Consider the following 57,671-nt stretch of genomic DNA (forward strand, 5'->3'; position numbering starts at 1 on the left):
GTGCAAGCAGAAAGGATTTTAAATAAACCGTAAAGATCAACTTTGAGAAAAATAAAAGAACATAGATGATTTTAGATCATTTTTCTCGCTATTTTCCGACATTTTATAACTTGATAATATTTGCCAATAATCTTAATAGCCTTCTTAAGGCTAGGCTTTGCCGTTCAAAAGATTATTATTTAAAGCATTGCTTCCAGTTTATACAAACCATATCAGCCAGTATGATAAGGAGATTTAAATGGGCTCCTCAACAGAACAGCTCAGCGAAGAAAGTACAATGCCTGTTAACGGTGAGAGCAACGAACAAACGCTGCACTCTTTTACAAACACTTCTTTTTCCTCACCTATTGAACAATGGATGGCTACAAACCTTGCAAAAGCCAATATTGTCATTAATGGACCAAACCCTTGGGATCCACAAGTACATAATACAGCACTTTGGGATAGAGTTATCCGTCAAGGTTCTCTCGGACTAGGTGAAGCCTATGTGGATGGCTGGTGGGATTGTCAGCAAGTTGATGAATTTATTTCTCGTATCATCAGTGCCCAATTAAATGAGCAAGTCACTGGGCGCTGGATCATGTTACGTCACTGGCTTATGGCTACACTGTTCAATCGACAATCCGAGAAAAGAGCCTATCAAGTTGGTGAGCAACACTACGATGCCGGCAATGATTTATATCAAGCCATGTTGGATCCAACAATGGCCTATTCATGCGGGTATTGGCACGAAGCGAAGAATTTACATGAAGCACAATTAAATAAGCTACGCTTAATCTGTGAAAAAGCACAACTTAAACAAGGTGAGTCGGTTCTCGAAATTGGCTGTGGCTGGGGCAGCTTTGCCGAAATAGCGGCCAAAGAATATGGCGTTAGCGTGACGGGTGTGACTATTTCGAAAGAGCAAAAAAAATTAGCGGATGAACGCTGCCAAGGCCTGCCCGTCGATATCGAATTAAAAGACTATCGCAGCATGGAGGGCCAGTTTGACAAACTGGTTTCCATTGGTATGTTTGAACACGTGGGCCCAAAAAACTACGATACTTACATGAGTACCGCCCATCGTTTAATGAAAGACGATGGCATATTTGTGCTTCACACCATAGGCGGCGACCAAAGCAAAAGCGGCACTGACCCGTGGATCGACAAATACATTTTCCGCAATGGTGTGATTCCATCTTTGAAACAAATCAGCGAATCAGTAGAGCCCTACTTTGTTATTGAAGATGTACACAATTTCGGACCCGATTACGATAAAACCTTAATGGCATGGTACCAGAACTTTGCCGCGGCCTGGCCTGAATTGAAAGATCAGTACAATGAGCGCTTCTACCGTATGTGGTCCTACTATTTGAAAGTGTGCGCTGGCGCATTCAGAAGTCGTTCATTACAACTTTATCAAGTTGTTCTAAGAAAACGCTTGGATAGATTACCGCGCTATCACAGTGTTCGCTAATGAGATAATCGGCATAAAAGCCCTGTATAAAATAAGCAGAATCAACCATGTCGATAACACTCAATTCATAGACTCAGACATCCAACGAATCTCTATATTCGTTGGATGTCTGAGTCTATGAATTGAGCCTCTTATATCACACCACCAACGACAACATATCCTCAATAAAAAAGTCCAAAGAACGTTGCTCGATACGTTCAATTCCTTTTTGCTGATGCTCAGGCAGGTTGGCATATTTAGAGGCCGCGCCAAAATCACCAAATAAGATATGCCCTTCAGCATTGATCAAAACGTTATGTGCATACAAATCCCCGTGGGAGACTTTCTGTTGCTTGAAATGCAATACTAGGCTTTGCATCTGCTCAATAATATAATCGACCGCGGCTCTGGAAAACGCCTGACCTTGGGTAAAAGTGTCTCGAGTACAAGACGCCAAACTCGGAGGTTGCCCCAAGTTAACATAATCGCTCGGAATCAGATCCATGACCAAAGCAGAGCAAGCGGCTTCACGTATTTTTGCCAGTGGCCGAACAAGATTGTCATGGGCACCAACGGATAAACAGGCATCCAGCTCATCTTCTGGGTAGCCGTCGCTCGTGACCTCCCCTTTAAAGACTTTTACTGCCACCGTATCAGCAAAATGCAACGGATTATGACGCCAAGACGCTTGCCATATCATCCCCGACGCGCCCTGCCCCAATAAATTATGCAGAACAACATCCTCATAGGCGACCGTCTTAAACTCGTCATGTGTGTCTCTAGCGGCGCAAAATGGATTACCAGAAAAAGCCAACCATGCTAAACGTGGCAGAGTGAGCAACACTTCAGGAAACGATGTTAGTTGATTCGCCGACAAACGAATCAGCTCCAAGTTCTGACAATTTGCCAAAGAATCAGGCAGTGATGTTAAACGATTACCCGCCAATGCCAGCTTTTGTAGACGCGGCAACTCACCGATGCATTCAGGCAAAGCTTCAATACAATTGTCGGTTAAAATCAACCAACGAGTTATCTTGGGTAACGAACGGGCAGGAACTTCAACGATCTTGTTGTGTTTAAAGCCAATCATTTCCAACTTTTCGCATTGCCCCAGTACATCGGGCAAACGCGTAAACAGATTGTTCGAGCAAAACAGCACACGTAACCGCGTTAAACGATGAAGATCCTCAGGCAGTTCACTTAGCTGATTACCAGAAAGATCCAATATTTCCAGACTGTCAGCAAGATCATAAATCGCCTCAGGAAAGTCCGTTAAATGAGCACTAAGCTGAAGGCGGGTAATGCCTTTTAGTTCACCACTATTCAGTTGTTCTAGCGTATGCAAAAGAGAGCTCCATTAAAAATTTTCGCCATTATAGCGACTTCTTGTTAATCGAGCGACGCTTGCCCTCTTTTAATAGTCCAGCTAACGGTTAAAAAGGAGTTGATGGGCGAAGCAGCTAAAAGAGACTCAACTTAACAGAACCAATACCAATGCAATAGCCCCTGGAATCCCTTGAACAAAGAGTATTTTTTTACTCGAGGTGATAGCCCCAAACACACCCGCCACTACGACACACGATAGGAAAAAAATCTGAATGGCTTGCCCCTGTGCAAGCGCTTGCTCAAAGGTCGTTAAGATCAACCCCCAAATAAGGCCTGCCGCCAAAAAACCGTTGTACAACCCCTGATTGGCCGCCATGACTTTTGTTGCTTGCGCAAACTCTTTTTTCAGCCCGAAAACCTTCATCCCTTTTGGCTTGTCCCATAAAGCCATCTCTAACACCAAGATATAAATGTGTAACAAAGCAATCAACGCGGTCGCAATGCTGGCAATAACAAGCATAAAAAATCCTTTTCCAAAAGTTAAAAATTCACTTTAGAGCAAACTTGCAAATGAATCACGCTTTTACATAAGGTTCAAGCCAAGAAAAAGCGAACCACTTGGGTTCGCTTTTTGAGTTTTCTTTCCTAGCGTTTAGAAAAATGAGCGTTATGCAGCAGACTGAGTCGCTTTTTTCGCGATACGGTGAGCGTGCAACAAGGGTTCAGTGTAACCAGATGGCTGTTCTTTGCCTTTGAATATCAGGTCACTCGCTGCCGTAAAAGCAATGCCACTGTAACTGGGCGCCATGGATTCATAAAGTGGATCATCCGCATTCTGCTCATCCACAATCTTCGCCATACGCTTTAATGACGACATCACTTGATCACGACTGCACACCCCATGCTCTAACCAATTAGCAATATGCTGTGAGGAAATGCGCAAGGTGGCTCGATCTTCCATTAGCGCCACATTATTAATATCTGGCACTTTGGAGCAGCCGATACCTTGATCTATCCAGCGCACCACATACCCTAAAATACCTTGCACATTGTTATCCAGTTCCGCTTCAATCTCAGCAGAGGATAAAGCGCCAGGATTCGTCATAATGGGCAGCGTTAAGATATCGTCTAAGCTGGCTCGTTCTCTGCTCATTAACTCCTGTTGTCGAGCGTGCACATCCACCGAGTGGTAGTGAGTAGCATGCAGAATGGCACCATTAGGAGAAGGCACCCAAGCCGTATTCGCCCCAGACATTGGATGAGCAATTTTTTGCTCTAACATGGCCGCCATTTCATCCGGCATGGCCCACATCCCTTTACCAATCTGCGCTTTACCAGACAAACCACATTCAAGGCCAATATCGACATTCCAATCTTCATAGGCTTTAATCCAAGGCTGCTGCTTCATCACCGTTTTAGGGACAAAAGGGCCAGCTAACATAGAGGTATGAATTTCATCCCCCGTGCGATCCAAAAAGCCGGTATTAATAAAGACCACTCGATCCTTCGCAGCCCGAATACATTCTTTCAAGTTGACCGTCGTCCGTCGCTCTTCGTCCATGATACCGATTTTTAAGGTATTAGGTTTCAGCTGCAACACGCTTTCAATGCGCGCAAATAGCTCAACGGCAAAGGCCACTTCTTCTGGCCCATGCATTTTCGGTTTAACAATATTGACACTACCGGAACGACTGTTTTTATGCGCGGTCTTACCGTTTAAATCATGCATCGCCGCAAAGGCCGTGATAAAGCCATCCATTATGCCTTCTGGAATCTCATTACCCTCTTTATCCAAAATGGCAGAGCTTGTCATCAAGTGACCCACATTACGAATAAACAGCAAACTACGACCAGGTAGCGTGACCGTCTCACCATCCTGCAAGGCTTTGTAGGTGCGATCAGGGTGCAAACGACGAACCATCATTTGACCATTTTTTTCAAAGCGCTCTTCTAAAGAACCATTCATTAGCCCAAGCCAATTACGGTACACTTCCACCTTGTCTTCGGCATCAACAGCCGCAATGGAATCTTCACAATCCATAATCGTCGTCACAGCGGCTTCGATTAATAAATCTTTGACGCCCGCTTTATCGGTTTGACCGATCGGCGATGTTCCATCAATTTGGATTTCAATGTGCAGTCCATTATTTTTCAATAAAATCGCACTTGGCTGATCTGCCTCACCTTGGTAGCCAACGCATTTTTCGGGTGATGCAAGGTTTGATGTTTCCCCCGAAGACAAGGTCACTTCTAACTGACCAGCAACGATTTTATATGACGTGACGACACCATGACGACCAAGCTCAAGAGGGGCAGCCTGATCTAATAATTGACGGCCAAAGGCAATGACCTTCTCTCCACGAATCGGGTTGTAGGCTTTGGTGATTTCTGCGCCCTCATCTTCTGAGATGGCATCCGTACCATAGAGGGCGTCATATAGACTTCCCCAGCGAGCGTTGGCAGCATTTAAAGCAAAACGTGCATTCTTAACAGGCACCACCAGCTGCGGGCCTGCTTGTTCAGCAATCTCTTGATCCACTCCCTGTGTAGTAATCGTAAAATCTTCCCCTTCTGGCAATAAATAGCCGATCTCTTTTAAAAATTGTTGATACGCCTCGGCATTATGCTCTTCTTTTTTATTTGACAGATACCAATGGTCAAGCTGTGACTGCAGGTCATCACGCTTAGCCAACAAGGCTTTATTTTTCGGGGCTAACTCATGAATCGCCTCTTCAAAACCTTGCCAAAATTGTGCAGGATCAATACCTGTCCCCGGAGCAATTTCATCATTAACTAAACGCCACAGACTCTCATCGATCTGCAGGCCACCTTGCTGGACTCGCTGCGTCATAACCCTCTCCTTTGCTTTGTTTTTTTAAACCGCTTCAACTTGATTAAATTGTACCAGCTTACATCCATATGAAACATTTGTAACGGACTAATCATTGCTTAGATACCAAGACTTCCCCATCAAGAGAGAAGCCAAAAAGCGCATACTATGACAAAAAAACACAGCGACATAACAACATACCGACTTGCACTTTTTTTACACTTTTATGCAAAGATAACGAAAACGCTCTTATAAAAACCAGACGAATAGCCAAAAGTTAAAAATAAACTATTAATAATCAATACCTTAAAAAATAAAACTGTCAATTTAAGCAACCTCAAAAGACTGACTTAAATATGCAAGTAACAAGATCCTGAAAATTTTTTTCGGGTAATTAAACGCTATATGACAATTCGGTCATGAAACTGTCATAAAAGAAATCCATTATTTGTCACCAGGACAGCAACTCAAGAAGACTCGCGTCCTTGGATAAATAAAGCTATTAAGACAAGCCGCCTAATGATGGCTGCAATGTTAGTTCTCGAATGACAATTTGAAACGATTTTAGGAGATAACTCTGATGAAACGCATTATTGCAAGTCTAGCTGTTTGTGCAGCGGCAAGCGCAATCACGGCAACGTCTGCTTTCGCTGCTGACCAAATTACTGGTGCTGGCGCAACCTTCCCGTACCCTGTTTACTCAAAATGGGCTCAATCTTATAACAAAGAAACAGGTGTTCAGCTAAACTATCAAGCAATCGGTTCTGGCGGTGGTATCAAGCAAATCAAAGCAAACACCGTTGACTTTGGCGCATCAGACAAACCTCTTACTCCAAAAGAGCTTAGTAAAGCGGGCTTAATGCAGTTCCCAACTGTTATGGGCGGTATCGTACCAATCCTTAACGTTAAGGGCATCAAACCTGGCGAACTTGTTCTTGATGGCAAAACCATTGCGAATATCTACCTAGGTAAAATCAAACATTGGAACAACAAAGAAATCCAAGCGCTTAACCCAGGTGTAAAACTTCCTGATAGCCGCATTTCTGTTGTTCACCGTGCAGATGGTTCTGGTACAACTTTCAACTTCACATACTACCTAGCCGACGTTTCTCCAGCTTGGAAAAAAGACGTAGGTGTTGATGCCTCTGTTCAGTGGCCAGTGGGTACTGGCGGCAAAGGTAACCAAGGTGTTTCTAACTACGTATCTCAGTTGAAAAACTCTATCGGTTACGTTGAGTATGCTTATGCTCTACAAAACAAACTGACTTACGCTCGTATGAAAAACAAAGATGGTAAGGTCGTTTCTCCTGCAATGGAAAACTTCCAAGCTGCAGCTGCTGGTGCAGACTGGAAACATGCTAAAGGTTTCTACTTGATTCTAGCAAACCAACCAGGTGCTAAGAGCTGGCCGATGACTGCTGCTACCTTTATCTTGCTACATAAAGATGTTAAAGACCCTAAAGCAACAAAAGCTGTGTTAAAATTCTTTGACTGGGCATACAAAAACGGTGACCAAGCGGCCGCTAAACTTGACTATGTACCATTCCCTGCTAGCGTGAAAACATTGATTCGCGATGCTTGGAAAAAAGATCTAAAAGCTGACGGTCACTCTGTCTACATGGGTTCTTAATACATGAGTAAAACCAACATGACGCTCGTAAATAATCGTACGAAAGCGCATGACGAGACCGCTGGTGAATTCCAGCGGCCTCCACGTTTTCTAAACGGCGAAGCCTTTAACAAAACATTTAAATGGCTTTCTATTGGCGCTGCCTTATTCGTTCTAATGATATTGGGCGGCTTCTTTGTTTCCTTAACCATTGGTGCATGGCCTGCTTTAAAACAGTTCGGCTTCGGTTTTATTTGGTCATCTGACTGGAACCCTGTAACCGAGAAGTTTGGTGCCTTACCCGCTATTGCTGGCACACTCATTACCTCAGGGATCGCCATCTTATTAGCTGTACCACTGGCTTTTGCCATTGCCGTTTATATTACTCAATTAGCCCCTAAATGGTTACGTCACCCTTTAGGTATTGCCATTGAATTATTAGCTGCCATTCCAAGTATCATTTATGGTATGTGGGGACTTTTTTTCTTTGCCCCGATGTTTGCAGACTATGTTCAAGGCCCTATCATTAATTTGTTTGAGAATGTTCCGGTACTGTCCACTATATTTGAAGGCCCTGCTATTGGCATTGGCATGGCAACAGCGGGTATTGTACTGGCCGTAATGATTCTTCCTTTCATTGCATCGGTTATGCGCGACGTTATCGATACCGTACCCAAGCGCCTAAAAGAAAGTGGCTTTGCCATTGGTGCAACAGACTGGGAAGTCACTAAAGCAATTATTATCCCTCACTGTCGTACGGGATTAGCAGGGTCTATTTTCCTAGGATTAGGCCGTGCATTAGGTGAAACCATGGCGGTTACCTTTATCATTGGTAACGCTAACCGTATTACGGCTTCCATTTTTGCGCCAGGTAACACCATTGCCTCAACCATTGCCAATGAATTCCAAGAAGCTTATACAGAGATCCATTCCTCTTCTCTGATTGCGCTTGGTCTTTTGCTGTTTATTATCACTTTCATCGTACTGGCTATTGCTCGTATGATGCTTAATCGAATTTCGACCTAGGAGTTGACCGTGAACGCAGTCGTTAGACGTCGTCATTTTGCCAACCTCGTATCTCGTACGCTGATTCTTGCGGCCACATTATTAGTGCTCGCGTTTTTAGTTTGGATTTGTGGCGTTCTTCTTTATGAAGGATTTTCCGCCTTTAAACCCACATTGTTCACCGAAATGACGCCTCCTCCAGGTGAGTCTGGTGGTTTAGCTAACGCGATTGTCGGTAGTTTAATGTTGGTAGGGGTTGCCATGTTTGTTGCTACGCCTATTGGCTTACTTGCTGGCACCTATTTAAATGAATATGGCAAAGGCACTTGGCTGGCTTCTGTTGTTCGCTTTGTGAATGACGTTTTATTAGCAAAACCTTCCATTCTTGCTGGCCTTTTTGTTTACGAAATCATCGTTGCTCCTATGGGGAGCTTTTCTGGTTGGGCGGGCTCTGCTGCACTTGCCATCATCGCGATTCCTGTTGTGGTTCGTACCACAGAAGATATGATGAATTTAGTCCCTAACAGTATGCGAGAAGCCGCTTATGCATTGGGTGCAAGCCGCTCACGTGTTATTCTAAGTGTGAGCTATCGTGCAGCACGAGTGGGCATTACAACGGGGGTTATCTTAGCGGTGGCTCGTATCTCTGGTGAAACCGCACCACTCTTGTTTACGTCACTAAATAACCAATTCTGGTCGACAGATATGTCACATTCTATTGCTAACTTGCCGGTAATGATCTTCCAGTTTGCAATGAACCCATACCCAGATTGGCAAGCTCTTGCATGGGCTGGTGCGTTGCTGATCACGCTGACTATCCTTGCTCTATCCATTATTTCGCGCGTGTTTTTACGCTCAGCAAACTCACAACATTAATTGTGGAAGTGACCATGACTCCTTCAGAAATGCTAAATATTGAATCATCACAAAGCACATTGACGACAGACATTGATATTACTGTACGTGATTTGAATTTTTACTACGGTAACTCACACGCGTTAAAAGACATCAATTTAGAATTTGGTAAAAAAGAAACCACCGCCATCATTGGCCCTTCTGGCTGTGGTAAATCAACGTTACTACGTATTTTTAATCGCATTTACACTTTATACCCAGGACAAGAAGCGAAGGGTGAAATCATCATTAACGGTGAAAACATTCTTGATCCGAAGGTCAATGTGGCGGCATTAAGAGCAAAAGTGGGTATGGTGTTCCAAGCTCCTACGCCTTTCCCAATGTCTATCTACGACAACATTGCTTATGGTATTCGCCTATACGAAAAACCTTCTCGCCGAGAAATGGATGAGCGTGTTGAAAAAGCCCTGCGTGGCGCTGCGCTTTGGGATGAAGTGAAAGACAAGCTACATGCCAGTGGACAAAGTCTCTCCGGTGGTCAGCAGCAGCGTCTTTGCATTGCTCGTACCATTGCATTGAAACCACAAGTACTGCTATTGGATGAACCTACCTCAGCACTTGATCCAGTATCCACCACCAAAATTGAGGATTTGTTAGACGATCTTCGTGATGAATACACTATCGTAATCGTGACGCACAACATGCAACAAGCCGCCCGTGTTTCGCAAAAAACCGTGTTCATGTACATGGGTGAAGTGGTGGAAGTCGCGCAAACCGATGAAATGTTCCTACGCCCTAAAGAAGAGCGCACTAAGAACTATATCACCGGTCGCTTTGGTTAACCTGACCTAGTCTGCGGCCTGATACACATTAGGCCGCAGATACTGCATTAAACGATCCGGTTCCGCGATCGCTTCAAAACCAAACTGTTTATATAAGCCATGGGCGTCTTTCGTGGCGAGCATCATACGTCGTAAGCCTTGTAAGTCCTGATGAGCAAGAATAGCAGACATCATCTTCTTACTAAGGCCAAGCCCTCGATAAGACTCCAACACAAACACATCCGCTAAATAAGCAAACGTCGCTCGGTCAGTAATCATGCGAGCAAAAGCCACCAACTCTCCCTCAGCAGTTAATACAGCAAAACAAAGAGAGTTCTCTAGCGCTTTTCGTAAGGTCGTCTCAGGAATACCTCTCGCCCAATAGCTATTAGCAATAAAGCCATGAATCACAGAAAAGTCCATGTCGTCCAGATCCGTGGTAATTCGATAGGTCATCACTTTTTCCTTTCTATAAGGTTTTTATCAGGCTGTAATAAGGCCATAAACTCGTCATCAGGCGGCATCGCCTCATAACTAGGGGGACTCGTTTCTTCTAAAACCCCATCCCAGCTCGCTTTAGACGCCACATATACATGCATAGCAACCTGAGTATCGGCAGGGTCGTCTAGTAATCCGGCAGGAACCCAATAACTCTCGTTATCTCTTGTCATATTGGGTACAGGACTGCCACACAGGGAGCAGAAATGCGATTTAAACCCCGTTTCTGTACTGTATTGACGGATCCCCTGTTGCCAGGCAAAATGCGCCATTGGAACAATCATCGCGGCATTAGAAGAAGAACCAGATACCCGGCGACACAGACAACAATGACATTGATATAGCTTTGGCAGCGCTCCTGAGACGGTAAACTCAACCGCACCGCATAAACAACGACCTTTCATCCTCTTTCCTTAAAAAACGAGTTCTACTAGAAAAATATCAAAACCATAAAACAAGAGTTTGCCAGCCTTTGGCTATCCCCTCTTGGAGGAAAAAACACAACCCAGCCAACATAATCAGATTGAAAAAGACCGTTAGCCAAAACACCACTCGAAAGCGTCTCTTTTGGGTTTTATGACGAAACACCTTTTGTCCAAGTAACGCTCCAGGCCAACCTCCAAGAAGAGAAAACCAGTGCAACGTCTTTTCTGGCGTTCGTTGCTGCTGCTTTTTTGCGGCGGATTTGTCCCATCCATACAAACAAAACGTCACCGCACTCATCACGCCATAAACACACAGTAAAACAATAGGATAAGACAACAAGATTTCACCAAATCAATCTTCGAGCCAATAAAATTACCCCGCTATGCAAACGAGATCAAGAAGCATCGTACCTATGATAATATCCCTCTATTGAACGATTGACTAACAAGGGGAATGAAGAAGATGCAAACACATCAGTACCACATGAAAGGGATGCTCATTACCGATTATCAGCTAGCAGTACCGCTCGATTGGCACACCCCAGACAAGGCCCCGACGATTACCCTGTTTGCCCGTGAAGTGGTCGCCTCCACCCAAGCAAACAACGAAACCCTTCCTCTGTTATTATTTTTACAAGGCGGACCTGGCGGTAAATCCCCTCGCCCTATGCCAGACTCACTTCCTTGGCTGATTGAAGCCCTCAAAACCCATAGAGTCATCTTATTAGACCAACGAGGTACAGGCAGAAGCAGCCGTATAGACCGTCATCTCATCAGCCGTATGACCGCGGAAGAAGGTCGGGATTATTTGTTAAAATTTCGTGCCGACAGCATCGTGGCAGACTGTGAACACTTACGAAAAACCGTCTATTCAGGCCGTCGCTTCGAAACTCTGGGCCAAAGTTACGGCGGCTTTATTACATTGGCCTACTTATCAAAAGCACCAGAAGGCTTAGCGGCTTGCTACATTACAGGAGGGCTTGCAGGGCTAGAAGAAAATGCCCAGCAGGTCTATCAATTGACAACAGAGCGACTCATTGAGAAAAACCAAGCCTATTACACACGCTATCCCGAAGACGCCAATACCATAAACAACATCGTTCAATTACTTTGCAAGGACAAGGTACTATTGCCCGATGGCGACCAACTCACGGTGGAACGCTTTCAAACCCTCGGTATTGGTTTAGGGATGGGGCCAGGCATTGATCAATTCCATTGGTTGATCGATGAAGCCTTTGCGGGGAGTCAGCCAGATACGCTCTCTGACACCTTCTTAGAACAAGTCATGCACCTAACCAGCTACTACGAAGGCCCATTGTTTGCGGTAATCCACGAAAGCATCTATGGCCGCCCCAATGAAGCCACAAACTGGGCGGCACAGCAGGTTCGTCAGCAAGATGACACGTTTGACACAACGCAGACGCCCCTAATGTTCACGGGAGAAATGATGTATCCGTGGATGTTTGATCAAATAACAGCCCTACGCCCGTTTAAAGCGGCCGCCCACGCCTTAGCCGCATACAAGGACTATGCGCCACTTTATGATCTAGACAAACTCGCCAATAACAAAGTGCCCGTTGTGGCGGCCGTCTATTACAACGATATGTACGTACCAAGGGAACTGTCACTAAAAACCGCCAAACAAGTCGCTAACACCCAAGTCTGGCTCACCAACAGCTATGAACACGACGGTGTTCGTCAGTCATCAGAGGTCTTTTGTACCCTACAGAAAATGCTCAAAGACAACGGCGGACCGCTTGTCGATTAAACAAAGCATGATAAAAGCAAAACCTCAGCCCCATTAACGACCAGTAAGAGAGGGAAAATAACCTGTCTTTCCTCTCTTACCGAACCTTCACATCCAAAACATCAACCTTCTGCTAGAGAAGGTTTGATTTTAATTAATTGCTACAAAAATACTATCGTGTTCTTGCAAAACATCCACTACCCTGAAGGTAAGTAGAATTGTATTTAAGGAATCTTCGGATGCTTGGTAACAAAAAGCTATTAACTAAAATTGCTGAATTGGAAAGAGAGTTGGCCTCATTTCAAGAGACTCAGAATGGACTTCAGCAAGAAATGTTGTTTTTCTCTATGTCTTCGGATGGAAAAATTTTAGATGCCAATTCATTATTTACCACGTCAATTGGCTATGAAAAAAATGAAATACTCACTAAAAACATTAATGACTTGATCCTCAAAAAGTCCCTAGAAAAAGAACATTGTCAAAAAATGCTCTCTGCAATGAACAAGAAGAAGCATTGGCATGGTGCTTTGCAGGTTCAAAACAAACATGGCAAGGAAGTTTGGTACCGAGCAACTATTCAGCCTAAAAAGGTGGCTGACGGCTCTGTCATCTTAGAAGTTTATAGCGCTGAATTAACCAAAACCATTTCCCAATCCAAAGAAATGGAAGACATTTTAACCGCCCTACATCGCTCCACAGCGGTTATTGAGTTCAATTTGGAAGGCATAGTCTTAAACGCGAACAATAATTTTCTACATGCAATGGGCTACTCGAAAAGCCAGATTATTGGAAAGCACCACAGAATGTTCTGCGACCCAAAAGAAGCCGAATCTCAGGAATATCATGATTTTTGGCAACAGCTTCGCTCTGGTACCTATGTCTCCAATCGGTTTAAGCGATTAGATAGCAATGGCAATGTTGTTTGGTTGGAGGCCTCTTACAACCCAGTTCACGATGACAGTGGTCAACTCTATAAGGTCATTAAATTAGCCACCGTGATCACAGAGCAAATGAATAGAGAGTTTGCCATCGCAGAAACATCCGAAATTGCCTATGAAATATCAAAGACAACAGATGAAAACACATTAAAAGGCATGAATGTTTTAGAATCGACGATCCAGACCATGGATGAGCTATCCTCGCAAATGAGAGACGCAAGTGAAGGAATCAGCGAACTCAATGCTCAGTCAACCAAAGTATCCAGCTTGGTAGAAAGCATTCGCGGTATTGCAGATCAAACCAATCTTCTTGCTCTAAATGCCGCCATCGAAGCAGCACGAGCAGGTGAACAAGGACGAGGTTTTGCGGTTGTCGCTGATGAAGTCAGACAGTTGGCCTCTAGAACAAGCTCGGCGACAGAGGAAATCATTCAGGTTGTAGGGGATAATAAGCACCTTACAGAAAAAGCCGTATCATTGATTGAAGAATCCATGGAGAAGGCACATAAAGCCCTCGATTTATCCACCGAAGCCGGTCATGTAATGGGCGATATACAGACGGGCGCAAGGCAAGTTGTCGATGCCGTCAAACAATTTAACAACAAATTGTAAATGCCGAACAGCACAGACTACTTATAGATAGATTACAAGGGCCTTATTAAACTGTACTAGCTCATCTGATATGACAGCTTAATTAGGCCCATTTGACGGATGCAGGCAATGACTCACCCAAGGCTAACAGATGACGAATAAGCTGGCCTTCATGAGTGGCTTCGTGCTCAAGCAGACTTAACAACAACGCCTCGCGTTCACCTGTCCAATCCTCAATGCCTGAAATCGCCTTTTCAAATACGGCGGCTGAAGCCGTTAATTTTTCCACGGCTTCAGTAGGGTTTTCTGTTGAATCAAGTGAACAAGAAAAGCCTGCCCACTGCCCCTCAATCAGCGACTGTGAATAGCTTTCTCGCGCCCCAACAATACACCAAATATGGTCACCAACGGACTTATTCTTCGCTACATTAAGATAAGCAGTATAACTCTCTGGAGTTAGTGAATTAACAACATCCAATACAGAAGAAAACCTTGCACGAATATTATTTAAAACCATCTCCCTCATTGAACTCGCCTTTTTCTCATAGGCTTCAAAAAGGTCAGTCACAAGCACCCCGTTAATTTTCATGCCTTCCAAGTTCGCATCATTTACTTCAGTATTTGCTAAATTCAAACAACTAAAAGACACACTAGACATATTTATATTATGAAATGAAGCATGACTTAAGTTGATATTCTCATAGCAACTGCTGGCTAGATTAACGTCATTAAACACACAAGATTCTAAATCACAGTCAGTAAATTGAGCATTTTTTAAAACAGCCCAATAGGATGAGCCAGTTAAATCAACAGCATTAAACTTAGCACCGGTCATATCTGATTTAGAAAACTCAAAGTCTTTGAATTTAGTGTCTTGAAATGGATTATGACTCTCTGACATTAAATCTTCCTTATTTAGGTCATTTTTAAGAAAATAAAACTATTTATTTTTCATGAATGGGCCGTTAAGCAAACTTCCAATCTAACGCTTTCGCTTCATGCTCTTTAATAAAACTATTTTTGTGGTCACAATAAATATCTACATCATTTTGACATATTGATGCACCTTCTCGCTTAATGGAAGCATACTCTGATGCAATATGAGGAAAAGCGATTAAATAATCTCGAAAAGCAAGGTGCCTTTTCGCATCGACCGAACCAGACAAAAAAGCATGTATCTGATGACTTCTCTGTATATCACCTTTTTGGAAGTAGCGCCTACCTGTAATCCCAAATTCGCCTTTTGCAAGATAGCCAAGCGCCCCCATCAAATGACTTTCATCATCTAGCACTTCCAAGTTTTTTACTTCCATAAGAATATCAATAATTGGTTTAGCACAAAGCCCTTTTACCGATGTGCTACCAATATGATGAATGGCCTCAACATTATCATTCGAGAATAGAGATTGAATCACTGCTTTCTCTTGACTGAATTGATCAGGCCATTCATCTCGATAATCAACAACTTCAATAATTCTGATACTCATTTATCCTCCATGTAATTAGCAGAATGCAGGGATAAAAGCCTGCAACCATGCTAGATAGGCTTTCACCCACTCACAGCACTTTAGCGCCTACTTTCAATCGGAAAGTTGTTTAGCGTTATTTGTACACTATAACCCTGCTTTTCGTAAAATGGTTTCGCTTGGAAACTGAAGGTATCAAGAAAACTGGATTGACAGCCCTTACTGCGAGCAAACTCCTCGGCTTTGTTTAATAGTTGACGGCCCAGCCCCTTGTTCAAGTGGTGTTCATCGACCCATAGAAACTTAACCATCAGCCAATGTCCCCAAATCTCCCCCACTAAGCCACCTAATTTTTTTCCGTGCTCGTCATACAAATAGCAAGCGACATCCGTATGATAAACATCACCGAGAAACGGACTATTATGCTTACGTAACCCGGCACGAATTTCGTCAATATCGGATGGATCTGGCTGAGTGGTTACTTCTACATTCATATTATGATCCTATCCTATTAAAATAGAACGACAGCCTAAAATTGAAGGTAAAAATTAAAAACCATCTATTATAATGACAATATAGTATTAATTAAAAATCGGAATATTTTTGTCAACTTCAACCCAATCAGCCTTAAATTTTGTAAACACCTGTATCTCAGCAGGAATATTGAAGTGAGTAGACACATTCCCCTTTGTAATATAAATATGGTTAGGGAATTTATCGTCATTAATACAGTTAACGGTTGAACCACACTTTTTACAAAAGGACTTCGAGAAGGATTCCGTCGCTTGATACTCTGTCACATATTCATGACCAAACATTATACTAAACTGCTCTGACGGAATGACAATCCAAGAGCTGTAATCCGCACCACTTAGAGAGCGACACATATTACAATGACAATTGAGTGCACGTTTATGCGGTAACGTTGCTGTCCATTGAATGGATCCACAATGACATTGCCCTGATATAGACTCATTCATATCAAACTCCTAAATATTTCTAGTCAGCTGAAGAAAGCCTATCATACCCGCCCCTTCAAACAACTCTTTTTACTCGCTTTTAAAATATAAAGCTTTACATGGAAAAATCGGATGATAGGACACCGACAAGCGTGTTGTGGACTTCTTTCTTTCGAAGAGTAAAAAAGCAAAAAAGCGGATAGACTGATCCGCTTTTTATACTTAGAAACGTTCCTTGATTATCCATCTTAGCCATCATCCAAGACCGACATAGGATATTACGAGTATGCTATACAGTGCTTAAAGCATTCTGCCTAATACATCATTATCTTTGTTTTTATCAAAAAATCGATGCCTTAATGCCCCTAATACATGAGCAACAATAAGACCTATCAATACAAAGGCTAGCCACTTGTGTAATGCATTGGCTATTTCATATATATGGTTGTTTTTTGGTATGACTTCAGGTAAATCAAAGAAGAAAAAACTGACCCCATTACTGTATATATAGCTGCTAGATTGAATATATCCCAATATAGGAATAACAACCATTAGAATATAGAATAATATGTGGGCGAGTCTTGCTAATTTTCTTTCAGGTCCTGATATACCACTGGGTAACGCGGGTAAAGAGCGCTTTCTTCGATAAATCAGACGCCCTATAACAATAATAAAAAGCAACAACCCGAATGATTTATGCCAAAAATATAATTTATCTTCAAATGCTGCATTTGCTTCATCGTAAGGGGTCATATAAATGCCAACAGTGAGCAAACCTATTATAATTGCTGCACTGAGCCAATGTATCGCTCTGATGGATTTAGGATATTTCAATTTAATGCTCCTCTGTGTTTTTATTTATACCGACAACCTTTTTGCTTTAACAAAGCAACGCCATCGGACGCTCGTCAGAAGTAATAGATCATCCTATGGATAGATGACACTTTTATGTATTTTTTCATAGAGCACGTTCGAGTATACGTCGGCGGTTTCACTGAGGTTATCAAGATCTGGCACTTTTTCTATTTGACTTAATCAACCTTATAAACACACCTTGAGTAATTCATATACCCTATTAATTTTGGGCATTTAGACTCTATAACACAGGAGGAGTTCATTAATTTTTTATAAAATAGAAAAAATTCTAGCGTAAAACAGTAGCACTTAACTAAAAGCATTTGACTTTATCATTAGTCAATATCTAATAGATTGAAATAGATAATTGCTCTAATAGATTTATTAAATTGAGAAACAGATAAATATAGATCAATTAATAAACAATGGGGTCAAGGGCGTGAATTATACCCTGCTATAAAAAGCAAAATCGAAGCGTATTTTCTGTCTCTTTCGCATATTCATCGAGCTCGAGGTTTAAACTTTTTTGTCATGCCCTGACAAGAGGGAGCAACAAGTTTGTATCCCAATTTTTCGTAAAAGGCAGGTTCATCCGCAATCATTGAAACATATGACCCCTCTAAAGCAACGGATGATAAATAGTGATCGATATACTCCATCACTTTTCGCCCCAGCCCTTTCCCCTGATGCTTTGGGTCAACGGCCACATCCACGACCTCAAAATTACACGCACCATCACCAACGACACGCCCCATGGCTATCAAATCCCCACCCTGTCGTATTGAAACGCCATACAGGCTATTGTGGCCGCTTTTATAGACTTGGCTGATAAGCCTGCTTTTACGCGCATTTCACAGAATTCCTGCGGACTCGGAACGGATTCTTCGTATGTTATTTTCATGCTACCTCCATTTTTATGGTTACATTGTATTGCGCTTCATAGCTTAAGAGTTATTCAGGATGAAGAAATTCATGTCGGTCTTTATGTGTTCAACGAAATCAACTTGGCAATCTCATCTGGCTGCGTTGCAATAATGCGTTTTAGTGCGTCAAAGCAACGACTGTCAATGGCAGTCCCAACACTGCCCTGCATAATGTCCAGCGTTTTCTCCGCCGGAACAGCCTTACGGTATGGCCTTTCGGCCGTAATTGCATCAAAAATATCGGCGGTGGTAATAATGCGGGTGACCAATGAGATATCTTCATCCCGCAACCCATTTGGATACCCCGTGCCATCCAGCTTTTCATGATGCGAGGCCGCCACGTAGGCAAAACGCTCTAGCGGCGTAATGAGCTTAAGTATATCGTAGGTGTACGAAGCATGTTGTTTCATTGCTTCCCACTCATCTTCATCAAGCTTGCCGGGCTTATCTAAAATCGTATTGCTAACTCCAAGCTTACCAAGATCATGTAAGCGCGCGCCGCGACGAATCCATAGCCGATCCGCTTCTGGCAAACCAAGCTCTGTTGCAATCATATCGCTGAAAAGAGCAACTCGCTCACTGTGTCCTGAGGTAAATGGGCTTTTGGCATCAATAATCGACCCAAACGCCCTCACAATACGATCAAAGTAATCATCCGTTGTGGCCTCTCTCGCACCAACTGGCGCAATGGCCAAAACTTGCTCACTGATAGTATCAGCACTTAAAGGAGCGACAATGGCCTCTTGTTTCAGCAAGTTAATAGCAATGATCACCAGCTCTGGATCCAGCCAAGTACCGGACCGCTTACGCAGCTCCTTGATGGCCGCTGACATGCCTTGCGAATAATGAAACACATCTATAATTTGTGATGTCAGTGCAATACGAGCGTACAACGGGATCGCAGAGCCCGCCACCCCGTGCGGTGAGCCGCCACCATCCCAGTGTTCATCTAGGTTGTAGATGCTCAGCGCCACCTCTTCATCAAACAATAATTCACGAGCGATATCCGCCCCACGTGTACAACGAGTATAAATCACCTCTTTGGCGTATTGAGGGCCATTTTTTAAAATATCCAAGGTGGTTCGTAAACGCTCGTACCAATTTTGGTTAGAGCCAGCATTTTTCATTACAAAGCGTACAGCACCGATTAAGCTAGTATCCATGGTTTTAAAGCCATTTTTCAGTTGCCGTTCATCCGTACCGTATAACTGACAGATACGCGCGGCATTGCTGCTGCACCCAGTATCTTTTAAAAGTATGGTAAAAAATAAATCGTACAACTGTTGCTCATTAAGCTGCAGGGCCTTTCCGATGTGCATACCTATCCAACAACAGCGCATACAATGCTCGACTGGCTGCCCTTCAGTCATATCTAATGCAGTAGTTAACGACAAAATCAACTCAGATTGACTAATAGTAGTGGTTTGGGGGATATAGTTTGTCATTATGTACTCTACTGCTTGTACCCGTTCAGAATGTGATTATAAGAAAGCACACAACAACGCAGATGGCACACTAGCCCAGTAAAAACTGCATCATTATCAGTAAACTGCCTGACCAAACAGGAAGCCGCTGCCACGCGATAAAAAGACGGGAGTATTATGCTTATACTCATCCTATAAGAGTATAGGAATAGACCAATCTATTTTGTAGATATTTTTGCTTGAACATGGCTTACGAAAATTCTGTCAGCTTACATTTTAGGCCATCAATACAACGTCGCCATTGCAGCCTCCATCATAAGACGAGTCAGCAAAACCGCTATATCAATGATTGATGGTGACTGATTTCACTATTTGCTTTCAGCCCATTTCCACTCCCTCATCCATTTATTCCCAGCTTCCTTAAAGTCAAGACCCCCATAATGGGCAAAATTAAATAGTCTACAATACCAAGCGAAGCGCAGGGAGCCTACGTGTTTTTATCCAAGCGAACTCAGTGAGCGAGTTTATACGATTGTTATGCCCAATTTAAAACTGCCATTTCCTTATTAAACGACCTTGTGAACTTTTTAAAGCACGTAGGAGTTGGGTTGACAATGTAACGCTTATTGCAAAGTTTCAATATTGGAATATCAGCTGAGCTGTCTGAGTAGCCAATAATTGAATCATATTTTCCTAAATCGAAGAGCTCTCTTACACGTTTTACTTTTCTAGATGAGTAACAGTGAAATTTACTGATCATGCCCCCGAAAAATCGAGTTTCTTCAGAGCAGACAAATTTAACTTTAGGGAGAGACTTTTGAGCAAAGATGGCTTTGACCATCCATTCTGATGCTCCACTAACAACTATAACTTCATCTGCATTTGACGAGTGCAACAATAGCTGTTGGACAGCGTCCTTGAAAATTATGGTTGAATTATCATTGAGGTACATTCGGATGAAGGACTCACGCAGATGAATAATTTTTCTGACGCTAATTCCAAGCGTTGCGAGCCATAAAAGTACCGAGAATCCTATACATTTACTCTTCGCATGAAACAAAAATGGGATAAAAATAGGCAAAGACAAAAAACAAAACAATAGGCGTAAAGGATTTCGGCAGAGCATAAACTTCATGTACGCTGCGCCAGTATCCCTATTTACTATGGTTTTATCAAAATCAAAAAGTACCAAGTTCACTTCGCTGAATTCTTCCTTAATTGGACATAGACATAATGACTCCCCACGAGACTAGTCTCCAATTCAGTGGGTTAGTGTAAAACCAGAGCCATAATGAGTGTGTCAACAACTAAATCATGGAGGCTATCATGAGTGAACATAGCATAGTTTTTATAGGGCTGGACACTCATAAAGAGCTTATCGAAATCGCCTATATCGAAGCTCGGCGCGGAACTAAACTTATCCATTTTGGACGCATATCAAGCTCTAAACACAATGTATAAAGTAAGGTCAGCTCTGATAGGAAAAAACCTCTTAATCTACGAATTTACTGGCTTCTTCTAATGTATTCAGTCATCTCTTTTGAGCAGTACAAAAGGTCTATTCATTTAGAAGAAATGGCTGTGTGCTACTTGACGTGGGGAGCCATACCAACGTCCGCAGCACTTGGAGTAGAAGCGAAGCTGCAACAAGCAAACGCCGTTGCTTGGCTTTGTTACATTCTCCTTACCAGCTTACTATAGGGCAACAGGTTACTATTCTCCGTGGCGATTCTCTCGTACTCCTCCTCAAGCCAACCTTGGCAGTTTTCCAAACAAAGTAAATGTTCTTCGTAATCTGAAACATCTTTAATCGTTTCGCTAGACAGAAATTTTTCATTGTATGTTATTGCATCATTCAAGGCAGAAACTAAGAGCATCAAATGTTGTTCAGAGATTTCTAGTTTCATATAGCCTCCTTAACGACTTTAGCAGCAAGTTGATTCAAAAGGTTTTTAAAATGGGAAAGCGGCATATCATACGCAGGAGCGATTGTGTAATGTGTTGCCCCGACCCGCGCATTAAATCGATCCTTTACAATAGCCAAGCCAACAGGAAGCACCGTCCCATGGGGAATTTTGTAATATTCCCATGAGCTACCTCTAAAGGTGTTCGGCTTATCAAATGTGCTTATGCCTCTAGGAGTAGGGCGACACGAAACCCACTTTACCCCAGCCTTAACTGAAATCGATATGTCTGCAGGTCTGGGCTGTCCATTTGAAAGTATTTTATTATCCTCAACCAACCCGAAGAGTGTTCCGCGATCAGAAACTCTTTTGGCGCGCCACAAGTTTACTGGGGATTTTTCGAAGTACCGATCAATATCCCCAGCGGAAATTAGTATGTCCTTAAGTATTTCAGTCATTTCAATATTCTCCGTAGTTTACGATTTGAATGTAACTACTAAGCGGTTATACAGTGGCGAAGCCATGGCTATAACCTACTGGGCTGCGTACTTTATATAGGGAATTTGCTTTTTCAGGATTGGCGACGTCCCTGTTAATATCGCAGTACTTTTTCTCTCTTGCTAAGGGAGATTTCCAAAGTTCAGGCGAAATTTACGTTTATTTTTTTATGACACTATGACTCTTTTTACTCGAATCCTAATCATTAGGCAAGACTCGATCCTCAGACTCCATGAGACCAATGGTGTCGCCCATAAGTCAGCCAGTGTAAGAGTTATTGGTTTTAATCTAACCAACCGATAAACTTTTCGAAAGTAAAATTTACCGAAAAAAACACCTTAAAAAGACATTATTTTCAAGGCTCTAGAGCAGTTAAGAACGATCAATGACACTGACCCTTTTGATTCATACTTTTGATCGAAAATTCTCTGCAATTTCGGCCATATCCAGCATGAAATTAATGTTTCGTGCTCTTTCATGCGCTCTATCTATGACTGCAATTAACAAGTATGCATTTGGATTCATGAAGCCACGACAATAGATGAGGTGGAGATTGCTCAGCCTTCTGAACTGAACAATTTTTAAAGTCCATTTTTCATTGCCCCTTAGGTGAATATGATGCATATCAGCCTTAAGAACTGCATCTGGACGATTATATGAAGCATCTCGACCAAAGAGTAGCGGAGCATTCCCAGATTTTTTATACTCTCTAAACTCTGATACAAGGTTGGCCAACTCCGAATCTGGCATGGTGTCTCTTATTAGAGAAGAGGTAAATACCTTTACTTCCATTCGGTAAACTCCTCAGCATTATTTTTTTCTTTCTTCCTCTTCTCTAAAGCTTGATCAATTTTTCTGGATGAAATAATTATCGATGAATCCGATGTTGGCTTTTTAATATTATTACTGGACACATTTTTTACGGTAATTCTGATACTTTTCTTCATTGTTTTCTCCCTAGTTTGATACCACATTTTCTTTGAATATTTTTATACCTTTAACAGATGCATAACAGCCAACATCGTTCTCTACATAGTTTTGAAATGGCAACTTTTCTAGAAGCTCTTTTAACGAAAAATTGAAGCTTCTCACACAAGAAATAAGTGCCATCAATCCATTTTCTGTGTCGTCAGGTTTAAAATAGTACTCAGTTGAATTTGTGTCGCTTCCGTAGACATTAATCACCAAATAAGCGTCATCCCCATCACCGAAAATTTTCAAATTGCAATCTATGCTGCTCATATCAATATCCTTTTCATTTACGATGAAATCCATCCATTGATAGAGGCTACTTAGATCTTCATAACTATTAGCTTTCATTTATATTCCTCGATATTCGATACTGATTACATGCTAACGCTTCAAACACCGGCGCAGCTTTGCTGCGTCCGTGTGCTTTGATTTGTTAATACTCGGATCTCGACAATATCTTCTGGCTTTACAGGTACTGACTGATATCCATCCTGCTCAATCCTATATGCGTCGGGATTAGTTAATGCCTGAAAAGAGGAAATCAGTATTTTCCCCCATGGGTTTTCGATAAACGTTTCCACTTGGTTGGGGTCAAGTGAGCATCGAACGACTAGCGGAGCCCCAATTGACCCAAGTTTTAATCCAATAGGCTCGTCTAATTCAAAACACATGCTTACTTGTTCACCACCGTACAATCCGAGCAAGTACTCCGTTCCAGCACCTCCAAGCTCTATCTCCGTAAAGTTGAAGAAAATACGTTGATTTCTAACGGAGCTTTGGCCATGCTCAAAATAGTCATCCCATCGTTTCTTTATTGTCAGGATTTCTTCTTGAGAAAATAGGTGCCCGTGCTCCTTTATAAAAACTTCTCTTATTTCCTTGCCGTCTCGAATCAAAAGTCCTTTTGATCGGATACTTTCAGGTACTGCCCTCGTGTAATGAACACCGATAATTCGGTTGTTTCTACAATAACGATCAATGTCCCTAGCTAGACAGGACACATCACTTCGGTCAACTAACGATTCCGAGAATTCATGATCCATGCACGGGCTTTCAATAGCTCTAAGCCGATCAACGAATTCACTGGGGAGTTCTAGCGGTTTACATAGATCTATATTCATATTTTGGTACTAACAATTTTAATAATTCGCGTTTACCCAATAAATCGGTGTGCGCATTATTCTGGTCTTAGCCATTTAGATAAATTTAGCTAACATCATGATTTATATAAAATAATAGATCATAATGAGCGTTCAGGCTTCGGTTTAAACAAGCACGCTTGTTTTGTCTAATAACCAAGCATCAGGAGGGAAAATATGTGGCTTTCGTCTTCCTAGACACCATGTTTACACTCTAATCTATTTTCAAATAAGTGCCAATTAGAACATGTTGATACCTGATTGAAATTGACCAGCGGCAAGCAAACCGTAGAAGCGACTTCGACGCAACGAAGTTGCGCGACCCTATGGTGTTTCAAAGTCAGTTAAAAATGCCCTGTCTCCTATCCTCAAAACCAATCTATGCCTTGATGAGGCTCTGCATTGACAACATGATGTCTCCATGAGGATACGAGGCGCTGCTCTTAAAAGCGACCTTTTGGTAACTTTTGTGTCGCTAGACAAAAGTTACCCGCTCAGCAGAGCGGAATAAAGCTCATAAATACAAAGCAATTGAGAGGAAATAGAGTAACCTCATCCCCTCTGCGTAAAAACCCTTTTCGTGAAAGTACATCAGAATAGTTAGCTTGAATCAGGTCGAAAAGGTGTTCGACCCCATAGATCTCATTGTACCGTAAACACTAAAGCTGAATGGAACCGAAATACCCTTGTTATGTTTGGAGTTAAAGAGATAGGCACAGCTCTATTTCACGCTCTTCCACTAAGTGACCTGTTGATACAAAACCACAATTTTCGTAGAAACCTTGAGGGCTGTCTGATCCTACGACAACACTTGTATATAGAGCCGATATTCCGAATTCATTAACCAACGCTGACTTCAATAAATCGATAGCAAGACGACCATAACCCTTTGACTGTTGAGATTTATCGATCATGAACCGCCAAAGCTCAAATCTATCCGAAACGGTGTCTGCGCTTACTAAAACAAAGCCAATTGGATTATTGTCAGAATAGATACCTTTGAACCAAGGAAAGCTCATAAAGTTTGCTTCAGCCAATGAAATAGCATTGCTATCAACATGATTTAGCTGATGTTGAGCTACCTTTAACTGGCAAATCTCATAGAAGTTCGTTTTGTCTATACTTCTTAATTCGAGGCTCATACTACCAATTTCCTTCAAAAATAACACCGTAACGCCGTGCTAAGCAGGCAGAACTGAGAGTGTAGCATAGCGCCCACGATTGCGAAGCAATGCGCTATTTGAAGCGTAGGTGAAGATTCGGCTTGAGAACCTTGTTAAACTTGAAGCCCAAATTTTAAAACAGTCCTCAATTCACCACTAATTTGAGGAGCCTTATAAAATTGATCTATTTCTCCAAAACACTGAAATCCACACACTTCCAGAACTCTCCTAGCACCTTCATTATCTCGATCCGGAAAACACAATATACTTTTGCATTTAAGTTCGTTGAAAATATATGAGACTGCACAACCAACTGCTAACGATGCTATACCCTGAAGTCTACATGTTTTACATATTCCAAAATGAAGTTCAACCGACTCATTAAAGCTTACAAGCGTAATTAACCCCAACGGTTTTCCCGTATTACTTTCCTGGATTATATACACTGACTTCTCATAGCGCCTAAAACTATCTTCAGTAGACAGTTTTAGCAACATACATCTGGTTTCATCAATAGTTTGATGGACTTCCCTAGCTAGGAATCTCGAAGAATGGGCATCTCCTGTATAGTCTTCAAACAAAACCAACTCGTCACCCGGCTGATAGAATCTCAAAGATATTTTTTTCATCAAAACTACTCACAAAAGAGTCTTACGCCACTAATAGCGGCCGAGCGAAGCGAGGTCCAGCTCACGCAGTGCGCGATGCTGCTTGGCCTTGTTATATGCTTGCACCGATTACCTCTTGATAAAGAACTGAAGGTATACCGGCCTTATTATATTTGTGTAATGTAAGGCTATTTATATCTGGCTTAAAGCTAACTGGACCATTAGCATAAACACTGCTATTTAGCTTATCGGCAATCATTTCACAGAAATCGGCCCAGTCATTATTGTATACATTACGCTCAACTTCTTTTAGGTAATAGCTCATTCCTTCTGCTAGCCAAAAAAGAGTAAGGGCCGTGCCCAAATCACAATACTCATTATTTGCAATCGCATTGGGCAACGCCATTCCATCATCCCAGTTGTATGCGATAGCGTATTGCTGAAGAAAGCATGGATTACTTGATCCCTTTGCAATAGAAATGATCTTTTCAATATCTTCTTCATATTGAATTTGATCTATCTGCTTTTTCTCAATGTCGCTAATCATGATTGCATATAACGTCTAAGCTGTGCGGGTGCCTACCGCGACAGCGGTAGGCAATCCGTACTAGCGCATTGTTAGCAGTTTTTATGACGAGATGTCGACATAACTTTAAACAAAATCATAAAAACAATAGATACAATAAGAAAGCTAGGCAGCACATAGATAAATATATAAGGAGCATTATCCACTCTTTGCTCTTCATTTATATATGGAAAAGCCAGCCTTTTGTACGCTTCCAAAAAAACAAGAAAGTTTAAGACTGTTCCGCCAATGACAATAGCGGTATTAACTAATAAACCTTTAGCCCTAATCACGACTACTTGACCTCCCAGAACCAAACTTCCCTGCTTTTATTTAAATCAGAGACCACACCAAAAAATTCATATATTGATCTGGTAATCATACTACCCCCAGTAATCTCATTTTCATTCCAAAGATCAATGTGATCACCGCTTCTATTATCTGGTGACTCATTTCCTCTTTGCCAATAGTCTTTTAAAAAGATAATGCCTGTTTTACCATCTAGCTCATCTTGAAATGACTTTGGATTTACTTTCTGTACCTGTCCCAGCCAACTTAGACCAGATTGTTTGAGCCAAATCGCCATTTCTTCAGCCAGCAGTATGTGCTTCATACCTGGGTGGCCCCAACATTTCTTTGCGCTTGAGCCAACTGTTGATACACCAGATTTTATTAAAGCGTCACTCAGCATAATCGCACAATAGTTACCAAATGGCCGAGATCCTGTCTCTTGCTTATTCTGACACTTTGCTTTAATTATTGTTTTATCGGGGTAATTCCCCCAAAGCTCCTTAAATTTACTCATTTTTTCTCCTTTTATGTGCTGATTATTTTAACTGCTAACATTTTAATAATACGCATGCGCGTTTATCCAATAAATCGGTGTGCGCGTTATTCTGGTATTAGCCATTTAGATAAATGCAGCTAACATCATGATTTATATAAAATAATAGATCATAATGAGCGTTCAGGCTTCGGCTTAAACAAGCACGCTTGTTTTGTCTAATAACCGTGCATCAGGAGGGGGAGACATATGTGGCTTTCGTCTTCCTAGACGCCATGTTTACACTCTAATCTATTTTCAAATAAGTGCCAATTAGAACATGTTGATATTTGATTCAGCGCAGGGTCAAAGCCCTTTTCGTGAAAACACATCAGAGTAGTTCGGTTTAATCAGGTCGAAAAGGTGTTCGACCCCTAATCCAGTGAGGTAACTATTGTTGGACTGAAGTCCAACCTACAAATCGTCTTCGACGCAACGAAGTTGCGCGACCCTATGGTGTTTCAGAGTCAGTTAAAAATGCCCTGTCCCCTATCCTCAAAACCAATCCATGCCTTGATGAGGCTCTGCATTGACAACATGATGTCTCCATGAGGAAACGAGGCGCTGCTCTTAAAAGCGAATTTTTGGTTACTTTTTGGGCGCTTGCAAAAAGTTACCCGCTCAGCAGAGCGGAATAAACGAGCATCTCAAAGTCATTGAGTGGAAACAAATACACCGGAAGACCCAAAGAACAACCCCACCCTAGCCTTACCCCTTAAAAAAGGGGAAAGAACTTGTCGATGACGATATACCCCGTCAACCCCCTAAAAAAAGGGGAAAATAACGGGGCATGTTTAAACGTTAATAATAGTGGCTTTCTCAGAAAGCGGGCTATTGATATGACTGATAAATACCAATATCTCAGGACGGTAAATACGCTGTAATGAGGTACAAATACATTGGATACTCTCACTGTCTAAACCGTCAAACGGTTCGTCCAGCAACAATACCGGGGCATTACGCAGTAATAAACGCGCCAAGACCAAGCGTTTGCGTTGACCACCGGATAAGTCACGACCTTGTGCGCCTAATAGTGTATCCAAGCCTTTTGGTAGACTACGGGCCCAATCGCCTAACGCAACGGCGTCCAATACTTCCCATAACGACTCTTCAGTGGCATTTTCATCCCCTAATCGCAAGTTAGCCGCTAGGGTTTGTTGAAAGACATAAGGGGTTTGTGGCAAGTAGCTGATTTGTGCTTGGTAGTCTTGGTTGTCGTATAAATCCATCCGTTGATCGTTGACCAAAGCTCCCCCTTCGGCCAAACAGTCCCCTGCTAATGATGCCAATAGAGTGGATTTACCACACCCGCTGTTACCCCGTAACCAGATGGTTTCGTGCGTTGCGACTTTTAACGAAATCGGTTTATTCCCTAAACCAGATGATGCGTGGTATCCGCGCCAGTTGATCAACTCAAGAGATTTTACACGGGCAAGTGGCAGACCTAGCGCGATGTTTTCCTCAGAAGCATCGGTATGCAACTGATTCATACGACGTAAACCCACTTGCGATTGCCCCTGCGCCACAAAGGATTGAGCCAAGGGCAATACTAATTCGTTGACGGCTAAGACAGACAAGACTAATGCCACCAGCCAAGCCCCATCCACACCAGGGACCAAAGAAAGTCCATTGGTTTGTGGCTGGTAACGCATAACAAGTAAGAAGAAGCTGCACAGCAAGGCGATGGTCACACTGTAAGAAGCCAAGCGACCTAGGCTGATCGCTTTTTGGATACGCAGCTCTGCCTGTTTCTGACGGGTATCTAATTCATTAAGGCGCTCGGCATATTGCTGCCAGTGGCCACGAATGGTCAGGGTAATCAACGCCGAGAACAAACTCACAAAGCGACTACGACGGTGTGTCCCTAAAATTTGCCCAACATGAACAGCACGGCTAGCAAAATGACCACACAGATACGGTACGACCAAAAGATGAATCACCGCCGCGATAATAATAGGCCACAACAAAGTAGTGGATATAAATGACGCCAGTACAAGGACAGATAAATACGCCAATGTGGCATATACCCAAGGCATTAATACCACCAAGGGCCAACGAATGATTTGGTCTAGGTCACTGACTAAACGCTGCAATAAGTCTCCACGACTTTGTTGATGCAAATTCGCTGAGTCTTTTGCGACACGTTGATCCCACACCCACAAGCGCAATGTTTTTAGCAAGCCTAGTAAGTGATCGTGAGCAAATACTTGTTCGCCATAACGACCTGCGGTGCGCAAAATGGCCATCAAGCGGACCAGCGCTCCAGGTAGAAAATAGTTAAACGCTTTGTAGGTTCCCAACACACCAGCTAAACCCGCTGCGGACAGGAACCAACCGGATATACCAAGCAGTGCAACCCCGGCAAGGCTTGCGACCACGCCCAGAAACAGAGGGAGTGCAAATCCTCGTGGGTTTGCCCATAGAAGACGTTTAAGCGATAGCTTGGATTCGTTGCTCATGCAAGCCTCCATGTGTCAAAGTCCAATGTCTATCAGCCCAAGCAATAGGATGGGTATCGTGACTGACAACCAATAGTGTTTTGCCTTTTGAAGCAAGGTTTAAAGTATCCAACACGGCCGTAGCCGTCTCTTCGTCCAAGCCGGAGCAAGGCTCATCAAGTAACCAAACATCCGCCTTCGATAATAAAGCACGGGCAATAGACAAGCGCTGCATTTGACCACCCGATAAACCTGCACCGAGTTCTGTCAATTTCGTCTCTAGGCCATCAGGCAATGCCTCAATAAAGACATCACATTGGCTTTTTGTTAGTGCTGCTTGCAGAGCCTCGTCCGTTGGGGTATCAATCCCCAATAATAAATTCTGGCGAATTGAGCCATTCACCCACTCGGGTGTCTGGGGTAACCAAGCCAAGCGAGCACGCCATTGGGCTAGGTCGACACTGGAGAACTCTTTGTCTTCAACAAAGCATTCTCCCTGATAACCTTCTTCAAAGCCCAACAAAAGGTGTAATAGGCTGGATTTCCCTACACCAGATTCGCCGCTTAACCAGATACGCTCGCCGGTACGTATGTGATTACTGATTGGCGCTAAACGAGAACGCCCAGCCTCTTGCCAGCTTAACTTATAAAAGGTTAACAAGGAGGCGGGATGGGTTTTGACCACAGATAAGTGAGAAGGTTTGCTAACCGTTTGAGCGTCTTCTTTGGCTTGCTCTTCTGAGCGCGACAGGGAAGTATTGAAAATCTCTAATAAAGCGGTCGCCGCCGCTTCGGCTTTTTGTTTAGCGTGATAATCGTTGCCTAGCTGACGCAATGGCAAATAGAATTCTGGTGCTAACAGCAAGATAAAAAAGGCTTGCGTCAAACTAACGGGTGATACGCCTTTAGACCAAGGCAGCTGTTCCAACAAGCCAAGGCCCAAATATAAGGCAATCATCGCAATCGCAATGGAAGCGAAGAGTTCTAATGTTGCGGTCGATAAAAAGGCCAGACGCAACACTCCCATGGTGGTTTTTTGATAGGCGCTGGCACTGTCTGACAAACGCTCTTTCGCTTGCCCTGTTCGTCCAAGGCGCTTTAGTTCAGCCAAGCCTTGGTTTAAATCCATAAATTGATTCGATAACATCGCCAACACGTTAAATTGTCGACGATTCGCTTGGGCGGCTTTGTGACCCACAAGGATCATAAAGAAAATGACCAATGGTGCGGTGACCATAAAAATAGCAAAGGCAACCCAAGACACTGGCAACATTGCCAGCAAAATAACACAAGGAATCAGCGACACCATAAACAACTGAGGTTTATAGCGGCTGTAATAATCGTCTAGTGCATCTACTTGTTCGTAAACACGCGTAGACAGTGCCGCATCTTCTTCAATTCTCAGGCGTGCTGGCCCAAGTTTGGTCAAATGTGACACCAGTTTTTCCCGTAGAGAATAGCGAATACTACGACTCGCACTGGCACTTAATCGCTCACGGCCAAAGCTGACTAAGGCACGAATCAGCAAAGCCGTTAACGCTATGAATAAAATCGATACTGAGAAAGCCCCATGAATCACCATGTCGGAAAACACATTAGCAAGCGACCAAGCTTGCATAATCATCGCCACAGTGAACACAACCCCTAATAATTGAACGAGACGGTAACGCTTCGATTGTCGCCCAGCCCATTCATTCAAAAACATAAGTTCAGGTGTTTTAACTCGCCCTTGACGAGCTTTTTTTGGGGCTTTCTCTCGTTTAAACATAAGGCTTACTTTTGCTCCTCTTCGCCTTCGTAACCTTTAAACTCTAACCAAACCGCATTAATGATGCCGAATGAACAGGCGAGTAATACACCTAAAACCCAAGCAAAATACCACATAATGTTTCTCCTTTGTGAGGTGCAGCAGGCCACACCTCACGTATGATGAATTAGTCTTAATCTAAACTACTAGTAGAGAGAGTGTTTATTCTTCTCAATGTGCTCTTTGCTTAAGCGGCCAAACATCACTAAATGGCTCCATAAGGTGTAACACAAAATGATAGGTACAAAAACACACGCCACAATAAACATAATTTCCATGGTATGTTGACTAGAAGTCGCGTCCCATAGAGTCAAACTCATACTTGGGAAAGTAGAAGAAGGCATTAAGAACGGGAACATAGAACCACCCGCTGTCACAATAATACCCGCAATCCCTAATGAAGAGCTTAGGAAAGCCAAGCCACCTTTTTTCATACGACTTGCAAACGCAGCCACTAGCAGACCCAATACGCCAATCACAGGAGCCAACATCAATAGAGGCACTTTACTGTAGTTAAGCAACCATGCGCCGGTTTCCACTTTTGCTGTTTTCATTAAAGGAGTCAGTACTTCGTTACCATTAATGGCACTAGTAAGAACATAACCTTTAATATCGTATGCTAACCAAATACCAGCCAATACAAAGAACACGGCACCAAGTAGTGCGGTAATAGTGGTCGCTTTACTCACTCGACGCAGCAAATCACCCTCTGTTTTCATTTGTAGCCAAGAGCCACCTTGGGTCATGATCATCATTAAGCTGACCAAACCACACAGGATGGCAAAGGGGTTCAGCAAGGCAAAGAACGAGCCTGTGTAATCAACACGTAGGTATTCATCAAATTGGAATGGTACACCTTGAAGCAAGTTACCGAATGCCACACCGAAAATAATCGGTGGTACAGTGGAACCAAAGCCGATACCAAGGTCCCAGTTTCTTCTCCAACGTGGTGTATCAATTTTAGAGCGATAATCGAAGCCGATTGGACGGAACCAAAGCGCCGCCAATGTCAAAATCATCGCGAAGTAAAACCCAGAGAAAGAGGTTGCATACACCGCTGGCCATGCGGCAAATAACGCGCCGCCTGCGGTAATAAACCATACTTGGTTACCATCCCAGTGAGGGGCAATGGAGTTGATCATCACACGACGTTCACTGTCATCGCGGGTAATGATGTTCAAAAGACTCCCTACCCCCATGTCATAACCGTCGGCGATAGAGAAACCGATCAGCAGTACGCCGATCAATACCCACCAAATGATTTTTAATAGTTCGTAATCCATCTTACAACTCCTTAGCTTGTAACTGATCGGTTTCTTTCTCTAGTGCGTAACGACCGGTATGCAGACTAGAAGGACCTTTTTTGGAGAAACGAATCATCAAGAACATTTCTGCGATCAGGAAAGAGGTATACAAAGCGATGATTGCTACAATCGAGATCCAAAGATCTGTCTCAGTCAAACCTGACGCAGCCAAATTAACCGGTAAAATCTCACCAATCGCCCAAGGTTGACGACCATACTCAGCCACGAACCAACCTGTTTCACAGGCAATCCAAGGCAATGGTAAACAACACATCACAATTCGTAAGAACAAACGATTCTGACCGATACGACGACGTGCGTTTTGGTAGAAAGATGCAGCAAAGACAATCAGCATAATGAAGCCACATGCCACCATGATGCGGAAAGAGAAGAAGATAGGTGCAACATTTGGAATACTGTAGTTCACCGCTTCGTCAATTTGCTTAGAGGTCACGTGGTTCATGTCATTAGTAAAGCCTTTCACCAATAGACCGTAACCAAGATCCCCTTTCACTTTTTCAAAGTTTTCTTTGACAAGTGGATCGGTAGAGCCACTACGTAATTTTTCCAACAACTGGTTGGCGTAGATACCATTGATAATACGCTGACGGTTATGCGCTTTTAGCTCATCAATCCCCTCCACTTTGCCAGTAAGAGAGCGAGTTGCGATAAGGCCAAGCACACCAGGAATTTTGATCGCGTACTCTGTTTCACCTAGCTTCTGATTAGGAAAACCAATCAAGGTAAAATCTGCTGGGGCTTTTTGAGTATCCCATTCGGCTTCAACCGCTGCTAATTTTACTTTTTGAACGTCGCCTAGCTCATAACCAGATTCATCACCTAAAACAATGACACTTAATACAGACGCCAACCCAAAAGCAGATGCAATGGCAAAAGAGCGACGAGCAAAGGCAAGATCACGGCCCTTAAGCATGTAGTAAGCCGAAATAACCAGTACAAACATGGCACCCGTACAGTAGCCAGCAGAGACGGTGTGGACAAATTTCACCTGGGCAACAGGGTTAAACAACAAGGCGCCGAAATCCACCAGCTCCATACGCATGGTTTCGTAGTTAAACACAGAGCCAACTGGGTTTTGCATCCAGCCATTCGCCACAAGAATCCATAGTGCTGACAAGTTAGAGCCTAGAGCAACCAACCAAGTAACAGCTAAGTGTTTACCTTTGCTTAAGCGATCCCAACCAAAGAAGAACAAGCCAACCAGAGTCGATTCTAAGAAGAAAGCCATCAGACCTTCAATTGCCAAAGGCGCACCGAATATATCGCCCACATAATGCGAGTAATATGACCAGTTAGTACCAAACTGGAACTCCATAGTGAGACCGGTTGACACCCCAAGAGCGAAGTTTATGCCAAACAACTTACCCCAAAATTTCACCATGTCCTTGTACACTTGCTTTCCTGTGAGCACGTAAACGGACTCCATAATGGCAAGTAAAAAAGACATCCCCAATGTTAAAGGAACAAACAAAAAGTGGTACAAAGCAGTTAGAGCAAACTGGAACCGCGATAAGTCCACTACAGTTTCATTAATCATAATGACTTCAACCCATTCACTTGATTGAGAAAAAGGCGAATACCGGCACTTTATCCTTAGAACATGCTCTTATTGTGATACGCCCACCGTAGCACCAAACATTTGGCACTTACTATAAGGACGGATTATAGGTTACTCATTGTTACGAAACATTGCGTTAGATCAATATAAAGAGACCGAAAAGAAAGAGACTCAACAAGAGCTCCGTTTATAGACATAGATCAAAAAACACGAACTGTCATTAATTGATTGTTTTACAACCCCTTTAATAGGGTAAGAAAGGCCAATTTTTCACCTGTTTCAACGCAAGCCTCCCCATATTGGAACAAACGCTCTTTTATTAAAGAAGCAGAAGACATAAAAACTGACATAAAATAGACATTGTCAAACGCATCGCCAATGACCATCTAGAGATGTCGGTATTTTTTCCTTTGTAAAAGCAAATCTCTCATAAAGTTCTGGTGTACCATGCTCTGACACATGACTAACGTAATCAGTCATTCACGCGCTTTTATGTCGGCCGTTAACAAGTGAACTCATCATCAAAAGCGCAATTATACGTAGAGGACTATACTATGATCACCATCCATCATTTGGGCGTTTCCCAATCTGACCGCATTGTTTGGCTAATGGAAGAGCTTGGCTTGCCATATAAACTGACATGGTATGACCGGGATCCTAAAACAGGGGGAGCACCAAAAGAGTACCTTGCATTACACCCAACCGCTACCGCACCTGTTATCACTGACGGTGACCTCGTACTGACCGATTCCAATGCCATCGTAGAGTATATTTGCCAACGTTATGCACAAGGCAAGCTTTGCATTGCACCAGACAGTGCCTTGTACCCTGATTACCTTTACTGGATGCAATATCATAACCATTTGTTGTCCGTGTTTTTTGGCAAAAGCGGCCTTGGTGAGGCAGGTGCAGAATCTGGCTTTGCGAAAATCCTCCAACGCCGTGAAGACAGCTACTATCAGCATTTAAACAATCACTTAGCGGCCTCTGACTTTTTGGTCGGCAACGAACTCACCTGCGCAGACATTCTTATCATGTTCGATCTAACCACCTTCCCGCTTTTTGGTGGCAAAACCTTAGAAGGCTTAGACCATGTGCAAGCCTATGTCGAGCGTGTTTCCGCTCGTCCAGCCTACCAAAAAGCCATGGCGTTAGCGGGCCCAAGCGCGAAAAACCCAAACGCTTAACCTAGCATTTATTGCCTTATCATGGCTTAGAAAGAAAAATAGAACAGACATAAGAAAGCCCATCAAGTGATGGGCTTTCTTGGATTCTCACTATGACTAAATTTATAGTATGCGCATGTACATACCAGAAGAGGTCGGCATTGTTGCCTTGGTAGTTAGCTGATTTTAGGCAGAACTTAACGGGTACTTCTTCGGAACCTTGCCAGCTCATCATGTCTTAATTCCTTGGCGTCAGAATCTATCATTGCGGACTTTTTAATTTCATCGTCAGTCATAGACTTAACCCTCTTCCAGTCAGTCGAGCCCCTGCGTCCCCGTGCGCTCGCACCACTAATTTTCTTAATAGCCATGACTATTTCTCCTCCTTTTTGTTTTTAACAGGCTTAAATTCATCTAGCTCTTCATTTGTTGGCAACGCAGAATCAGGATCATCTTTTGCCGCCCTCTCTATTTCTTCATCAGTTATTTCGTCAACCTCTTGCCAGTTAGTTTTGCTCTTTAACTTCTTTGCTTGTTCAGCGGTAATCTTCTTAATAGCCATGAATAATCTCCTAATTCTAAAATGTTCCACGCTCATAAGCTGCACGCTCTTTCTTATTTGCTTTTCGTGCTGATATAACCCTGATCCGTTTTATACACTGATCTCACCAAGTGCTAACGCTAACTGCCTTTGTCCCATGGCAGCATGACAGAATGCACTGTTGCCGCTTTACTTTCAGACACATCGCCAAGCATGTTCTCCACAAACAGGGAATGAACAACCTGATTCAACCACCTTTTCACTGTCCTCAGTGGTTCTAGATACCACGCCTTCGCGGGGATAACGGTGATTAGACTAAACGAGTCCATTCGACGCGACGAAGTTGCGCGACGTTATGGTGTTTCAGAGTCCGTTAAAAATGCTCTTTCACCTACCCTCAAAACTAATCTATGCCTTACGCTATAGAGCGTACTAATAAAGCACGATGTATAAGATACAGATCACACGCTTCTCGTTAAAAAAGCGAATTTTTGGTAACTTTTTGGGTGCTTGCAAAAAGTTACCCGCTCAGCAGAGCGGAATAAACGAGCAGCTCAAAGCAATTGAGAGGAAACAAATATACTGGAAGCCCCAAAGAACAACCCCATCCTAGCCTTCCCCTTAAATAAGGGGAAGGCTAGGATCACACGCTTGGGCTGAAAGCCCGATAAAAGATTTTTTGGTTACTTTTGTATCATTTGACAAAAGTAACCCGCTCAGCAGAGCGTAATAAACGAGCAGCTCAAAGTAATTGAGAGGAAACAAATATACTGGAAGCCCAAAGAACAACCCCATCCTAGCCTTACCCCTTAAAAAAGGGGAAGGAACTTGGTTAGTCGCTAGCCCATGGATCTCACGACTGTGCAGCGGGATGACGAATACGGTCACTAAGATGCCTTTGGGAAAATATAAATATCACGACTCAGCCCATCTGGAAATTGACTTCGCCTTGATTTAACGCCCCCCAAACGCTCGACCAAAGCCCTAGCACTCTCATTTGAATCATGCATATAGGTTTCCACTTCATGCCAAGCAAACTCGTTATAAGCATGGGCAACGGCGGCGATGGATGCTTCTTTGGCATACCCCTTTCCCCTTGAGGTTGGCAGTAACCACCAAGTCAGCTCTCTTGGCCAACCTAATCCTTGCCAAAAACCACATACACCAACAATAGTTGCGGACTCTTTTTCTTTGATCGCCCAAACACCAAAGCCATCAATATACCAACCACCCAGGTCTTCTTTTAAACGCCCCAACGCTTTACCACTGGAGATTGGTCCGCCATAAGCTTTAGAAGCTTCACCATTGGTATAAAACGCATTGTATGCTTCAACGCACTCAATGCTGGGAGGCACCAATAACAAACGCTCTGTTTCAATAGTTGGAATCATCATTAACAACTTCTTCTGTTCTTATATTTCTAAGCTAAGCCTCACCTTCAGTGAGGATGTTCTAAAGCACAATTCGCTTCGTCCGCTTCATTTTCTATTTGAATGGTGGCATGTTCGATTGAAAACTCATCGTGCAGATGGTGTTGTATGTGGTGTAAAAATCCCTCTGGAGTCACGTCTTTCATAACTAAATGCACGGTTAAAGCCACTTCCGTGGTACTTAATGGCCACACGTGTAAATCGTGAATACGAGCGACTTCAGGTAAATTTTCTAGATAACGCCGCAATGCAGGCATGTCGATTGTATCTGGCACCGCATCTAGCGTGTAATTCATGGAGTCTTTTAGCAGTCCCCATGTTCCGATGAATATAACGGCGACAATCAGTAAACTAATCACAGGGTCGACCCATAACCACCCTTTCCACCAAATAAGCGCCCCCGCAATCACCACTCCCAACGAAACAGCTGCATCAGCCGCCATGTGCAAAAATGCCCCTTTGATATTCAGGTCGTGATGGTGATCTCCCATAAATAGCAGCGCTGTCACCGTGTTGATCACCACACCAATGGCGGCGACGATCATCATGGTCACACTGGCAACAGGCGCAGGATGAGCAAAACGCGTCATGGCTTCCCAAGCAATAATGCCCAATGCGGCCAATAGCATCACCGCGCTGATCAAAGACGCCATCACGGTGACTTTTCGAAAACCGTATGTGCGTTTTTCGGTCGCTGCTTTTTTTCCTAATATGCTCGCTCCCCAAGCCAACAATAAACTCAATACATCACTTAAGTTATGTCCAGCATCCGCAATCAAGGCTAACGAATCGGCAGCAAAACCGTAGAGAAACTCAACAGCTGTAAAAAAAACATTGAGCGCAATACCGATAGCAAACGCACGGTTATAATGACTAACATGATGACTATGGTCGTGACTCATATAACCTCTTGTGACAAACAAATGGGACTTATTACCTTCTAACTTATAGGAAAGCAAAGCTTGAGAAAACCATTTCGCCCATACAATTTCCACCCCACAGATAAAAAATAACCCCCAATACTGATTCTTCAGTACTTGGAGGTTTAAGGTCATACGAAGGAAGCTTTATCGCACAAGGTAAACGTGTTCGCCTTAGAGAAGGTTACTCCTCACTTAATACACCTCGACGAACTTGGTCTCTTTCCATACTTTCGAAAAGGGCTCTAAAATTCCCCTCACCGAACCCTTCATCCCCTTTTCGCTGGATCAACTCAAAGAAAACTGGCCCAATAACGGTTTCAGTAAAAATCTGCAATAAGCGCCCGCCTCCTTTGGTTGGAGCACCGTCCATAAGAATCGCGTTGCGTTTCATGCGATCAACATCTTCACCGTGCCCAGGTAGACGCTCCTCTAACATTTCGTAGTAGGTATCCGGCGGTGGCGTTAAAAATGACACGTCAACTTCGCGCAACATTTCGACGGTATTAAAAATATCAGAACACCCCAAGGCAATATGTTGGATCCCCTCACCTTTATACTCGATCAGGTACTCTTCTATTTGACTTTTATCATCAGAGGATTCATTGATAGGAATGCGAATTTTACCGCAAGGACTGGTCATCGCTTTTGATTTTAGGCCTGTTAACTTACCTTCGATGTCAAAATAACGTATTTCTTGAAAGTTAAAGAAGTCGGTATAGAAGCTTGCCCATTTTTCCATATTACCTCGCATGACATTATGGGTAAGATGATCGATATATGTCATGCCAGCGCCAATCGGGCTCATATCGTTCGGTTCAATTGCTTCAAAATCAATATCGTAAATAGAGCCATTATCACCATAGCGATCCACAAAATAAATTAAGCTACCACCAATGCCTTCAATAGCTGGAATATTCAATTCCATGGGACCTATGTGGTTAATTTTCGGCGTTGCACCTAGTTCGATTGCCCGATTGTAAGCATAGGCAGCATCGGCAACACGAAAAGCAATCGCACATACACATGGCCCATGAGCTTGGGCAAAACGCTGAGCGAAGCTATCCGGTTCGTGGTTAAGAATGAAATTGACGTCCCCTTGCCGATATAAGGTGACTTGCTTTGATTTATGTTTTGCAACGGGAGAGAACCCCAGAGAGAGGAAGAGTTTTTCTAATTGTCGAGAATCTTCTGCAGCGTATTCAACAAACTCAAAACCATCGGTCCCCATCGGGTTAACGTCTGTAATTAACTCGGATAATTGAGGCATACTATTTTTCACTCCATTCCATTGGTAAAACAATATTAGCGTTCATCATGAATCGCCATTGCCGATATTCAATATAGCTTAATATCGAAAATCAAGCACACAACTGCACGTCTAAAGCCCTAGCTAAACACACAATACTTAAGAAGGGCTTAAGGAAACACCAATCTAACACTCGATTGATCAATCCCAATTAGAGCGGCGCAGTCTTTTAATTTGTCCTTTTTGTTTCTTTACATCTAAACGTTTTTTCTTAGCTGAGCGACTGGGCTTGGTAGGTCGACGTGCTTTTTGTTGTTTAATAGCATCCAAAATCAGCGCTTTTAAGCGTACTAAGGCATCTTCACGGTTTAATTCTTGAGTGCGATATTGCTGTGCTTTTATGACAATATCCCCCTCTTTCGTCAACCGAGAGTCACTGATTGATAATAAGCGCTCCTTATGAAATTCAGGTAAAGAAGAGCTTGCAACATTAAACCGCAGATGAATAGCTGAAGACACTTTATTCACATTTTGACCGCCCGCTCCCTGCGCTCGAATCGCGGTTAATTCGATTTCATGATCAGGAATGGCCACCGCTAGGGAAATTTGTAACATAAGAATAAATGATCTTGCTTTATCAACTATGGAGTCGTCATTGTACCAGTCTTACAGACTGTTTGCTTTGGCGCATCGTTTCTGGGTAAATTATCAGTTACAATCCCACTCTTATTTCGAATCATTAGGAGCTTTTTTGTGACTCAGTTTCGTCCTTGTATTGATCTACACCAAGGTAAAGTAAAGCAAATCGTCGGTGGTAGCCTAAATGACAAAGGCGCTAAAGAGAACTTTATCAGCGAATACAATGCGGCCTATTACGCCTCACTTTATCGTGAACATGGACTCACTGGAGGACATGTGATCGCGCTTGGTAAGGGCAACCACGAAGAAGCATTGAGTGCACTTCGCACTTATCCTGGTGGCTTACAATTTGGTGGTGGGGTCACAGCGCGTAATGCTGCGGGCTATCTTGAAGCAGGTGCGTCCCATGTAATCGTAACCTCTTATCTCTTTAAGGATAAGGAGTTTTCATGGGACCGACTCGATAAAATCAAACGTGAAACTGGCGTAGATCGCTTAGTATTAGATCTCAGCTGTCGTCGTACAGAGGATGGCTGGTACATAGCCACAGATCGCTGGCAAACGATTACTTCCATGCCAGTGACTCACGAAAGCTTGACAGAATTAGCAGATCATTGCGATGAGTTTCTTATACACGCTGCTGACGTAGAAGGCCTACAAGCAGGCATTGATGAAGAATTGGTTTCTCTGCTCGGACAGGGTTGCCCTGTGGCAGTTACTTATGCAGGGGGCGCTCGCTCTTTAGAAGACTTAAAACGCGTCAATGACCTCTCAAACGGCATTGTCGATTTAACTATTGGCAGTGCTTTGGATATTTTTGGCGGTCAAGGTGTCACATTGGATGATTGCATCCTATGGAACCAAGCACAATCCGCGTGATCGAAGCCAAAAGATGCTAAAAAACATGAGGCAACATAAGCATACGCTTTATGTCGATATTTTGTGTAAGAAATTAGCAAATTAATATGTTATAGTATTTCATTACAATTTCTAGACGGTAAAAACAGTTCTTTTTCAGATACACTCAAGGCCTTTCTATATTCTAAATAAAGAGCATTACACTGAAGCCATGCTCTGGGTTGTAGACGAAAAGCGTTGCACTAAGATTGGCCACTATTCAAGTCCACCCAGATCAATACAGGTACAGAGGATGAAAAGAATTTGATAAGAAAACTGGTGCGTATCCTGATTTTCTACGCATCTCGACATGAGCACTGACATACCGCATACTAGCGCTCATTATTTTAAACTCCAATCTCAGGATTATACGATGTTACTACTTCGTGCTGGCGTATTAATTTTGCCACTTTTACTCAGCGCCTGCTCAACGCCATTTTTAAAAGATATGACACATGCCAAAGGCGAGCAGACGACTAAAACAGAACAGAAAGAGAAGACAACAGAATATTCAACACCAAAAACAGCGACCAACACCGAGATAAAAGTAAAAACCTTTAAAGAGCAGAAAGAAAAACTTGATGAATTATTAACAACCGCTAAGAAACAATATCACGAGCTTCATATCCGGGCGGGTATTGCTCCAGAAATACCGCAGGTTAATATCAGCACGCTTAGCACAGCTAATGCCATTGCCGATGCAGAACGTCATGTTATTGAGTACAACAAACAAACTGCGGCTAAATTAAGCACTCTAAATACCTTAGTTGAACAACGTAAAAACGCGCCTAAAAGAGGTGATTTGCTAAAAATATTCATTCACAAAGCGGACATATCTTTGCCAAAAGGCAACTTCATGACTCAACCACTCATTGGTCAGTGGGTCAGAGGCGAAAGCCGTGTTATTCGCTTAAAAGACAGTATTTTATTTGATACAAAGCATTCTGAAGACATTAAAATCACCTACTCAGAACGTTATCAGATTTTAGTAAATGGCCAAGTCATCAGTGTGGTCAAACCATATACAGATAAAAGCACAGCCCCTTTCGATGTCAACACTTCAGAAAAGGATGGCAAAATCAAAGGCGAGTTGGATTACAGTGTGGTGACATCTAGCCAGAACTGATCCATACAGATCTTGCATTTAGAGCAAGCATATCACAAGGCTGCCAGCATTTTGTCTCATGCTGGCTAGCCACAGGCTAACCCTGCTTGTTGGCGTCGCTGGCTCACCTGATCCAGCGTCATTTGAATGGACGCTAGAAACTCGCTAATACGCAGTGCAAATACACGATCCTTGAGCTTAGTCACTAGACGCTTGATACGTTTTAGCGCCTGTCTATTAATACTCATGATTCGGTTAGGAAGGTTTTTGTCTGACGCTTTAATGGCGTGTAAATAGGCTTTACCGATGTATCCAGCTTCTGGGTTCATACTGCCGCTGTCTTTGGGTAACGCCTCCAGACATCCTAACAATCGTTCAGATAGCGCCTGATACTGATTCGCTACCATTTGAAACACATGTTGCTCAACTGTATTGGCGACTCTACCCTGTACTTTAGCATTCGCATAACTGCCATCATAGCTGATCGAAAAGATGTCCCAAACGAGGTAAGCATCACTGATTAGCGGACTTCCATTGGCTTTTGCTTCACTCTTTTTCATTGTTACTCCCATCAAAGAATGGTTTGTTTTGTGTAAATAACACAAATAACAACTAGGTTTTATGAAAAGTCTCTTACAAAGGCTATGCCAACTTGCCCAAGCTGTGATTCTATGGGCATATATTATCGTTAAGCGATATTTTGCTAGCGATTCTACTAACAGTAATCGGAAGAAATTACAGGTTCGCATGTCAGCTTTACAGGCTTGCGACTTTACCATTTTCAAGGAGAGGTATATGCCATCACCAAAGCTTTTTATGCACACACGTGATCCATTATTGGCCTCAGCGCTACTGGGGTTGTCTGGTGTTCGACAATTCGAATTATCCATTAGCAACCAAACAGACTCCTGGTTAGAGCAACTGACCCAGTCTGGATGCCAGATCGCTCTTATTGAAATAGACAGCCTTAAAGATCAAGCACTCGCCGATCTAGACTGCAGTCCATTACTACAAAGCGTGGAGTTTTTATTCTTCAGTCAGGGTGAGCCTGATCCGATGCTCGATAATTTGATGAGTAAAGGGGCAGGTTTCCATTATCGTGCGCCATTTAATTACGACTTGGTAAATGCTTCGCTCGAAGAAAGCTATAAGGAACTGTCGGTAAGAACACACCGCCAACAAAGCAATACCAGTTACTTGGACCAATTCTGCCTGTTACTCGGCTCTTCCACCGCGATGCATAGTCTGTACCGTACCATTCGTAAAGTCGCGGCCACGAAAGCCAATGCCTTTATCGTGGGTGAAAGTGGTGCAGGTAAAGAACTTGTCGCCAACAGCTTACATGTCTTTAGTGAGCGTTCTAATCAGCCCTTTGTCGCGGTTAACTGTGGTGCGCTCAGCCCAGAATTGATCGACAGCGAGCTATTTGGCCATGTGAAGGGCGCCTTTACGGGGGCTCACAAGGATCATATTGGTGTGTTTGAACAAGCCAAGGGCGGGACATTATTTTTAGATGAAATCACCGAAATGCCCTATGAATATCAGGTAAAACTCCTACGAGTATTAGAAAGTGGTGAATACAAGCCAGTCGGTAGCCAGACAATTAAAATGGCCGATGTTCGAGTCATTGCTGCCACCAACCGGTCACCACAAGAAGCCATAGAGGAAGAGGTTTTCCGCGAGGATTTATACTTTCGTCTTGCGCAATTTCCCATTGATGTACCCCCTCTTCGCGACCGCGACGAGGATGCCTGTGGGTTAGCGCAACACTTTCTCACCTATCGAAATAAACAAGAAAATACTCATAAGCAACTGTCTGATTCGTGCTTAACGAAAATTCGCCAGCATCCATGGCCTGGCAACGTTCGAGAGCTGAAACATGCCATCGAGCGAGCGTATATTATGTCGGACGATGTGATTGAAGCAGACGACTTAGCTCTTCATGGGAGTCAGCAGAAAAAGTCATCTGACATGGAGGCTTGTATACCACAAGGCATGAAGCTGGAAGATCTGGAAAAAATAGCCATTACCCAGACCCTAAAACAAAACCTTGGTAACAAAACTGACACCGCACAGCAACTCGGCATCAGCGTTAAAACACTTTACAACAAGCTAGATAAGTACGAAAGCTCGAGTCAGCTTTAACTACGACAGTAGGACACTAAAACGGCGAGCTTAAGCTCGCCGTTTTAGTGTCTATGTAAATGAAATCGACCTTAACCAAAACCTCCCAGCTTCATAGGCACAACACACTATTATGTATTCCTTTCCTCTGACGAAGATACCGTATGCAAATCGTTAGTGTGTCGCATTAAATCTTCTGGCACCACCACACTTAGCGATTGTGGGTTAACGACAATCTCGATACTATCCGCCTCTCGCTCTTCACCATCAATCACATAACGACCAACACTGCTAATATCGACTTTAACCCGCCCAGCAGAGCGATGGAAAACGCCATTATTGCCCTCTTGCGCCGCACTGTTTTCATGGCGATCCCCCAAACCAAGGAGCGCCAGTTCAGCCAAATTAAGAATCTGTGTCCGCTTAGGGTCCAGCCAGGTTAAATCCAACTCACCATCCATGATATTGGGTAGCCCCTTCCCTTGAGCTAACAAGGTGGTAACCGGAGCGGCATTGGCAATGGTTAAGCTTGGCGTATGAATAACAAAAGGGTCATCATCATTAAGGGTGACAGAAAAGTCATGTATTTCATTTTGACCAATAGCCTCCCATAGCCCTTGTAAATAAGCAAATTGTCCACTGGTGTTCTTTTTCGTACGATCTGCTTTCTCAATCATTTGCTGCTCAAAGCCCACACCCGCTAACAACAGCATGAGCTCACCATTACAGGTTGCCGTATCAACACGCAAATCGCAGCCCTCAATTAAATTCAAACAGACCGTCTCAAGAGGAGCCACTTTGGACAAGGTTCCACACAATACCTGATTGAAGGCATTCGCCGTTCCTAATGGAATAATGCCCAGCTTAGTCTGAGTACCTATCAATGCACTTGCGACTTCGGTCACCGTTCCATCGCCACCACAAGCGATGACTAAATCTGGGGAGGAAAGGATAGCTTCTTTGGCTAAATCGGTGCCGTTCACCTCAGGCGTCGTCGTTTTCACTGTTAGATCATAGTAAGCAGACAAATAGCGGAGAATATCGCTCTTTTTCTCTTCCCACTCACGCCGTCCTGCTACCGGATTGGCGATCAACCAAGCAGTATTATGAACCTTCAGCAATTTTTGATTATAGGAACGTTTTAATCGCTTAAATTGACGCTTATTCAGACGTGCGGTTTGACGGATCCCACGAATTTTTTGCATGGCGGCGTCCGGAGACATATCTGCATTTTGACTTAACAAATACGCCGCCAACATAAATACGGAACGCCCACGCCCTAGAGCACAATGAATCACCACAGAACGATCATTTTTACGATGCGTATGGACCCAGTTTAAAGCTCGCTGAATCTGTAAATCTGACGGCACCGAATGGTCTAAAATGGGAATATTCAGGTAATCTATATCGTCTTGATAGGTTACCCAATTAAGCGAACTGAACTCCGCTGTCACATCAAGCACAGCACCAATGTTTTCATGCTTAATATCATGAACATCAGAAGGGAAAAGGCGTCTTGCTAAATACAAACCTTCGTCTATTTTTTGCAATGCAGGTACAGGATCGTTGCTGCGCGCCCAACTATTATAAAGTTGAGTACTCCACAGAAAAGGCAAAAAAATCCAACGAATATAAATCGGAACGGTTCCGTCGGAGCGCTTTCGAAAAATGGTTGGTTTATTGAGAAGGTAGGCAAGACTGACACAAAAAAATGAAAGGGCAAACCAAGCCCAAACTAACTTAAAATACACATTATTGGTAAGAATACACAAAAGAGCAAAAACGGCCGTGATAAGCAAATAATAATTTGGCTTAAACAATCACATTCTCCTTAATCGTTTTATCGTTCTTTTTACTGGATAAATGTATGTAGCACAACCTCATATTATAACATGATGAATCCACTCTTATGGTGAGCACCCCCAGCCATCACGACACTGGGGGGCAGTCTTACCCAAATTACATCCTAGCAATCAGAATCTTTGGCATTCATGCCTTCTTTTGCTTTTTCACAGGCATCTTCTACTGCATTCCCTGCATCGGTGGCTTTATCATCAATAGCCTCACCTGCCTTATGGGCTTTATCATCAATCACCTCACCTGCCTTGTGCGCTTTGTCGCTTATGGCGTCACCTGTTTTTTTCAACTGGTCACCGGCTTTATCGATGGTTTGCTCTACTTTATTGTCTGTCGTCGCAGAATTATTTTTTGACGCACTATCATGATCATCGCTACAGGCTGTTATAGACATGGCCGTTACAGCGACGAGTGCACCTTGAATTAAAATACGCTTAATGCTCATTAGAACTCCTTGTAAGTAAAGTTTAGACTAGTTTTTAAAAAAAGCTCTTTCATAAGGAAAGAGCTTGTGTTCTTGACCGCTCACTCTCATTAGTTCGTTGTACTAGATGAACCAGTTGAACTTCCTGAAGCCGAGCCATTGGCTGCTGGCGCTGCAGGGATAGAGTTAGTGGAGGTGGATGAATCAGCGGATGAATCAGTTGATGCACCACCATTATTTAAAGACTGCTGTTCAGTCGATGGGGCTTGATCCGCCGCTTTTGCGTCATCTCCATCACCTGAGCCTTGACAAGCAGCCAATGTTGCCGCAGTCATCACAATAAAAGCACCTTGTAATAATGTACGTTTCATATTCATAGCTCTCTCTCCATTTCTCGGTTTAGTTATCTAAAGAGTAATCTCAAAAACAAGAACCAATACATTTGAAACAACAAAGTTGAAACTGGTGAAGACAAGCTATTTTTCACACCAGAACAAATGACATCGCTTGTTTATCGCTTTCGATGAAGAGTATTGCGAAGGCTGTGCCAACTTTCATAAAAACCATATAAACCATTGTTTAATAAATACTTTTTAAAAATACTAAAAAACTAACGGTTACTTTTTCCACCCACTAAAAGGTACTTTTTACAATAACGGCGAGTAACTGTTTCCGTCGACGAAATGTAAAGACGCAAATAATGTGACCGAATGGTCGAACATTAACAAGCCCATTCCAACAACGAATGGCCCGAAGGAACGAGGCTTACAACAATCATAGTAGAGAAAGAATGAATGGTGGGAAAATTTAACTCAAAAAACCACCAGATAGTTGTAACAACCATCTGATGGATGAAGACATTATGCGTTTAAGTACGCTGGCCCTGCTTGATGAAGTCGGCAATCCATTTCTGTACTTCGGGAGCATCCAATGTTTCTCGCTCTACGCTTTCTAAGCCTTGCTCAGATAACGCCTCTGGAATAGGGTTTGCCTTTAACATATCGATCAAAGCAACCTCATAGGCCTTATTGAACTCGGGGTGTCCTTGCAAGGTGAAAATATGATCGTCATAGAGCAACCCCGCGTATTCACAAAAGTCCGATTTAGCAAAAACACGAGCCCGTTCAGGCTTATTGACCACTTGATATTGATGCATGGCGCAGATCGCAAAAGAGGTCACATGATCAGGAATATATGCATCACTACCAACACGTTGATAACGATGAATTCCAACCCCCCAACCGCCTTCAAACCGAGCAACCTCTCCACCCAATGCATCAGCAATGATTTGATGACCAAAGCAAATACCAACTAAAGGTTGCTTGTTGGCGTCAATGTCGCGAATCAGATCGTTTAACTTCAGCATCCAAGGAAGACGCTCATCCACATTTGATTTCGACCCCGTAATCAGCCAAGCATCACATTGGCCTGCTGACTCAGGGAAAACATCATTACGCACATCAAATGTCTCAAACTCAAAGGAGGCATCCTGCTCTGTTAGTAGCGTCACACACATATCAGCATATGAGCCAAATTTTGGTAGCAAAACGTCAGGAGTAATACCTGTCGCAAGAATACCTATTTTCATACAACCCCCTTTTAAATACCTAGTTTATCTCGAAAGGCGTAATAAGCCGCTCCGACTGCAGTATAAGGAACACGCAGCATCCGGCCACCAGGGAAAGGATACTGTGGTAACCCCGCAAACACATCAAAGCGCTCTGTATCACCTTGTAGTGCGTCCGCCAACACTTTCCCCATAAGATGCGTACTGGTCACACCGTGTCCGCTATAACCTTGCGCATAGTAAAGGTTTTTACCAATACGCCCAACCTGTGGCAAACGTCTCAAGGTTAATAAAAAGTTCCCCGTCCAGGCATAATCTATTTTCACTCCCTGCAAAGCAGGAAAGGTCTTAAGCATTTTCGGCACAATTAAAGATTCTACCCTATCAGGTTCGCGCGCACCGTAGGTGGTACCACCACCATAAATCAGTCGTCCATCCCCAGATAACCGATAATAATCCAGTAAATAATTGCAGTCCTCTACACAATGGTCACTCGGTAAAATAGCCTGTTGCTGCTCAGGCGTAAGTGGTTCGGTCGCAATAACTTGAGTACCACAAGGCATGGCTTTTTTCTCAACATCAGGAAGAATACCCGTTAAATAGGCATTACCCGCCACTACCACCTGCTTGGCACTAACCACCCCTTTTGCCGTTGTCACCTGACAGACTTCACCTTCGGTCACCTTTGTCACCTCAGACGCTTCATAAATCACGCCGCCTAAAGATTCAAAGGCCTTCGCTTCGCCTAACACCAGATTAAGCGGATGCACGTGCCCTCCCCAATGGTCTAATAACCCACCCGCATAACGGCCAGTGCCGATATGCTCTTGGATGCTGCTCGCAGACAATAAAGTAAGCTGGTCATGCCCATGAGCTTCCCAAAGCGCTTTTTTCTCTTTCAGCTCGTTAAACTGCTTATTGTTACAGGCAGCAAAAATGGCCCCTTCTTTTAGATCACAATCAATCTGATAAGTGGCCACTCGCTCACGAATAATACGTTGCCCTTCAAATGCCATTGCCGCCATTTGCTCGCCAACAACATCACCATAGTGATGCTTGATAAAATCAATATCTCGACTGTAACTATTTACAAGCTGGCCGCCATTTCGACCAGACGCCCCAAAGCCAATACGGCTCCCTTCGACGACAATAACGCTAAGACCCTGCTCTGCAAGGTGCAGGGCTGTTGAGATCCCTGTGAACCCAGCGCCAACAATACAGACATCACAAGACTGTTCGCCGATCAACTCACTGCGCATAGACTTATCATTTGCCGATGCCGCATAATATGAGCTGGTATGTAACAGATTTTCTTGGTCGGACACGGTCATAGATAGCCTCACACAAAACAAATTAAAACAGTCAAAGTAGCGCTATTTGAATGTAGCCCAACGACTAAGTCTATACCCTAACTGGGGTATAGCTAGACAGTTTAATCATAGTAAATTCTACTACGTGGCGAATTCTCACTGAATTCACCACAAATCTGAGTTATCGTTATACAAGCCACTAGGCTGTCGTGTTATAAATCACTATTTAGCAACATCTAGCTATTTAAATGATATGAGTAATCATCCCTAAAACTTTTAAGAGAAGTGTTATGAGAAAAGTAACCGTTGCCGCCACTCAGATGGCGTGCTCTTGGAACATTGAAGAGAATCTAAACAAAGCTGAAGCCATAGTCAGACAAGCAGCTCAACAAGGCGCTCAAATCATTTTGCTGCAAGAGCTTTTCGAAACACCTTACTTTTGTATCGAAATCAGCGAGTCTTTTCATGCATTGGCCACAACGCTGGAAGAAAATACGGCATTCAAACGCTTTTCAGCGCTCGCCAAAGAGCTCGAAGTGGTCTTGCCATTTAGCTGGTTCGAAAAAGCAGGCAATGTGCGTTACAACACTGTTGCCATGATCGACGCTGACGGCAGCCTAATGGGGACATATCGCAAAACCCATATTCCAGACAGCGATGGTTACTTAGAAAAATACTACTTTAGTCCAGGAGATACAGGGTTTAAAGTGTGGAACACACGCTACGCTAAAATCGGTATCGGCATTTGCTGGGATCAGTGGTTTCCTGAAACAGCCCGCTGTATGGCGCTCCAAGGCGCCGAGCTTTTGTTCTTCCCAACAGCAATTGGCAGTGAACCAAGCCAGCCAGAACTAGACAGCAAGCCCCATTGGCAACAAGTGATGCAAGGCCATGCAGCGGCCAACCAAACCCCCGTTATTGCCTCTAATCGGATCGGCACGGAAACGGCGAAATACCGCGACTTGTCATTAACCTTCTTTGGTTCCTCTTTTATTGCCGACGAAACAGGGGCAAAAGTAGCTGAGGCTGACCGTACTTCGGAAGGCGTATTGGTGCATGAGTTTGACCTCGATCATCTAGCATTCCAACGACAAGCATGGGGCCTATATCGAGATCGTCGCCCTTCACTTTATCACACCATTCAAACATTAGATGGTGTCACACCCGCTAAATCCTAACGACGCTTTATAGCAATAGCCGTTAGCCCCTATTAAACACCTCATTTTGGGTGTTTAATAGGTGGGATTGAATACTGTGCTTTCGCAATACATAACTCAATGACACAATCACTAACAATAAAAACAGATCAACAGACTAGGACGAGCGATGAGCAAATTGCTGAACTCAACACCAAAACAAGATGGCTTCCGTATGCCAGGAGAACACGAACCTCAGGATCAAGTTTGGCTTGCTTGGCCTATACGCGAAGACAACTGGCGTGAGTCAGGTCAGCCCGCCCAAGAAACCTTTACCGCTATAGCCAAAGCCATCTCACAAGTCACGCCTGTTACAGTGCTTGCACCAACAGAGTATGTAATCTCCGCTCATCAAGCTTTAGGGGATGGCATTCGTGTTATTGAAATACCATACGATGACTGCTGGATGCGCGATATCGGCGCAACCTACGTAGTCAACGACGAGGGTGAACGCCGAGGTATAAGCTGGCACTTCAACGCTTGGGGTGGCGATCTAGACGGCTTATATACACCTTGGGACTTGGACGATGCCATCGCACCGCAAATGGCGGCGATTACAGGCGACGATTACTATCAAGCCCCTTTCATTCTTGAAGGTGGTTCCATCCATTGTGATGGTGAAGGGACGGTTTATACTACGGAAGAGTGTCTACTGCATCCCAGTCGCAACCCAGACTTAAGTAAACAAGATATCGAAGCCTATTTAGCCGATTATTTGAACATTGAAAAAGTTATCTGGCTTAAGAATGGTTTATTTAACGACGAAACCAACGGCCATGTCGACAATTTATTACATGTGATACACCCAGGCGTTGTCGCGCTGACCTGGTGTGAAGATGAGAACGACCCACAGTACGCCATTAGCCATGCCGCTTATGAGGTGCTAAGCCAGAGCAAAGACGCTAAAGGCCGCTCCATAGAGATTATTAAACTACCGCTACCTGGCCCACTTTATATGAGCGAGGCAGAAAGCAAAGGGTTAAAACACACATCAAGCGCAGTCATGATGCAAAGCGATGGCATGGCACGCAAAGCCGGTGAGCGCTTAGGCGGATCCTACGCCAACTTTTTAATTACCAACCAAGCGATTATCTTTCCGTTACTGGATGAAACTCACGATGCAAAAGCCAAACACATTCTAACGGAGGCTTTTCCTGATTATCAGATTATTGGGATACCTGCACGAGAGGTATTACTGGGAGGAGGCAACATTCACTGTATTACACAGCAGGTTCCACGTAGATTAACACGCTGATTTCCGGCTGTATTTTTATTTAATCTCATACAGAAGTTTGCGAGTTAACAATGAGCAAACTTCTTTTTTATTAATAAAATCATACTCATACCTAAACCATTATTGGCCATTGGAAAAACACCTTTAAAAAGCACACCAAATACTACAAAACTTTCCTAGATACCTATTTTCCCTATAACAACCCTGTGCTAATCTCACAAACGTCATAATGGCGCTTATTGCCTGAAATGATGTATTTTGATTAGCCTTTTGCACAAGAGTCACCCAATAAATTGTGTTCTTATGTACTGTGCTCCAAATTAAATTTTTGCGTTAAACGCTTAGGGTAATACCAAATGGATACCACGTTCACCTTATTGACTTTAGGCTGGCAACCTTATTTTCAACAACAGCTGTCATTGGATGACTTAGAGTCGAACCAGATTGCACGTATTTGTTCTTGTCAAACGAATCATTACGAATTGATTGGTGAGTCAGGATTGCTCCAGCTTGATCGCCATGACGATTTACCTGAAATGGTGATCGGCGATTGGGTGATTACCGACGCAAATGGAAACTTCTTACGACGCCTGGATCGCAGCTCATTTTTTGAAGACAACGCAGCCAATGTCGATACCGTTTTCATTGTCAGTCCGTTAGACCAAGATATAAACTTGCCTCTAATCAAGCGCTATTTAGAGCTCACCCATGAAGCCCAAGCGGATGCGGTCGTTGTCTTGACCAAAGTCGATGCCTGTGACGATGCCAGTGAGAAGCGTGCACTTATTGAGCGTCTTGATCCTTTGTTGATTGTCGAAACGGTGAATGCATTAGACACCGACAGCCTTTCTTGTTTGGCACCCGCCCTTAAAAAAGGCAAAACCATTGCCCTACTTGGTGGCGAAGGCGCTGGAAAGTCGGCTTTAATCAATACATTGAAGTCGGTCCAGAATGAAACGTCGAGTGCCGAAATTGGTGCTTCTAAAGCCCTACAGACCTTACCTCATGGTGCTATTCTTTTGGATACCCAAGGTTTACGTGACCTACAAACAGCACAATATAACAGCAGCAAAATCGAAAGCTACGCCGATATTCTCGCGCTGGCTGAAGAGTGCCGCTTTAGTGACTGCCACCATCAAGGCGAGCCTGGCTGCGCTATCGCAAAAGCCGTAAAAGAGAAGCGACTTGACGAGAGTCGTGTTGCGAACTTTATGCTGATGCTATCCGAAGACAACGATGATGACAGTTTCAGTAAATCTAAACCACAAGGTAAGTTTTACCGTAGCGCGCAATCTGACATTCGAGCTCGCAAACACAGTGCGGCGGAATAAGCTCTAAGCTAAGCCCCACAAATATCCCTATTATTAAAAATGGCCCAATTTCAGGGCCATTTTTTTCATTATTACTCCCCCCCCTTACCATGTTTCTATCAACTCCCTTTGCTAAACACGAACAAAAAAAACGGCACATAATGTACCGTTTTTTAAATATCACTTTTAATGGCGCTTGTAGACTAATAAGGTTGTTGATTCATCATGGCAATCCAGCGCTTAACATGCTCCTTAAACGCTTTCATTTTCGACTTTGGAATCGACTGCAAAGTAGGAATTTTTGCTTTCATTGGATCGACAGGTTTGCCATTCACGTGCAGTTCATAATGCAAATGAGGCCCTGTTGTTCGTCCAGTATTGCCCGACAACGCAATCACTTGACCACGCTTCACATGCTGCCCTCTTTTCACCAAGATCTTACTTAAGTGCAAAAAGCGAGTGCTGTAGATACCAATATTATTGATGTCTAAATATTTACCTGCGTATTTCTGATAAGCAACTCGTGTTACTACACCATCCCCTGTTGCAAACACCTTAGTTCCAGAAGGCGCACCTAAATCGGTGCCGTTATGAGGAGCTAAACGCCCTGTTATTGGGTGACGGCGATGTGGGTTAAATGGCGACGTCACGCGATAGTGAATTTTTGTCGGCCAACGTAACAGTGCGGGTGTTAGACTATTGCCATGCTCATCGTAAAAGCGACCATCAGAATATAAGAAAGCACGATAGGTATGACCTTTCACCGTAATCTGCAAGGCTTCCAACTGATCGCTGCCAACGGGCTTGCCATCAACATCACCTTTTTTCAACACCACATCAAAGGCATCACCAGCTCGAATGTCTCTTCTAAAGTCAAAACGCCCTTTGAGTAAATCTCGCACGATAACAATATTCGCGTCAGAGAGCCCCAACTTCTTAGCAGACCAGTAGAAGCTACCGTTAATGGTGCCATGCTCAGCTTCTTGAACATAATTTATTGGCTTGGTGTATTCTTTATAAGTAAAACCACCGCCATCGTGACGCACGTAAGCAATGCTCTTACTTGGATCTAAGCGACGGGATAAGCTCTGTAACTTTCCATCTTTATCCGTTGTAAAGATCAGGGTATCCCCAGGAATTAATGGATCAAGCACTAAATACTCTTCATCGGCTTCCAAAATGGCATACATATCTTGACGTGAAAAACCAAGTTTCTGAAAAATGCCATCCAGCGTTTCACCTGACTTAATAACATGCTCAACCATATGAGGTAGCGCTTTTGGTGTGGCAACTTGTTGCACAGGATCCACACTGTTGTTGTCTGAGGCTGGGGCATTGAATGTCGAAGAGGACAATTCTTTACCCGATACATCAATGGATTTTTTATTAGGCAAAGTGTAAGTATTTGGATCGGTATCTGAACTAGGCTCAACCAAAATTTGATAAACACACATCAGTAAAATGAACACACCTAGGATCACAATAAGCCAAGCTTTTGGTCCCGACGGCATCCAGCCAGAAAGGCGATTTTTAAAAGACATAAAACAAACTCATTAAAACAACAAAAGTGGTTCTAGCAAGAACCCTCACAGCTCTCGCATCAAAAGATACGAGTACTAACAATTACTTATACAATCAAGCGGGGTGAGCAATCATGCAAACATGTTGCTCTTTATTAACACGTGTAACGACCAATGAAAAAACATTTTTCAGGGACTCAACAACAATTTTCACTTTCTATACCCATATCACTGTCTATGCCTGCATTTACAGTAGTCGCTTCATTTGCTAAGAAAAACAATGGGGTGACCATTAAAATAGAGGCGAGAATACGGCATTATCACCGCTAAAGAAATCCCCGAGGCAAAAAAAGTCTAGAACAATCCCTCTATCACGACCAAAATCAAACTAATGCTTTCTGTCCCGCATTCATCCGTGAACAAAAGACACCAAACACCGATCAATACCATTATAGGAAAAACGAAGAGATCTATTAACATGATATAAAGTCACTAGGATAAATACCTTAATAGACGCAAAAGCACAGAATGATTAAGATGGTGTCTTCGTGCTATACGGCGAACAATGGGCTTACCATAAAACATTCACTTTAGGTTTAAGGCATGACACCTTTTTCTTTAACAAGCACACGACACTGTTATTTCGCCAGACGCGACGCACTACGTTATGAAGAGCAAACCCAACTTGTTGAGGAAATACCATTAGCAATCAGCATTAATCAGATCACCCATGCGGTAATGATGGTTACCCCAAACCATCTAGATGACTTTGCAATAGGCTTTGCCTTTAGTGAAGGAATCATTAACAGTAAGCAGGATGTGAGAGACATTCAGCTAGAAGAGACCACCATCGCCCACCTTGGTATCCCAGGATTAGCCCTTAACTTGGACATCAGCCCAAGGCAATTTGCCCATTTTAAACAACACAAGCACGCCCATTTAGGCGCTACAGGGTGCGGTCTATGCGGTAAAGACTCCCTAGAACAAGCTCTGCCGATACTCAAGCCTTTACCCGCAAGCCAAGCCTTACCCACTCATATTCTGAAGACACTAAGAGAAATGCTGTTTGCCCATCAGGATTTAGGCCAAAAAAGCGGTGCCATCCACGCCGCCATGTTACTCTCTCCAGAAGGCCATCCTATCATTTGTCTTGAAGATATTGGCCGACACAATGCCCTAGATAAAATCATTGGCTACGCGCTTAATCACAACATTTCGCTTCACAATCACAGTGTGGTGATGTCCAGCCGCTGTAGCACCGAGCTAATTCAAAAAGCCGTCAGAGCCACACTATCCACCCTGATTCATCTTGCCTCACCCAGCACGTTAGCGGTTTCTTTGGCACGACAGTTAGGACTCACCTTGATTCACTTACCTAAAAAAGACGAGCCAAGAATATTTGCCTCGTCTTTTCATGCAGACCATTCAGAGAAACAGAACCTATCTAAAAACTAGAAAATGCAGCACCATTATGTAAAACGACTCAGCATTACTATCGATAAGCTATTGTCTCCAGAGTACAGGGAAGAACAGCACCAATACAGTGAAGTACTCAAGACGACCCAAAATCATTGCGGCACTCATCAACCAAGTGGCTACATCGCTTAATGGCGCAAAGTTATTACCCAGCTCAGCAAAACCTGGGCCCAACACGTTCAAACAGGCTGCCGTTGCACTTAACGCAGCCATAAAACTCAGGCCGGTAAACATCAGAAGAATCGTAAAAATAATGGTAGTCAGTGCGGCTAAACACATAAATGCCATCACCGCATGGCGCACTTCACCACTGATGGTGCGGCGCTGAAATTTCATGGTAAACACACCATTGGGATGCACTAAGCGCTTAATTTCTAAGCCCACTGATTTCAACGCGATGATATTACGAATTACCTTATTACCACCTGCTGTGGATCCTGCACACCCCCCGATATAGCCCACAAAGATTAAGATCACTGCGGTGACAACGGGCCATTTGCTCAAGTCCGTCGCAGCAAACCCTGTGCTAGTAATAAACGAAATGATATGGAAAAAAGAATCCGTTAGAGACTGCCAAAAACTGTGCTCATTGCCATTGTGATAAAGATAAGTCGCCAAAATCACAGAGATAACAAAAATGATGATCAAGAAGCTGCGCATCTCTTCATCTTTCCAATAGAGCTTGATGCTATTGGCCAAGTACACACGATAGTGTAAAGCAAAGTTTGTCGCCCCAAGAACCATAAAGACATTACAAATCCATAGCATCAAGTTGCTATGAAAATAGCCCATACTGGCATCGTGGGTCGAAAAGCCGCCTGTGGAGACGGTTGAGAAACTATGACCTATCGCATCAAACACGGACATGCCAGCTAAGTAATAGCATAACGCACATAAGGCGGTAATCGTGACATAGACTAACCACAGATAATGAGTGGTATTGGCAACACGAGGTGAGAGCTTATCGTCTTTAATGGGCCCAGGCGTTTCAGCTTTTAGTAGTCGCATTCCGCCGATATTGAGCATTGGCAAAATGGCGACCACAAAAATAACTACCCCTAATCCCCCCATCCATTGTAAAAACTGACGGTACATCAAAAACGTCTTCGGCATGCTATCTAAGCCTGATAAAACCGTCGCCCCCGTCGTAGTTAAGCCACTAATGGATTCAAAGACCCCATCGGTGAAAGACACGTGAG

57 protein-coding genes and 3 pseudogenes (1 of these 60 only partly in view) are annotated in these 57,671 nt (G+C 43.3%); 17 read left to right on the plus strand and 43 right to left on the minus strand.

Annotated elements, in window-relative coordinates:
- Positions 1-238 precede the first annotated feature (238 nt).
- Complete coding sequence (gene cfa / locus MSP8886_RS16255) at positions 239-1,456, plus strand: cyclopropane fatty acyl phospholipid synthase (RefSeq protein ID WP_217491176.1); 1,218 nt, start codon at positions 239-241, stop codon at positions 1,454-1,456.
- A 136-nt stretch (positions 1,457-1,592) separates the two neighbouring features.
- Here the strand turns inward: cfa and MSP8886_RS16260 are convergent, their stop codons facing one another.
- From MSP8886_RS16260 to MSP8886_RS16270, 3 genes are all read right to left on the minus strand, one after another.
- Positions 1,593-2,780 carry a leucine-rich repeat-containing protein kinase family protein gene (locus tag MSP8886_RS16260; protein WP_067018349.1) on the minus strand — a complete coding sequence of 396 codons (1,188 nt, stop codon included), beginning with the start codon at positions 2,778-2,780 and terminating at the stop codon, positions 1,593-1,595.
- 126 nt (positions 2,781-2,906) lie between these two features.
- Entirely contained in the window at positions 2,907-3,281 is a 375-nt protein-coding gene (locus MSP8886_RS16265) for a DUF1304 domain-containing protein (protein WP_067018351.1), read from the minus strand.
- Positions 3,282-3,428: 147 nt separating this feature from the next.
- On the minus strand, positions 3,429-5,612 hold the full coding sequence (locus MSP8886_RS16270; protein WP_067018353.1) for a malate synthase G: 2,184 nt from the start codon (positions 5,610-5,612) through the stop codon (positions 3,429-3,431).
- Between the two features lie 559 nt (positions 5,613-6,171).
- On the opposite strand from MSP8886_RS16270, the gene pstS reads away from it, so the two are divergent.
- The 4 genes from pstS to pstB are packed head-to-tail and all read left to right on the plus strand — an operon-like array spanning position 6,172 to position 9,902.
- Entirely contained in the window at positions 6,172-7,221 is a 1,050-nt protein-coding gene (gene pstS / locus MSP8886_RS16275) for a phosphate ABC transporter substrate-binding protein PstS (RefSeq protein WP_175365314.1), read from the plus strand.
- Positions 7,222-7,224: 3 nt separating this feature from the next.
- Positions 7,225-8,226: a phosphate ABC transporter permease subunit PstC gene (pstC, locus tag MSP8886_RS16280; RefSeq protein ID WP_067018357.1), complete on the plus strand. Its 1,002-nt coding sequence runs from the start codon at positions 7,225-7,227 to the stop codon at positions 8,224-8,226.
- Positions 8,227-8,235: 9 nt separating this feature from the next.
- Positions 8,236-9,081 carry a phosphate ABC transporter permease PstA gene (pstA, locus tag MSP8886_RS16285; protein WP_083200995.1) on the plus strand — a complete coding sequence of 282 codons (846 nt, stop codon included), beginning with the start codon at positions 8,236-8,238 and terminating at the stop codon, positions 9,079-9,081.
- Positions 9,082-9,095: 14 nt separating this feature from the next.
- Entirely contained in the window at positions 9,096-9,902 is an 807-nt protein-coding gene (pstB, locus tag MSP8886_RS16290; RefSeq protein ID WP_175365315.1) for a phosphate ABC transporter ATP-binding protein PstB, read from the plus strand.
- Positions 9,903-9,908: 6 nt separating this feature from the next.
- Here the strand turns inward: pstB and MSP8886_RS16295 are convergent, their stop codons facing one another.
- The 3 genes from MSP8886_RS16295 to MSP8886_RS16305 are packed head-to-tail and all read right to left on the minus strand — an operon-like array spanning position 9,909 to position 11,144.
- Entirely contained in the window at positions 9,909-10,337 is a 429-nt protein-coding gene (locus tag MSP8886_RS16295; protein WP_139063164.1) for a GNAT family N-acetyltransferase, read from the minus strand.
- Positions 10,337-10,783 (minus strand): GFA family protein, encoded by a 447-nt coding sequence (locus MSP8886_RS16300; protein WP_067018363.1) that lies wholly within the window; start codon positions 10,781-10,783, stop codon positions 10,337-10,339. The genes MSP8886_RS16295 and MSP8886_RS16300 overlap by 1 nt, the downstream gene beginning before the upstream one ends.
- 37 nt (positions 10,784-10,820) lie before the next feature.
- A complete protein-coding gene (locus tag MSP8886_RS16305) occupies positions 10,821-11,144 on the minus strand; it encodes a DUF1294 domain-containing protein (RefSeq protein ID WP_245659120.1) in 324 nt (107 codons plus the stop codon).
- 123 nt (positions 11,145-11,267) lie between these two features.
- Here MSP8886_RS16305 and MSP8886_RS16310 point away from each other — a divergent pair, with 123 nt between their 5' ends.
- The 3 genes and pseudogenes from MSP8886_RS16310 to MSP8886_RS22830 form a co-directional block, all read left to right on the plus strand.
- A complete protein-coding gene (locus MSP8886_RS16310; protein WP_067018365.1) occupies positions 11,268-12,572 on the plus strand; it encodes an alpha/beta fold hydrolase in 1,305 nt (434 codons plus the stop codon).
- A 326-nt stretch (positions 12,573-12,898) separates the two neighbouring features.
- Positions 12,899-13,549, plus strand: a pseudogene (locus MSP8886_RS22825) (PAS domain S-box protein); the annotation flags it as partial.
- A 120-nt stretch (positions 13,550-13,669) separates the two neighbouring features.
- Positions 13,670-14,101 (plus strand): annotated as a pseudogene (locus MSP8886_RS22830) (methyl-accepting chemotaxis protein); the annotation flags it as partial.
- Positions 14,102-14,183: 82 nt separating this feature from the next.
- Here MSP8886_RS22830 and MSP8886_RS22590 read toward each other — a convergent pair.
- The 9 genes from MSP8886_RS22590 to MSP8886_RS16355 all read right to left on the minus strand — a co-directional run bounded on the left by MSP8886_RS22590 (position 14,184) and on the right by MSP8886_RS16355 (position 20,905).
- The gene (locus MSP8886_RS22590; protein WP_245659121.1) at positions 14,184-14,981 is read right to left on the minus strand and encodes a pentapeptide repeat-containing protein; all 798 of its coding nucleotides are present in this window, start codon (positions 14,979-14,981) and stop codon (positions 14,184-14,186) included.
- A 64-nt stretch (positions 14,982-15,045) separates the two neighbouring features.
- Positions 15,046-15,567 carry a GrpB family protein gene (locus MSP8886_RS16325; RefSeq protein WP_067018369.1) on the minus strand — a complete coding sequence of 174 codons (522 nt, stop codon included), beginning with the start codon at positions 15,565-15,567 and terminating at the stop codon, positions 15,046-15,048.
- An 80-nt stretch (positions 15,568-15,647) separates the two neighbouring features.
- Positions 15,648-16,040 (minus strand): GNAT family N-acetyltransferase, encoded by a 393-nt coding sequence (locus MSP8886_RS16330; RefSeq protein ID WP_067018371.1) that lies wholly within the window; start codon positions 16,038-16,040, stop codon positions 15,648-15,650.
- 87 nt (positions 16,041-16,127) lie between these two features.
- Positions 16,128-16,526, minus strand: a complete 399-nt coding sequence (locus tag MSP8886_RS16335; RefSeq protein WP_067018373.1) for a GFA family protein — start codon at positions 16,524-16,526, stop codon at positions 16,128-16,130.
- A 279-nt stretch (positions 16,527-16,805) separates the two neighbouring features.
- Positions 16,806-17,339: a cytochrome b gene (locus MSP8886_RS16340; RefSeq protein WP_175365316.1), complete on the minus strand. Its 534-nt coding sequence runs from the start codon at positions 17,337-17,339 to the stop codon at positions 16,806-16,808.
- A gap of 521 nt (positions 17,340-17,860) precedes the next feature.
- Entirely contained in the window at positions 17,861-18,115 is a 255-nt protein-coding gene (locus tag MSP8886_RS22465) for a GNAT family N-acetyltransferase (protein WP_217491357.1), read from the minus strand.
- Between the two features lie 5 nt (positions 18,116-18,120).
- Positions 18,121-18,261: a hypothetical protein gene (locus MSP8886_RS22470; RefSeq protein WP_217491358.1), complete on the minus strand. Its 141-nt coding sequence runs from the start codon at positions 18,259-18,261 to the stop codon at positions 18,121-18,123.
- Positions 18,262-18,342: 81 nt separating this feature from the next.
- Positions 18,343-19,728 carry an HD-GYP domain-containing protein gene (locus MSP8886_RS16350; protein ID WP_067018378.1) on the minus strand — a complete coding sequence of 462 codons (1,386 nt, stop codon included), beginning with the start codon at positions 19,726-19,728 and terminating at the stop codon, positions 18,343-18,345.
- Between the two features lie 514 nt (positions 19,729-20,242).
- Positions 20,243-20,905 (minus strand): HAD-IB family phosphatase, encoded by a 663-nt coding sequence (locus MSP8886_RS16355; protein ID WP_067018380.1) that lies wholly within the window; start codon positions 20,903-20,905, stop codon positions 20,243-20,245.
- Positions 20,906-21,033: 128 nt separating this feature from the next.
- On the opposite strand from MSP8886_RS16355, the pseudogene MSP8886_RS22595 reads away from it, so the two are divergent.
- Positions 21,034-21,165 (plus strand): annotated as a pseudogene (locus tag MSP8886_RS22595) (IS110 family transposase); the annotation flags it as partial.
- Positions 21,166-21,380: 215 nt separating this feature from the next.
- On the opposite strand, the gene MSP8886_RS16360 reads toward MSP8886_RS22595, so the two are convergent.
- The 15 genes from MSP8886_RS16360 to MSP8886_RS16430 form a co-directional block, all read right to left on the minus strand.
- Positions 21,381-21,614 (minus strand): hypothetical protein, encoded by a 234-nt coding sequence (locus tag MSP8886_RS16360; protein ID WP_067018382.1) that lies wholly within the window; start codon positions 21,612-21,614, stop codon positions 21,381-21,383.
- Positions 21,611-22,069 (minus strand): Tse2 family ADP-ribosyltransferase toxin, encoded by a 459-nt coding sequence (locus MSP8886_RS16365; protein WP_175365317.1) that lies wholly within the window; start codon positions 22,067-22,069, stop codon positions 21,611-21,613. The genes MSP8886_RS16360 and MSP8886_RS16365 overlap by 4 nt, the downstream gene beginning before the upstream one ends.
- 445 nt (positions 22,070-22,514) lie before the next feature.
- Entirely contained in the window at positions 22,515-22,901 is a 387-nt protein-coding gene (locus tag MSP8886_RS16370) for a type II toxin-antitoxin system YafO family toxin (protein ID WP_067018387.1), read from the minus strand.
- Positions 22,892-23,056, minus strand: coding sequence for a hypothetical protein (locus MSP8886_RS22365; protein ID WP_175365318.1), 165 nt, complete (start codon positions 23,054-23,056; stop codon positions 22,892-22,894). The genes MSP8886_RS16370 and MSP8886_RS22365 overlap by 10 nt, the downstream gene beginning before the upstream one ends.
- A 10-nt stretch (positions 23,057-23,066) precedes the next feature.
- The gene (locus MSP8886_RS16375) at positions 23,067-23,429 is read right to left on the minus strand and encodes a hypothetical protein (protein WP_067018389.1); all 363 of its coding nucleotides are present in this window, start codon (positions 23,427-23,429) and stop codon (positions 23,067-23,069) included.
- Positions 23,430-23,470: 41 nt separating this feature from the next.
- On the minus strand, positions 23,471-24,124 hold the full coding sequence (locus MSP8886_RS16380; RefSeq protein ID WP_139063165.1) for a hypothetical protein: 654 nt from the start codon (positions 24,122-24,124) through the stop codon (positions 23,471-23,473).
- A gap of 797 nt (positions 24,125-24,921) precedes the next feature.
- Entirely contained in the window at positions 24,922-25,362 is a 441-nt protein-coding gene (locus tag MSP8886_RS16385) for a GNAT family N-acetyltransferase (protein WP_067018393.1), read from the minus strand.
- Positions 25,363-25,496: 134 nt separating this feature from the next.
- Complete coding sequence (locus tag MSP8886_RS16390) at positions 25,497-26,012, minus strand: GNAT family N-acetyltransferase (RefSeq protein WP_067018395.1); 516 nt, start codon at positions 26,010-26,012, stop codon at positions 25,497-25,499.
- Positions 26,013-26,103: 91 nt separating this feature from the next.
- The gene (locus tag MSP8886_RS16395; RefSeq protein ID WP_067018397.1) at positions 26,104-26,538 is read right to left on the minus strand and encodes a DUF4274 domain-containing protein; all 435 of its coding nucleotides are present in this window, start codon (positions 26,536-26,538) and stop codon (positions 26,104-26,106) included.
- Between the two features lie 313 nt (positions 26,539-26,851).
- Positions 26,852-27,361 (minus strand): type VI secretion system amidase effector protein Tae4, encoded by a 510-nt coding sequence (locus MSP8886_RS16405; RefSeq protein ID WP_067018402.1) that lies wholly within the window; start codon positions 27,359-27,361, stop codon positions 26,852-26,854.
- 812 nt (positions 27,362-28,173) lie between these two features.
- Positions 28,174-29,838, minus strand: coding sequence for an amino acid ABC transporter ATP-binding/permease protein (locus tag MSP8886_RS16410; protein ID WP_083200997.1), 1,665 nt, complete (start codon positions 29,836-29,838; stop codon positions 28,174-28,176).
- The gene (gene cydD / locus MSP8886_RS16415; protein WP_067018404.1) at positions 29,810-31,585 is read right to left on the minus strand and encodes a thiol reductant ABC exporter subunit CydD; all 1,776 of its coding nucleotides are present in this window, start codon (positions 31,583-31,585) and stop codon (positions 29,810-29,812) included. The genes MSP8886_RS16410 and cydD overlap by 29 nt, the downstream gene beginning before the upstream one ends.
- 5 nt (positions 31,586-31,590) lie before the next feature.
- The gene (gene cydX / locus MSP8886_RS16420; RefSeq protein ID WP_012069220.1) at positions 31,591-31,701 is read right to left on the minus strand and encodes a cytochrome bd-I oxidase subunit CydX; all 111 of its coding nucleotides are present in this window, start codon (positions 31,699-31,701) and stop codon (positions 31,591-31,593) included.
- A gap of 69 nt (positions 31,702-31,770) precedes the next feature.
- Positions 31,771-32,907, minus strand: a complete 1,137-nt coding sequence (gene cydB, locus MSP8886_RS16425; RefSeq protein WP_067018406.1) for a cytochrome d ubiquinol oxidase subunit II — start codon at positions 32,905-32,907, stop codon at positions 31,771-31,773.
- Position 32,908: 1 nt separating this feature from the next.
- Complete coding sequence (locus MSP8886_RS16430; protein WP_067018409.1) at positions 32,909-34,486, minus strand: cytochrome ubiquinol oxidase subunit I; 1,578 nt, start codon at positions 34,484-34,486, stop codon at positions 32,909-32,911.
- A gap of 575 nt (positions 34,487-35,061) precedes the next feature.
- Here MSP8886_RS16430 and MSP8886_RS16435 point away from each other — a divergent pair.
- Entirely contained in the window at positions 35,062-35,694 is a 633-nt protein-coding gene (locus MSP8886_RS16435; protein WP_067018411.1) for a glutathione S-transferase family protein, read from the plus strand.
- Between the two features lie 352 nt (positions 35,695-36,046).
- Here the strand turns inward: MSP8886_RS16435 and MSP8886_RS16440 are convergent, their stop codons facing one another.
- From MSP8886_RS16440 to arfB, 5 genes are all read right to left on the minus strand, one after another.
- A complete protein-coding gene (locus MSP8886_RS16440) occupies positions 36,047-36,235 on the minus strand; it encodes a hypothetical protein (protein ID WP_067018413.1) in 189 nt (62 codons plus the stop codon).
- 866 nt (positions 36,236-37,101) lie between these two features.
- A complete protein-coding gene (locus MSP8886_RS16450) occupies positions 37,102-37,608 on the minus strand; it encodes a GNAT family N-acetyltransferase (RefSeq protein WP_245659122.1) in 507 nt (168 codons plus the stop codon).
- A 44-nt stretch (positions 37,609-37,652) separates the two neighbouring features.
- Positions 37,653-38,546: a cation diffusion facilitator family transporter gene (locus MSP8886_RS16455; RefSeq protein WP_067018566.1), complete on the minus strand. Its 894-nt coding sequence runs from the start codon at positions 38,544-38,546 to the stop codon at positions 37,653-37,655.
- Positions 38,547-38,748: 202 nt separating this feature from the next.
- Positions 38,749-39,834: a 4-hydroxyphenylpyruvate dioxygenase gene (gene hppD, locus MSP8886_RS16460; protein WP_067018417.1), complete on the minus strand. Its 1,086-nt coding sequence runs from the start codon at positions 39,832-39,834 to the stop codon at positions 38,749-38,751.
- Positions 39,835-40,014: 180 nt separating this feature from the next.
- Positions 40,015-40,428 carry an alternative ribosome rescue aminoacyl-tRNA hydrolase ArfB gene (arfB, locus tag MSP8886_RS16465; RefSeq protein WP_067018418.1) on the minus strand — a complete coding sequence of 138 codons (414 nt, stop codon included), beginning with the start codon at positions 40,426-40,428 and terminating at the stop codon, positions 40,015-40,017.
- A gap of 138 nt (positions 40,429-40,566) precedes the next feature.
- Here arfB and hisA point away from each other — a divergent pair, with 138 nt between their 5' ends.
- Entirely contained in the window at positions 40,567-41,331 is a 765-nt protein-coding gene (hisA, locus tag MSP8886_RS16470; RefSeq protein WP_067018419.1) for a phosphoribosylformimino-5-aminoimidazole carboxamide ribotide isomerase, read from the plus strand.
- 391 nt (positions 41,332-41,722) lie between these two features.
- Positions 41,723-42,475 (plus strand): hypothetical protein, encoded by a 753-nt coding sequence (locus tag MSP8886_RS16475; protein ID WP_067018421.1) that lies wholly within the window; start codon positions 41,723-41,725, stop codon positions 42,473-42,475.
- Between the two features lie 65 nt (positions 42,476-42,540).
- Here MSP8886_RS16475 and MSP8886_RS16480 read toward each other — a convergent pair whose 3' ends face one another.
- Positions 42,541-43,014 carry a hypothetical protein gene (locus tag MSP8886_RS16480; RefSeq protein WP_067018423.1) on the minus strand — a complete coding sequence of 158 codons (474 nt, stop codon included), beginning with the start codon at positions 43,012-43,014 and terminating at the stop codon, positions 42,541-42,543.
- Positions 43,015-43,249: 235 nt separating this feature from the next.
- Between MSP8886_RS16480 and MSP8886_RS16485 the strand changes: the two genes are divergently transcribed.
- Positions 43,250-44,599 (plus strand): sigma-54 interaction domain-containing protein, encoded by a 1,350-nt coding sequence (locus tag MSP8886_RS16485; protein ID WP_067018425.1) that lies wholly within the window; start codon positions 43,250-43,252, stop codon positions 44,597-44,599.
- A 110-nt stretch (positions 44,600-44,709) separates the two neighbouring features.
- On the opposite strand, the gene MSP8886_RS16490 is transcribed toward MSP8886_RS16485, so the two are convergent.
- From MSP8886_RS16490 to MSP8886_RS16510, 5 genes are all read right to left on the minus strand, one after another.
- A complete protein-coding gene (locus tag MSP8886_RS16490) occupies positions 44,710-46,398 on the minus strand; it encodes a diacylglycerol kinase family protein (RefSeq protein ID WP_067018427.1) in 1,689 nt (562 codons plus the stop codon).
- Between the two features lie 146 nt (positions 46,399-46,544).
- Entirely contained in the window at positions 46,545-46,880 is a 336-nt protein-coding gene (locus MSP8886_RS16495) for a hypothetical protein (RefSeq protein WP_067018429.1), read from the minus strand.
- Positions 46,881-46,969: 89 nt separating this feature from the next.
- A complete protein-coding gene (locus MSP8886_RS16500; protein WP_067018431.1) occupies positions 46,970-47,236 on the minus strand; it encodes a hypothetical protein in 267 nt (88 codons plus the stop codon).
- A 491-nt stretch (positions 47,237-47,727) separates the two neighbouring features.
- Complete coding sequence (locus MSP8886_RS16505; RefSeq protein ID WP_067018434.1) at positions 47,728-48,447, minus strand: glutamine amidotransferase-related protein; 720 nt, start codon at positions 48,445-48,447, stop codon at positions 47,728-47,730.
- 11 nt (positions 48,448-48,458) lie between these two features.
- A complete protein-coding gene (locus MSP8886_RS16510; protein ID WP_067018436.1) occupies positions 48,459-49,757 on the minus strand; it encodes an NAD(P)/FAD-dependent oxidoreductase in 1,299 nt (432 codons plus the stop codon).
- A gap of 269 nt (positions 49,758-50,026) precedes the next feature.
- Between MSP8886_RS16510 and aguB the strand changes: the two genes are divergently transcribed.
- The 3 genes from aguB (at position 50,027) to rsgA (ending at position 53,497) form a co-directional block, all read left to right on the plus strand.
- Positions 50,027-50,914, plus strand: a complete 888-nt coding sequence (gene aguB, locus MSP8886_RS16515) for an N-carbamoylputrescine amidase (protein ID WP_067018438.1) — start codon at positions 50,027-50,029, stop codon at positions 50,912-50,914.
- Between the two features lie 148 nt (positions 50,915-51,062).
- Positions 51,063-52,187, plus strand: coding sequence for an agmatine deiminase (gene aguA, locus MSP8886_RS16520; RefSeq protein ID WP_067018440.1), 1,125 nt, complete (start codon positions 51,063-51,065; stop codon positions 52,185-52,187).
- A gap of 335 nt (positions 52,188-52,522) precedes the next feature.
- Positions 52,523-53,497 (plus strand): GTPase RsgA, encoded by a 975-nt coding sequence (rsgA, locus tag MSP8886_RS16525; RefSeq protein ID WP_067018442.1) that lies wholly within the window; start codon positions 52,523-52,525, stop codon positions 53,495-53,497.
- 182 nt (positions 53,498-53,679) lie between these two features.
- On the opposite strand, the gene MSP8886_RS16530 is transcribed toward rsgA, so the two are convergent.
- A complete protein-coding gene (locus tag MSP8886_RS16530; RefSeq protein WP_067018444.1) occupies positions 53,680-55,017 on the minus strand; it encodes a peptidoglycan DD-metalloendopeptidase family protein in 1,338 nt (445 codons plus the stop codon).
- A 582-nt stretch (positions 55,018-55,599) separates the two neighbouring features.
- Here MSP8886_RS16530 and fdhD point away from each other — a divergent pair.
- Positions 55,600-56,451, plus strand: a complete 852-nt coding sequence (fdhD, locus tag MSP8886_RS16535; protein WP_067018446.1) for a formate dehydrogenase accessory sulfurtransferase FdhD — start codon at positions 55,600-55,602, stop codon at positions 56,449-56,451.
- 48 nt (positions 56,452-56,499) lie between these two features.
- On the opposite strand, the gene MSP8886_RS16540 is transcribed toward fdhD, so the two are convergent.
- Positions 56,500-57,671, minus strand: the 3' portion of a protein-coding gene (locus MSP8886_RS16540; RefSeq protein WP_067018448.1) for a TrkH family potassium uptake protein. It continues 283 nt past the right edge of the window; 1,172 of the gene's 1,455 nt are visible here — the last part of the coding sequence; the start codon falls outside the window, past its right edge — the gene reads right to left on this strand; the stop codon is at positions 56,500-56,502.

The organism is Marinomonas spartinae (assembly GCF_900089775.1).
Taxonomy (GTDB): Bacteria; Pseudomonadota; Gammaproteobacteria; order Pseudomonadales; family Marinomonadaceae; genus Marinomonas; species Marinomonas spartinae.

Coding starts and splice junctions, on each gene's coding strand:
- cydD (WP_067018404.1), bottom strand. CDS start 31,585: ATGTTTAAACGAGAGAAAGCCCCAAAAAAAGCTCGTCAAGGGCGAGTT.
- hppD (WP_067018417.1), bottom strand. CDS start 39,834: ATGCCTCAATTATCCGAGTTAATTACAGACGTTAACCCGATGGGGACC.
- cydX (WP_012069220.1), bottom strand. CDS start 31,701: ATGTGGTATTTTGCTTGGGTTTTAGGTGTATTACTCGCCTGTTCATTC.
- MSP8886_RS22590 (WP_245659121.1), bottom strand. CDS start 14,981: ATGTCAGAGAGTCATAATCCATTTCAAGACACTAAATTCAAAGACTTT.
- pstB (WP_175365315.1), top strand. CDS start 9,096: ATGACTCCTTCAGAAATGCTAAATATTGAATCATCACAAAGCACATTG.
- pstC (WP_067018357.1), top strand. CDS start 7,225: ATGAGTAAAACCAACATGACGCTCGTAAATAATCGTACGAAAGCGCAT.
- MSP8886_RS16380 (WP_139063165.1), bottom strand. CDS start 24,124: ATGGATCATGAATTCTCGGAATCGTTAGTTGACCGAAGTGATGTGTCC.
- MSP8886_RS16265 (WP_067018351.1), bottom strand. CDS start 3,281: ATGCTTGTTATTGCCAGCATTGCGACCGCGTTGATTGCTTTGTTACAC.
- MSP8886_RS16500 (WP_067018431.1), bottom strand. CDS start 47,236: ATGAATATGAAACGTACATTATTACAAGGTGCTTTTATTGTGATGACT.
- MSP8886_RS16475 (WP_067018421.1), top strand. CDS start 41,723: ATGTTACTACTTCGTGCTGGCGTATTAATTTTGCCACTTTTACTCAGC.
- MSP8886_RS16375 (WP_067018389.1), bottom strand. CDS start 23,429: ATGAAAGCTAATAGTTATGAAGATCTAAGTAGCCTCTATCAATGGATG.
- MSP8886_RS16270 (WP_067018353.1), bottom strand. CDS start 5,612: ATGACGCAGCGAGTCCAGCAAGGTGGCCTGCAGATCGATGAGAGTCTG.
- MSP8886_RS16480 (WP_067018423.1), bottom strand. CDS start 43,014: ATGAAAAAGAGTGAAGCAAAAGCCAATGGAAGTCCGCTAATCAGTGAT.
- MSP8886_RS16395 (WP_067018397.1), bottom strand. CDS start 26,538: ATGATTAGCGACATTGAGAAAAAGCAGATAGATCAAATTCAATATGAA.
- MSP8886_RS16485 (WP_067018425.1), top strand. CDS start 43,250: ATGCCATCACCAAAGCTTTTTATGCACACACGTGATCCATTATTGGCC.
- MSP8886_RS16385 (WP_067018393.1), bottom strand. CDS start 25,362: ATGAGCCTCGAATTAAGAAGTATAGACAAAACGAACTTCTATGAGATT.
- pstS (WP_175365314.1), top strand. CDS start 6,172: ATGAAACGCATTATTGCAAGTCTAGCTGTTTGTGCAGCGGCAAGCGCA.
- MSP8886_RS16295 (WP_139063164.1), bottom strand. CDS start 10,337: ATGACCTATCGAATTACCACGGATCTGGACGACATGGACTTTTCTGTG.
- fdhD (WP_067018446.1), top strand. CDS start 55,600: ATGACACCTTTTTCTTTAACAAGCACACGACACTGTTATTTCGCCAGA.
- MSP8886_RS16495 (WP_067018429.1), bottom strand. CDS start 46,880: ATGAGCATTAAGCGTATTTTAATTCAAGGTGCACTCGTCGCTGTAACG.
- MSP8886_RS16430 (WP_067018409.1), bottom strand. CDS start 34,486: ATGATTAATGAAACTGTAGTGGACTTATCGCGGTTCCAGTTTGCTCTA.
- MSP8886_RS16390 (WP_067018395.1), bottom strand. CDS start 26,012: ATGAAAAAAATATCTTTGAGATTCTATCAGCCGGGTGACGAGTTGGTT.
- MSP8886_RS16440 (WP_067018413.1), bottom strand. CDS start 36,235: ATGGCTATTAAGAAGATTACCGCTGAACAAGCAAAGAAGTTAAAGAGC.
- MSP8886_RS16455 (WP_067018566.1), bottom strand. CDS start 38,546: ATGAGTCACGACCATAGTCATCATGTTAGTCATTATAACCGTGCGTTT.
- MSP8886_RS16405 (WP_067018402.1), bottom strand. CDS start 27,361: ATGAGTAAATTTAAGGAGCTTTGGGGGAATTACCCCGATAAAACAATA.
- cydB (WP_067018406.1), bottom strand. CDS start 32,907: ATGGATTACGAACTATTAAAAATCATTTGGTGGGTATTGATCGGCGTA.
- MSP8886_RS16330 (WP_067018371.1), bottom strand. CDS start 16,040: ATGAATGTAGAAGTAACCACTCAGCCAGATCCATCCGATATTGACGAA.
- aguA (WP_067018440.1), top strand. CDS start 51,063: ATGAGCAAATTGCTGAACTCAACACCAAAACAAGATGGCTTCCGTATG.
- MSP8886_RS22470 (WP_217491358.1), bottom strand. CDS start 18,261: ATGAAAATAACATACGAAGAATCCGTTCCGAGTCCGCAGGAATTCTGT.
- aguB (WP_067018438.1), top strand. CDS start 50,027: ATGAGAAAAGTAACCGTTGCCGCCACTCAGATGGCGTGCTCTTGGAAC.
- MSP8886_RS16335 (WP_067018373.1), bottom strand. CDS start 16,526: ATGAATGAGTCTATATCAGGGCAATGTCATTGTGGATCCATTCAATGG.
- MSP8886_RS16325 (WP_067018369.1), bottom strand. CDS start 15,567: ATGAGTATCAGAATTATTGAAGTTGTTGATTATCGAGATGAATGGCCT.
- MSP8886_RS16360 (WP_067018382.1), bottom strand. CDS start 21,614: ATGAAACTAGAAATCTCTGAACAACATTTGATGCTCTTAGTTTCTGCC.
- MSP8886_RS22365 (WP_175365318.1), bottom strand. CDS start 23,056: ATGAAGAAAAGTATCAGAATTACCGTAAAAAATGTGTCCAGTAATAAT.
- MSP8886_RS16505 (WP_067018434.1), bottom strand. CDS start 48,447: ATGAAAATAGGTATTCTTGCGACAGGTATTACTCCTGACGTTTTGCTA.
- MSP8886_RS16370 (WP_067018387.1), bottom strand. CDS start 22,901: ATGGAAGTAAAGGTATTTACCTCTTCTCTAATAAGAGACACCATGCCA.
- MSP8886_RS16435 (WP_067018411.1), top strand. CDS start 35,062: ATGATCACCATCCATCATTTGGGCGTTTCCCAATCTGACCGCATTGTT.
- MSP8886_RS16300 (WP_067018363.1), bottom strand. CDS start 10,783: ATGAAAGGTCGTTGTTTATGCGGTGCGGTTGAGTTTACCGTCTCAGGA.
- MSP8886_RS16410 (WP_083200997.1), bottom strand. CDS start 29,838: ATGAGCAACGAATCCAAGCTATCGCTTAAACGTCTTCTATGGGCAAAC.
- MSP8886_RS16310 (WP_067018365.1), top strand. CDS start 11,268: ATGCAAACACATCAGTACCACATGAAAGGGATGCTCATTACCGATTAT.
- MSP8886_RS16350 (WP_067018378.1), bottom strand. CDS start 19,728: ATGACAAACTATATCCCCCAAACCACTACTATTAGTCAATCTGAGTTG.
- MSP8886_RS16450 (WP_245659122.1), bottom strand. CDS start 37,608: ATGATGATTCCAACTATTGAAACAGAGCGTTTGTTATTGGTGCCTCCC.
- MSP8886_RS16510 (WP_067018436.1), bottom strand. CDS start 49,757: ATGACCGTGTCCGACCAAGAAAATCTGTTACATACCAGCTCATATTAT.
- rsgA (WP_067018442.1), top strand. CDS start 52,523: ATGGATACCACGTTCACCTTATTGACTTTAGGCTGGCAACCTTATTTT.
- cfa (WP_217491176.1), top strand. CDS start 239: ATGGGCTCCTCAACAGAACAGCTCAGCGAAGAAAGTACAATGCCTGTT.
- MSP8886_RS16365 (WP_175365317.1), bottom strand. CDS start 22,069: ATGACTGAAATACTTAAGGACATACTAATTTCCGCTGGGGATATTGAT.
- MSP8886_RS16530 (WP_067018444.1), bottom strand. CDS start 55,017: ATGTCTTTTAAAAATCGCCTTTCTGGCTGGATGCCGTCGGGACCAAAA.
- MSP8886_RS22465 (WP_217491357.1), bottom strand. CDS start 18,115: ATGGGGCGTGTCGTTGGTGATGGTGCGTGTAATTTTGAGGTCGTGGAT.
- arfB (WP_067018418.1), bottom strand. CDS start 40,428: ATGTTACAAATTTCCCTAGCGGTGGCCATTCCTGATCATGAAATCGAA.